Origin of the sequence: Cryobacterium sp. GrIS_2_6 (genome assembly GCF_035984545.1) — a bacterium.
GTDB lineage: Bacteria > Actinomycetota > Actinomycetes > Actinomycetales > Microbacteriaceae > Cryobacterium.
In genome coordinates this window covers 4154324-4211994 of record NZ_JAXCHP010000001.1, presented here as the reverse complement: position 1 = coordinate 4211994, position 57671 = coordinate 4154324, and the positions used below count along the sequence as shown (strand labels likewise).

General features: G+C 61.4%; 43 protein-coding genes and 1 pseudogene (2 of these 44 running past the window's edge). 13 read left to right on the top strand and 31 right to left on the bottom strand.

All coding sequences use genetic code 11. From position 1 onward, the window contains the following. The 3 genes from RCH22_RS20385 to RCH22_RS20375 all read right to left on the bottom strand — a co-directional run. A protein-coding gene (locus tag RCH22_RS20385) for a nitrate reductase subunit alpha (RefSeq protein ID WP_327015582.1) crosses the window boundary here: on the bottom strand, positions 1–2137 show its 5' portion. 1613 nt of this gene lie to the left of the window's left edge; only the first 2137 of its 3750 coding nucleotides appear in the window; it begins with the start codon at positions 2135–2137; its stop codon lies beyond the left edge, outside the window. Positions 2138–2254: 117 nt separating this feature from the next. Next, the gene (locus RCH22_RS20380) at positions 2255–2992 is read right to left on the bottom strand and encodes an ArsR family transcriptional regulator (protein WP_327015404.1); all 738 of its coding nucleotides are present in this window, start codon (positions 2990–2992) and stop codon (positions 2255–2257) included. A 56-nt stretch (positions 2993–3048) separates the two neighbouring features. Then, entirely contained in the window at positions 3049–3702 is a 654-nt protein-coding gene (locus tag RCH22_RS20375) for a helix-turn-helix domain-containing protein (protein WP_327015403.1), read from the bottom strand. A gap of 123 nt (positions 3703–3825) precedes the next feature. Here RCH22_RS20375 and RCH22_RS20370 point away from each other — a divergent pair, with 123 nt between their 5' ends. Beyond that, a complete protein-coding gene (locus RCH22_RS20370) occupies positions 3826–4992 on the top strand; it encodes a TIGR04053 family radical SAM/SPASM domain-containing protein (RefSeq protein WP_327015402.1) in 1167 nt (388 codons plus the stop codon). 256 nt (positions 4993–5248) lie between these two features. Here RCH22_RS20370 and RCH22_RS20365 read toward each other — a convergent pair whose 3' ends face one another. The 9 genes from RCH22_RS20365 to RCH22_RS20325 form a co-directional block, all read right to left on the bottom strand. Further along, on the bottom strand, positions 5249–5539 hold the full coding sequence (locus RCH22_RS20365) for a hypothetical protein (RefSeq protein WP_327015401.1): 291 nt from the start codon (positions 5537–5539) through the stop codon (positions 5249–5251). Continuing rightward, positions 5532–6368, bottom strand: coding sequence for a slipin family protein (locus RCH22_RS20360; protein WP_327015400.1), 837 nt, complete (start codon positions 6366–6368; stop codon positions 5532–5534). Before RCH22_RS20360 ends, RCH22_RS20365 begins: the two co-directional genes overlap by 8 nt. Further along, complete coding sequence (locus RCH22_RS20355) at positions 6365–7024, bottom strand: hypothetical protein (RefSeq protein WP_327015399.1); 660 nt, start codon at positions 7022–7024, stop codon at positions 6365–6367. The genes RCH22_RS20360 and RCH22_RS20355 overlap by 4 nt, the downstream gene beginning before the upstream one ends. Then, on the bottom strand, positions 7024–9405 hold the full coding sequence (locus RCH22_RS20350; protein WP_327015398.1) for a cbb3-type cytochrome c oxidase subunit I: 2382 nt from the start codon (positions 9403–9405) through the stop codon (positions 7024–7026). Before RCH22_RS20350 ends, RCH22_RS20355 begins: the two co-directional genes overlap by 1 nt. A gap of 337 nt (positions 9406–9742) precedes the next feature. Then, positions 9743–12373: a multicopper oxidase domain-containing protein gene (locus tag RCH22_RS20345; RefSeq protein ID WP_327015397.1), complete on the bottom strand. Its 2631-nt coding sequence runs from the start codon at positions 12371–12373 to the stop codon at positions 9743–9745. Next, complete coding sequence (locus RCH22_RS20340; RefSeq protein ID WP_327015396.1) at positions 12370–13554, bottom strand: hypothetical protein; 1185 nt, start codon at positions 13552–13554, stop codon at positions 12370–12372. Before RCH22_RS20340 ends, RCH22_RS20345 begins: the two co-directional genes overlap by 4 nt. A 963-nt stretch (positions 13555–14517) precedes the next feature. Beyond that, positions 14518–15954: a xylulokinase gene (gene xylB, locus RCH22_RS20335; protein ID WP_327015395.1), complete on the bottom strand. Its 1437-nt coding sequence runs from the start codon at positions 15952–15954 to the stop codon at positions 14518–14520. Beyond that, a complete protein-coding gene (locus RCH22_RS20330; RefSeq protein ID WP_327015394.1) occupies positions 15951–17474 on the bottom strand; it encodes a mannitol dehydrogenase family protein in 1524 nt (507 codons plus the stop codon). Before RCH22_RS20330 ends, xylB begins: the two co-directional genes overlap by 4 nt. A gap of 60 nt (positions 17475–17534) precedes the next feature. After that, positions 17535–18911, bottom strand: coding sequence for an MFS transporter (locus RCH22_RS20325; protein ID WP_327015393.1), 1377 nt, complete (start codon positions 18909–18911; stop codon positions 17535–17537). Positions 18912–19036: 125 nt separating this feature from the next. Here RCH22_RS20325 and RCH22_RS20320 point away from each other — a divergent pair, with 125 nt between their 5' ends. The 3 genes from RCH22_RS20320 to RCH22_RS20310 all read left to right on the top strand — a co-directional run bounded on the left by RCH22_RS20320 (position 19037) and on the right by RCH22_RS20310 (position 22233). Next, the gene (locus RCH22_RS20320) at positions 19037–19903 is read left to right on the top strand and encodes a DeoR/GlpR family DNA-binding transcription regulator (protein WP_327015392.1); all 867 of its coding nucleotides are present in this window, start codon (positions 19037–19039) and stop codon (positions 19901–19903) included. Positions 19904–20666: 763 nt separating this feature from the next. Beyond that, positions 20667–21371 (top strand): haloacid dehalogenase type II, encoded by a 705-nt coding sequence (locus RCH22_RS20315; protein ID WP_327015391.1) that lies wholly within the window; start codon positions 20667–20669, stop codon positions 21369–21371. A 34-nt stretch (positions 21372–21405) separates the two neighbouring features. Further along, positions 21406–22233: an SDR family NAD(P)-dependent oxidoreductase gene (locus RCH22_RS20310; RefSeq protein WP_327015390.1), complete on the top strand. Its 828-nt coding sequence runs from the start codon at positions 21406–21408 to the stop codon at positions 22231–22233. Here the strand turns inward: RCH22_RS20310 and RCH22_RS20305 are convergent. Then, entirely contained in the window at positions 22230–22466 is a 237-nt protein-coding gene (locus RCH22_RS20305) for a glycoside hydrolase family 15 protein (RefSeq protein ID WP_327015581.1), read from the bottom strand. The genes RCH22_RS20310 and RCH22_RS20305 overlap by 4 nt on opposite strands. Here RCH22_RS20305 and RCH22_RS20300 point away from each other — a divergent pair. From RCH22_RS20300 to RCH22_RS20290, 3 genes are all read left to right on the top strand, one after another. Further along, the gene (locus RCH22_RS20300; RefSeq protein WP_327015590.1) at positions 22368–22805 is read left to right on the top strand and encodes a hypothetical protein; all 438 of its coding nucleotides are present in this window, start codon (positions 22368–22370) and stop codon (positions 22803–22805) included. The two genes, RCH22_RS20305 and RCH22_RS20300, sit on opposite strands and share 99 nt — an antisense overlap. A gap of 664 nt (positions 22806–23469) precedes the next feature. Beyond that, positions 23470–25827, top strand: coding sequence for an FdhF/YdeP family oxidoreductase (locus tag RCH22_RS20295; RefSeq protein ID WP_327015580.1), 2358 nt, complete (start codon positions 23470–23472; stop codon positions 25825–25827). A 104-nt stretch (positions 25828–25931) separates the two neighbouring features. Further along, positions 25932–26564 (top strand): RNA polymerase sigma factor, encoded by a 633-nt coding sequence (locus RCH22_RS20290; RefSeq protein ID WP_327015389.1) that lies wholly within the window; start codon positions 25932–25934, stop codon positions 26562–26564. 80 nt (positions 26565–26644) lie between these two features. On the opposite strand, the gene RCH22_RS20285 is transcribed toward RCH22_RS20290, so the two are convergent. Next, entirely contained in the window at positions 26645–26959 is a 315-nt protein-coding gene (locus RCH22_RS20285) for a DUF6457 domain-containing protein (protein WP_327015388.1), read from the bottom strand. A gap of 384 nt (positions 26960–27343) precedes the next feature. Between RCH22_RS20285 and RCH22_RS20280 the strand changes: the two genes are divergently transcribed. Then, positions 27344–27694, top strand: a complete 351-nt coding sequence (locus RCH22_RS20280; protein WP_327015387.1) for a GNAT family N-acetyltransferase — start codon at positions 27344–27346, stop codon at positions 27692–27694. 494 nt (positions 27695–28188) lie between these two features. On the opposite strand, the gene RCH22_RS20275 is transcribed toward RCH22_RS20280, so the two are convergent. The 5 genes from RCH22_RS20275 to RCH22_RS20255 all read right to left on the bottom strand — a co-directional run bounded on the left by RCH22_RS20275 (position 28189) and on the right by RCH22_RS20255 (position 33763). Then, positions 28189–29235 carry an NERD domain-containing protein gene (locus RCH22_RS20275; protein WP_327015386.1) on the bottom strand — a complete coding sequence of 349 codons (1047 nt, stop codon included), beginning with the start codon at positions 29233–29235 and terminating at the stop codon, positions 28189–28191. A 283-nt stretch (positions 29236–29518) separates the two neighbouring features. Then, positions 29519–30760, bottom strand: a complete 1242-nt coding sequence (locus tag RCH22_RS20270; RefSeq protein ID WP_369125313.1) for an MFS transporter — start codon at positions 30758–30760, stop codon at positions 29519–29521. An 86-nt stretch (positions 30761–30846) separates the two neighbouring features. After that, positions 30847–31995, bottom strand: a complete 1149-nt coding sequence (gene dgoD / locus RCH22_RS20265) for a galactonate dehydratase (protein ID WP_322140518.1) — start codon at positions 31993–31995, stop codon at positions 30847–30849. Next, complete coding sequence (locus tag RCH22_RS20260) at positions 31992–32642, bottom strand: 2-dehydro-3-deoxy-6-phosphogalactonate aldolase (protein ID WP_327015384.1); 651 nt, start codon at positions 32640–32642, stop codon at positions 31992–31994. Before RCH22_RS20260 ends, dgoD begins: the two co-directional genes overlap by 4 nt. 2 nt (positions 32643–32644) lie before the next feature. Further along, positions 32645–33763 carry a 2-dehydro-3-deoxygalactonokinase gene (locus RCH22_RS20255; RefSeq protein WP_327015383.1) on the bottom strand — a complete coding sequence of 373 codons (1119 nt, stop codon included), beginning with the start codon at positions 33761–33763 and terminating at the stop codon, positions 32645–32647. Between the two features lie 70 nt (positions 33764–33833). On the opposite strand from RCH22_RS20255, the gene RCH22_RS20250 reads away from it, so the two are divergent. Then, positions 33834–34640 carry an IclR family transcriptional regulator gene (locus RCH22_RS20250; RefSeq protein ID WP_327015382.1) on the top strand — a complete coding sequence of 269 codons (807 nt, stop codon included), beginning with the start codon at positions 33834–33836 and terminating at the stop codon, positions 34638–34640. 289 nt (positions 34641–34929) lie between these two features. Beyond that, a complete protein-coding gene (locus tag RCH22_RS20245; protein ID WP_327015381.1) occupies positions 34930–35343 on the top strand; it encodes a hypothetical protein in 414 nt (137 codons plus the stop codon). Here RCH22_RS20245 and RCH22_RS20240 read toward each other — a convergent pair. From RCH22_RS20240 to RCH22_RS20230, 3 genes and pseudogenes are all read right to left on the bottom strand, one after another. Then, complete coding sequence (locus RCH22_RS20240; RefSeq protein ID WP_327015380.1) at positions 35340–35786, bottom strand: hypothetical protein; 447 nt, start codon at positions 35784–35786, stop codon at positions 35340–35342. The genes RCH22_RS20245 and RCH22_RS20240 overlap by 4 nt on opposite strands. A gap of 338 nt (positions 35787–36124) precedes the next feature. Beyond that, positions 36125–36550 (bottom strand): hypothetical protein, encoded by a 426-nt coding sequence (locus RCH22_RS20235; protein WP_327015379.1) that lies wholly within the window; start codon positions 36548–36550, stop codon positions 36125–36127. Positions 36551–36562: 12 nt separating this feature from the next. Beyond that, a pseudogene (locus tag RCH22_RS20230) lies at positions 36563–36745 on the bottom strand (hypothetical protein); the annotation flags it as partial. Between the two features lie 146 nt (positions 36746–36891). On the opposite strand from RCH22_RS20230, the gene RCH22_RS20225 reads away from it, so the two are divergent. Then, complete coding sequence (locus RCH22_RS20225; RefSeq protein WP_327015378.1) at positions 36892–37287, top strand: hypothetical protein; 396 nt, start codon at positions 36892–36894, stop codon at positions 37285–37287. Here the strand turns inward: RCH22_RS20225 and RCH22_RS20220 are convergent. From RCH22_RS20220 to RCH22_RS20195, 6 genes are read right to left on the bottom strand one after another with little or no spacing between them, the layout of a single operon-like run. Then, a complete protein-coding gene (locus RCH22_RS20220; protein WP_327015377.1) occupies positions 37271–37798 on the bottom strand; it encodes a hypothetical protein in 528 nt (175 codons plus the stop codon). The two genes, RCH22_RS20225 and RCH22_RS20220, sit on opposite strands and share 17 nt — an antisense overlap. Positions 37799–37821: 23 nt before the next feature. Beyond that, positions 37822–41451 carry a hypothetical protein gene (locus RCH22_RS20215; protein ID WP_327015376.1) on the bottom strand — a complete coding sequence of 1210 codons (3630 nt, stop codon included), beginning with the start codon at positions 41449–41451 and terminating at the stop codon, positions 37822–37824. Between the two features lie 30 nt (positions 41452–41481). Then, positions 41482–43914: an AAA family ATPase gene (locus tag RCH22_RS20210; protein WP_327015375.1), complete on the bottom strand. Its 2433-nt coding sequence runs from the start codon at positions 43912–43914 to the stop codon at positions 41482–41484. Beyond that, entirely contained in the window at positions 43914–47036 is a 3123-nt protein-coding gene (locus RCH22_RS20205; RefSeq protein ID WP_327015374.1) for a type I restriction endonuclease subunit R, read from the bottom strand. The genes RCH22_RS20210 and RCH22_RS20205 overlap by 1 nt, the downstream gene beginning before the upstream one ends. After that, positions 47033–48217 carry a restriction endonuclease subunit S gene (locus RCH22_RS20200; protein ID WP_327015373.1) on the bottom strand — a complete coding sequence of 395 codons (1185 nt, stop codon included), beginning with the start codon at positions 48215–48217 and terminating at the stop codon, positions 47033–47035. The genes RCH22_RS20205 and RCH22_RS20200 overlap by 4 nt, the downstream gene beginning before the upstream one ends. After that, complete coding sequence (locus RCH22_RS20195) at positions 48214–49782, bottom strand: type I restriction-modification system subunit M (protein ID WP_327015372.1); 1569 nt, start codon at positions 49780–49782, stop codon at positions 48214–48216. The genes RCH22_RS20200 and RCH22_RS20195 overlap by 4 nt, the downstream gene beginning before the upstream one ends. A gap of 453 nt (positions 49783–50235) precedes the next feature. On the opposite strand from RCH22_RS20195, the gene RCH22_RS20190 reads away from it, so the two are divergent. Both RCH22_RS20190 and RCH22_RS20185 read left to right on the top strand, forming a co-directional pair. After that, positions 50236–50577, top strand: coding sequence for a ribbon-helix-helix protein, CopG family (locus RCH22_RS20190; protein ID WP_327015371.1), 342 nt, complete (start codon positions 50236–50238; stop codon positions 50575–50577). A 1318-nt stretch (positions 50578–51895) separates the two neighbouring features. Beyond that, the gene (locus RCH22_RS20185; RefSeq protein ID WP_327015370.1) at positions 51896–53893 is read left to right on the top strand and encodes a YcaO-like family protein; all 1998 of its coding nucleotides are present in this window, start codon (positions 51896–51898) and stop codon (positions 53891–53893) included. On the opposite strand, the gene RCH22_RS20180 is transcribed toward RCH22_RS20185, so the two are convergent. From RCH22_RS20180 to RCH22_RS20170, 3 genes are all read right to left on the bottom strand, one after another. Then, positions 53890–54540 carry a GNAT family protein gene (locus RCH22_RS20180; RefSeq protein ID WP_327015369.1) on the bottom strand — a complete coding sequence of 217 codons (651 nt, stop codon included), beginning with the start codon at positions 54538–54540 and terminating at the stop codon, positions 53890–53892. The genes RCH22_RS20185 and RCH22_RS20180 overlap by 4 nt on opposite strands. A 1188-nt stretch (positions 54541–55728) precedes the next feature. Continuing rightward, on the bottom strand, positions 55729–56700 hold the full coding sequence (locus RCH22_RS20175; RefSeq protein ID WP_327015368.1) for a methyltransferase domain-containing protein: 972 nt from the start codon (positions 56698–56700) through the stop codon (positions 55729–55731). Further along, positions 56697–57671, bottom strand: the 3' portion of a protein-coding gene (locus RCH22_RS20170) for a hypothetical protein (RefSeq protein ID WP_327015367.1). The gene runs 222 nt beyond the window's last position; the window shows 975 of its 1197 coding nt (coding positions 223–1197); the start codon falls outside the window, past its right edge; it ends in the stop codon at positions 56697–56699. Before RCH22_RS20170 ends, RCH22_RS20175 begins: the two co-directional genes overlap by 4 nt.

Below are 57671 nucleotides of genomic sequence, written 5' to 3'. Positions count from 1 at the left end.
CGTCCGGGTCCTCGACGGAGTAGGCGAGGCTGCCGTCCTCAAGCGACTCGACGACGTACTGGGCAGGGTCGACCCCGGCCGCGACGGCGTCGTCGACAAGGTCGAGCGAGTTGCGGTTGAAGGTCGGGTAGCTGGGCATCCAGCCGCGCTTTGCCGACTCCACGAGGCAGTCCGCCGTGGTTCGGTCAGCGAAGGTGCCGACCCCGAGCGGGCTCGAGAGCGTGTCGGCGGAGAGGCCGTCGTAACGCCACTGGTCGGTGGCGAGGTAGAAGAACCCGGTGCCAATCATCTGGCGCGGCGGTCGCACCCAGTCCAGTCCGAACGCGTACTGGCCGTAGCCCGTGAGGGGGCGTACCTTCTCCTGCCCGACGTAGTGCGCCCAGCCGCCGCCGTTGACGCCCTGGCAGCCGGTCATGGTCGTGAGCGCGAGGAAGGCGCGGTAAATGGTGTCGGAGTGGAACCAGTGGTTCGTGCCTGCCCCCATCAGGATCATTGAGCGTCCGCCCGATTCCTCGGCGTTCTGTGCGAACTCGCGCCCGATGCGTTCTGCGGCCTGCATCGGCACGGAGGTGATGCCCTCCTGCCAGGCTGGGGTGCCTGGGGAGGTTTCGTCGTCATAGCCGGTCGGCCAGACGCCGGGGAGCCCGTCCCTGCCCACGCCGTACTGGGCGAGGAGAAGGTCGAAGACGGTTGTCACGAGTTCTCCGGCGACGCTCCGCACGGGCACACCTCGGCGGATGATGCCTGCGCCACCGGCCTGCTGCTCGCCGGCCTCGTCTGTCATGGGCGAGATGTCAAAACGGGGCATGTCGACGGCAGCGGACGCACCGTCGTAGTCGGGCGCATCCATGATCGAGAGCAGCGGGTCGACTCCCTCGAGATCGAGGTTCCATTTGCCGACGTCAGTTTCGGAGAAGCGGTGCCCGATGGATCCGTTCGGGATGATGGTGCGGCCATCCTGGTCGAGCAGGATCGGCTTGAACGCAGCACTCGCGACGGTGGCCGCCGTGTCGGGGAGGGCATCCGCTGTCATGAATTTGCCCGGGACGTAGGCGTCGCCACGCTTCGTGAGCGTGATCAGGTACGCGGAATCGCTGTACCGCTTCATGTAGTCGACAAAACGCGGGGTGCGCCGGTCAACGAGAAACTCCTTGAGCACGACGTGGCCCATCGCGATCGCGAGGGCGCCATCGGTTCCCGGGTGTGCGGCGAGCCACTCATCAGCGAACTTGGAATTGTCGGCGTAGTCCGGCGAGACCGTGATGACCTTCTGGCCGCGGTAGCGGGCTTCGACCATGAAGTGGGCGTCAGGGGTACGGGTCACCGGAACGTTGGAGCCCCACATGATCAAATACGATGCGTTCCACCAATCGGCCGATTCCGGGACGTCGGTCTGGTCGCCGAAGACCTGGGGGCTCGCGACGGGCAGGTCGGCATACCAGTCGTAAAAGGACAGCATCGTGCCGCCGAGCATCGATATGAATCGATTGCCGACGCCCTGCGAGACGATCGACATCGCCGGGATCGGGGAGAAGCCGGCGATCCGGTCTGGACCGTACGTCTTAATGGTATGCACGTGGGCTGCGGCGACGATCTCAGCGGCCTCATCCCAGCTGGCCCGCACGAGGCCGCCCTTGCCGCGGGCGCTCTTGTACGCCCGCGCTGACTCAGGGTTGCCAGTGACGTCGGCCCATGCGAGTACGGGGTCGCCGAGGCGCGCCTTGGCTTCGCGGTACAGGTTGAGCAACACACCGCGCACATAGGGATACCGCACCCGGGTCGGCGAGTACGTATACCAGCTGAAGGCCGCGCCGCGGGGGCAGCCGCGGGGTTCGTACTCCGGGGAGTCCGGACCGACTGAGGGATAGTCCGTCTGCTGCGTCTCCCACGTGATGATCCCGTCCTTGACGTACACCTTCCAGGAACACGAGCCGGTGCAGTTCACTCCGTGGGTGGACCGCACCTCCTTATCGTGGGTCCAGCGATCACGATAGAAGCTGTCGGCGTTGCGGCCACCTTCGAGGAACAGAGACCGCAGATCCGGCGAGGTCTCCCCTCGGCGCAGGAACCGACCGAGGTTGAGGATGCTGTCCGCAATCGGACTGTCGATACCCGGCTTCGTGCCCGGCTTGCCCACGCTCCGCTTGGAAAAGCTCGAGTCCTTGAGAGTTTTCACGACGTACCCCTTGCACTCCCGGGCATCACCGCAGTCAGCAATAACCTCGCTACTGAGTCTCACGGCCACCCGAACGGGCTACAAGCGAAAAACACCGTGAAAAATAACCGCCCGTAAGCCGGAGGGCACGTCATCGGTACCGACCTCGACGTCGACGCTCTGCTGCGCCCCGTCGTCTCCCTCGATTTCCTCACACTCTGCGCCCTGATGGGACCAGTTCAAGTCCAGAGTGCAGGTGTCCGGCTCGGTAAGCGGATGCAACGCATCGGCCGTTAGCGGACCGCCGGCCTGTTGCAGGATTCCTTGGACCAGACCGAGGTGCACCCGGCATACCTCAGGGTGGTCCTTGACCATCTCGCTGTACGGACACTCGTGCAGAGTGAGGTGACGTCCGTCCGCATCGATCCTTGCCTCGAAACCGGTCTGGTCGAGGTGGTCGTCGAGGGCATCCAACTGACGCTGGAGCGGTGAGTCGATCGCCGCGGTGAGAGGCAGCATCCGCCGCACCTGGTCGCCCCGGCGTTCGGCGGCCTCGACCTTCGCAACCCGGATTGAGCCCGCGTAGTGGTCCACCCCGGCGGCAGCGCTATACAGGATTCTTGGGCGCCCCTTGACGTCGCGTTCTTCGGGCTCGCAGGTGACAAATCCGTCGCTTATCAACCGCTGCAAATGCTCCCGGGTGGTGTTGTGGTGCAGTCCGGTCGCTTCAGAAAGGTCGCTGACGGTCATCGTCCCGCGCTGTTGCAGGAAGTACAGCAGTTTGATTCGGCTGAACGACGCGAGCGTACGGTAACTCGATGGCGGGCGGGAGGACATGGGTCAACTATGCACTCTCAGTCGCCAGACCGACACCGCAGCCCCCAAAGGGAGTATTAGAGCACACGTGCTAGACACGCTCCTGGCCGGCCAAACGGCTCCAGGAGGATGCCGATCGACGGAGCATTCATCCGGTCCAGTGCGCCTTGCATCAACCCGCGGTGCACCGAACACACGATGGTACTGTGTTCCTTCGCAACCTCCAGGAATGGGCATCGACGCAGTTCGATCTCGGTGTGATCGCCGGACAGCACCGGGGCAAAACCAACGACATCGAGAATCGCGACAACACGCTCGACAGCAACATCACGGTCCATCGGGACAGACGTTGAATCCTCGGACGGCACAAACCTGTCCGCCCAACGCCGCCCAGCCTCGACGGCCCGTTCGCTACCGCGCGGAGGTCCGGTGGTCGGGCCCTCAGCCAGACCGTCAGCGAGGATACTCGCGAGGAGCTGGTAGGAATCAACCGAGTGGCCGGGGCCGGTTTCTGGGGGATCGATCTCGCGGGGCACCGCGGAATAAAGCATCCGAGGACGGCCGGGACGCGTCCGCACCTCGATCGCCTCGGCCACGAGGCCGACCTCGAGGAGTCGATCAAGATGCGAGCGGACGGTATTGGGGTGCAAACCGACCGCCGCCGCGATCTTCGGGACATCCATCGGCATCTGCTGGGTACGGAGCAGCTCAAGCAGGGCGAGTCGGCTCACGCCGGAGAGGGCCCGGTGGGTACGGGCGTCGACGTCGAAATCAGGCACGTCTCTAGTTTTCCCTATAAGTGTGGTAAAAACAACTGAGGTGCGCACTGAAGCCGGACCGGACCGAGGAAACACATGAGCGAGACCCCCGTGCGTGCCATCCGACACCTACGCCATGATGCCGGCGAGCGGCCTTTCATCGTGATCTGGGAGGTCCCGCGAGCCTGCCAGCTCGTCTGCACCCACTGCAGGGCGGATGCCATCCGCACCCGCAATCCGTTCGAACTCACCACAGACCAGGGTAGAAAGCTCCTGGACGATCTAGCGTCGTTCGGCACGCCCCGCCCGCTTGTCGTCCTCACCGGCGGCGATCCATTCGAACGCCCTGACCTGCCCGAGCTGGTCGCACACGGCACCAGCCTGGGGTTGAGCATGGCCCTCTCCCCCTCGGTCACCCCGAGGCTCACCCGCGAGGTCCTCGTTGAGCTGCACGAGGCAGGTGCGAAGGCGGTATCTCTCTCGCTCGACGGTGCCTGCGCGGCCACTCATGACACCTTCCGCGGTGTCACCGGCGTCTTCGACGATACGATGATCGCCGCGCGAATGGTCCGCGAGGTTGGGTATCGCCTGCAGATCAACACAACCGTGACCCGCGACACAGTGCACGAACTGCCGGCGATCCTCAGGACGGTCCTCGACCTCGGGACAACTCTCTGGAGCGTCTTCTTTCTCGTCCCCACGGGACGCGGAAAACTCCTGAATGCCCTGACCTCGGACGAAGCCGAAGAGGTTTTGCACTGGCTGCATGATGTTTCCGAGCTCGTCGCGATCAAGACGACTGAGGCGCCGCATTACCGACGCGTTGCCATCCAACGCGCAGGCGTGACCGACCTCGATGCCGCCTTCCCGGTTGGTCCGCTGCGCGCACAGCTGCGCAGCGCTACCGACAAGCTACTGACCGGCGACGAACCCCGGCGGCGGAAGCCGCGTGCACCGATCGACGTCAACTCCGGACGCGGCTTCGCCTTCATCGACCACGTCGGCGCGGTCTACCCGAGCGGATTCCTACCAGTGTCCGTCGGATCGGTTCGCGAGCAGCCGTTCCCCGAAATCTACCGGGAGGCGCAGCTACTCCAGGAGTTGCGCACCCCGGATACCTTTGGCGGCCGCTGCGGGCGCTGCGAGTTCCGCACGGTCTGCGGAGGCTCCCGCTCTCACGCTTACGCGCTCACCGGCGATCCGCTCGCTGAGGACCCGAGCTGCGGCTACCAGCCCGTAACTTCCGAGACCATTTCCGCCTGAGGCCCTGACCCGCTGAGGAATCACACGGCAAACGGCGTCAGCTACCGGTTTCCATACCGGCGGCTGACGCCGTTCCTGCGCCTGTCCAGCGTCCTGGTCCTTGGCCTTAACGACGATCGCCGCGCCGTACGTAGTGGCCGCGGCGACCGTGACGGACCAAGACGAGGTATTCGATCCTGAGAGAGCCTGAAAAATACCGCCAGGGGGCAGGTCGCTTGTCTCCGCGGGGCGGTGGTTCGCAGCCTGCTGCGCCGCACTAATCGAGGTGGTGGTTCCCTCGGACCCAGCGCAGGGCGCCCAGGATGCCGATCGCAACTCCGACACCTCCGACGATCATCCCGAAGAACAGCCAGACGAAGAGGGGCTCGAGTCCCACGATCGTGGTCTCGGCGCTCACGATTCCACCGCCGAGGAACCCGCCTATGGGTCCAAAGAGCCCCACAAGCACCCCCGTCATCATCAGGCGGATACTGAGGGTCCTCTCGTGCGCCGAGCCCATCGCGGGCACGTGCGTGGCTCGGCCGTCGTGTGCTGACGCATCATTCATTGTTGGTTACATCCGTCTTCTGTTCGTCGGCAGGAGGCTGGGCCGTCTGCCCGGGCTTCGTTTGGTCCAGCAGCTGCGGGACTTTTTTGAGGAACGGCCCGATGATGTCCATCGGAAGGGGGAACACGACTGTCGAGTTGTGGTCTGCGCCGAGCTCGAGCAGGGTCTGCAGGTAGCGCAGTTGAAGCGAGGCCGGGTTGCGGCTGAGAATCTCCGCGGCCTGGCCGAGCTCTTCGGAGGCCTGTAGTTCGCCGTGAGCGTTGATAATCTTCGCCCGACGTTCCCGCTCGGCTTCTGCCTCGCGCGCCATCGCCCGTTGCATCGCCTGGGGAATTTCAACGTCCTTGATCTCGACGACCTTGACCTCAACTCCCCACGGCTCAGTCTGTGCGTTGATGCTCCTGGCGAGATCTTCGTTCAGGTCGGCACGATGCGCCAGCAGGGTGTCGAGGTCGGCACGCCCGACGACGGATCGCAGCGTTGTCTGCGCCATCTGGGAGGTGGCGACCGCATGATTCGCGACCGCCATCACCGATCTGACCGGGTCGGTGACTTGGAAGAGCACGACGGCGTTGACCCGGGCAGGCACGTTGTCCTTGGTGATGACATCCTGCGGCGGGATTGTCAGGGTGACGATGCGCAGGTCGACTCGCACCATCCTGTCCAGGCCGAGGTAAATCATCTGCACGCCAGGTTCGCGCAGCCGCCCTAAACGTCCGAAACGGAAGGCGACGCCGCGTTCGTACTCCTGCAAGACCTTGAACGACGCAGCCAGCCAAATTACAACCACGAGGACGACGACACCGATCGAAACGAGTATTCCCATCATCGGACTTCCTTTTCGGGGACCGCCCGCGGTCCGGTCTTGCGGATGCTGCCGTAGCCGCTGCGCCGGGCGAGCTCTGTCGCAGAGATGGCTGCTTTCTGCTGCTCGTTCTCCTCGAGCCCGAGGGCCGCGAGGTGATCGGGGAAGCGGGCGGGGGCGCGCCGCAAGTGCGACCACAGGCGCCAACTGCACCCAGCGATCAACGCGGATGCAGCGCTCAGGATCACCAGTTCGAGACCGGTGCGACCCTGGAACATGACGGCGATCGGCCAGACCACGGCGAGGACGACAACCGAGCAAGCTATGCCACGGTGGAATCGCTCCGCCTCAGAGCTTGGCCAGGAATCGATGTTCCGCACGATCTCCCTCCCGGCATGGGATGGTGTGCAGTCGTCCTTGACCGGGCAGGGATTGCACACGGTGGGCGCAGCCCGGTACCGGGTCACCCGATTATCCGGGTCAAAGGAGATCGGCCAGAGCCATTGGTCCTCCGAGCACGTCCATGCGTCATGTCCCTCGTGGTACTCGAATCCACCCGAGCGCGCGCTCGTGGTGGCCGCGGCAGTGCGGCGGGCGAGCACGTCCAGCACGTGCGCAACGAGCAGCAGGAAGCTGCCGTATCCGAGCGCGAACCAGACGTCGGGATTGACCTGCTCCATCACATACCCCCGTCTGGACGCGTGTCACCGTCCCGTTCACCTGCACGGCTGCCGTAGCCCGTGCCGTACCCGGGTCCTGAGGAGACGTCTGTGATGGCATCTGTGCCCCTGGCCACCGTGGAACCGACGAGTTGGGTCTCGACGAACAGGGCCTCCATGGGGACGTCCTGTGTGGTTCCCTTGATCCGGTATCGCACTCCGAGCCAGGCGATCCAGACGAAGGGTACAACCCCGCCGAAGATGAAGACCAAATCGCCGGGCATTCGCAGCCATTCCAGGACCGTGTTGCCGGTGCCGGTGATGAAGTTCATGCTGCGGGCTTCGAAATAACCGTCATTGACGGAGTGCCACAACTGCAGCACGCCGAGCGGCAGGAGCGTAGCGAAAGTCATCCAGGCCAGGCCGACGTTGAGCGACCAGAACGAAATTTTGGCGAGCCGGTCCGGCCAACGGTTGGCCGGGATCAGGTACCGCAGCGCGAACAGAGACAGGCCCACGCCCATCATGCCGTAGACACCCATCATCGACGCGTGGGCGTGGTTCGCGGTGAGAGCCGTGCCGATCTCGTAGTACGAGACGATCGGCAGGTTGATCAGGAAGCCGAAGACGCCAGCTCCCAGGAAGTTCCAGAAGCCGACGGCGACCAGGAACATGACCGACCAGCGGTGCGGGAACGGAGCTGCGCTTCGGGATTGCTGGCGTGCGCCCAGTTGCAGGAAGCTCCACGCCTCGACGGTCAGGAACGTCAGCGGGATCACCTCGAGCGCGGAAAAGAACGCTCCCAATGCCATGTGTTCGACGGGGGTGCCCGAGAAGTACAGGTGGTGCATCGTCCCGAGGATTCCGCCGGCGGAATAAAGGATGACGTCAAGCAGGATGATCTGCATCGCGATCCGGCGGTGCACGACGCCGAGCATGACAAAGATGTAGGCGACCATGACGGTCGTGAAAAGCTCGAGGAAGTCCTCCACCCAGAGATGCACGACCCAGAAACGCCAGAACTCGGCGACGCTCAGCGTCACTTCGCTTCCTGCCAGCATCCCGACGGCGTAGAACGCCGGGATGGCGAGTCCGGAGTAGAAGAAGAGCCACGGCAGGTTGAATCGGTGTTCGGACTTGAGGCGCGCGCGGATACCGCGGTAGATGATCGCGATCCAGAGGAACAGCCCGACAGTGAGAAGACCCTGCCAGAATTTGGGCAGGTCGATGTACTCCCACTGCATACCCCAGAACGGTGAGTCCTTGGCAGCGGAGACGCCGAAGATGCTGAGCGCTTCGCCCGCGAGAGAGCCGGCCACGACCAGGGCGAGAGCGCCGAGAAGGATGTACGCAAGCCAGTGCTGCCGTTTCGGTTCATGACCCGAGATGTACGGCGCGAGGAAGATGCCGGCCGCAAGGAACGAGGCGGCCGTCCAGAGCAGGGACAGTTGCACATGCCAGGTCCTCGCTAGGTTGATCGGCAGCAGCTGGGCGAGGTCGATGCCAAAGAAGCTCGTGAGGTCGACCCGGTAGTGCTCCACGGCCGCGCCGAGGAAGGCCTGGGCGAGGAACATCAAGGCGACCACGAAGAAAAACCAAGCTGTTGCCGACTGAGCAGGCGTGACGGCGACGTCGCCCGGCTGTCGGAAGGAGAGCGGCGGGGTCTCCTCGCCATGCTGCCAGCCCATCCGTTTGCTCCAGCGGCCATACAAAGCAAAGAGTGCACCGAGGGCAACCATGAGGGAAACGAGTGAGAGCCCGCTCCAGACGATGATGTCTGCGGTCGGACCGTTGTCGACGAGCTTCTCTGCGGGCCAGTTGTTGGTGTACGAGTAGTTGTGCCCCGGTCGTTCGGCCGCAGCCCCCCAGGATGTCCAGGCGAAGAAAGCCGTGAGCTCGTGGATCTCGGCTGGGTCGGTGATCATCTTCGGGATCAACCCGTTTTGGGTGGTCGGGGTGCCGAAGAAGTCGGCGTAGTGCTTCTTGACGGCCTCGAAGGCGCTGATCTGAAGGTCGGTGAAGATCAGGCTTCCCGTTGCTGGCTCGTAGCGATTGGTGCGCATCATCGTTACGAGGGCGCCGTGGGGGTCCTGAATGCCCGAGGCCGTGAGCGCATCCAGAACGAAGGTCGAGGACCTTCGGAGGTAGTCGGCTGTGTAGTCCGGACCGAGATATCCGCCGTGCCCGACAATCGAGCCGAACTCCTGCAGACCGCGCTGCACGAAAATCTGCTGTCCGGCGGTGATCTCCGCTCCCGTAAAGACGACCGCGCCCTGCTTGTCGATGACCTGCTTGGGCTGGGGCATGGAATCGGTGTAGGTCATCATGGCGAGGAATCCCATGACGGCGAATCCAAAGATCATTACGAGGGCGACGCCCTGCAACCAGCCTTTGGACACCATGAGCTCGGAGCGAATTCTTCGGGCGCTGGATTTCAGTTGGACCAAGACGGCCCCTCTCGCTGTTGCCTGGTTCAAGGTCGATCGGTGCCAGAACACAGCGACCGCGCTTCTTCCCCCGAATGGGTCACGCGAGGTGGGGAAAAACTATCATTCATTTAAACGGGTGGAAATCATTTTAATTCGGCGTGCTCATTCCTGCGCATCGTAGTAGCGAGAGAAATACCTGACAGTTCGCCCAAAAATTGATACTTGGCGCTCGGAAAACACCTGCGAATCCTTTTCGCCCTGAGCCGCGACACGCCGTATGGGGCTGATTCCCGGGGGTTTCAGGCCACCGTCACGGGGTCACGTCGAAGATGCCACGAGCGCCCTTTTCTGCGTCCGACATCACATGGCTGACAAATGAGTAGTGCCCGGATTCCGGAAAGCTGAGCTCCACAAATCCTCCCTGCGCAGCGGCGAGATCCAGCACTTGCGCACCACCGGTACCGGTACTGCCGCCAGCGCGTAACAGGTAGTCGCCCTCCTTGAAGACCGAGTCGAACTGGCCGCCGACGACGTGGAAAGAACTGCCAACATTGGGTCCGGCGTCGAGCACCCACACGCGCACCCTGTCGCCAACCCGGGCGATGAGCGGCCGGTCGACGTACTGGTTGGCATACCCGTTGAAGGCGAGCAGATCGGGCTGTTGCGTTGCGACCCGCGCCGCGTCTACCTCCGCGCCCTGCGCCCCGAGGTAGAACTCAGACTGCACTAGGACGTACTCCGCCGAAACGGGGGCAAGACCCGGCGGATCGATGATCACGGCCCCGAACATACCGTTCGCGATGTGCGCCGACATCGGCATTGTCGAGCAGTGGTAGAGCCAGATCCCGGACCGTGAGGCCGTGAACCGGTACGTCAGGCTCTCCCCGGGCATGATGGTGCGCATCGGTCGGTCCGGGGCGAGACTGCCGGCGTGGAAGTCGATCGAGTGGTCGATGGTTCCGCCGTTGACAAAGGTGATCACGAAGACGTCACCGACGCGCCCGTGCAGGGTCGGTCCCGGCGCAGTCCCGTTGTAGGTCCACAGGGTCTGCTGCACGCCCGGCGAGACCTCCGTCTGGACGTTGGTCGCCGTGAGCGTGAGGGTGTGCACGGTCTCCGCGGATGCTGGTGTGAGCCTGGCATCGCGAGCGACAAAGTCGGCGGCGGGTTTCTTCATCAGATCCACGTCATCCGCAGCGGATGGCGCCGCCCTCGCTCCGGACCCCGACCCGGTACCGCCGCTCATGTCCATGCCACCTTGCTCGGTCCCCGCGGCCGCCGCCCCCGTAACGACGATCGCGAAGACCATTCCAAGCTGCTTGTGGCCAGCGATCGAGCACCAGCCGCTGATGGCTGTGCCGACGACTCCGGCGTTGACGACGGCGGTCGTTCCCGGACTGACTGAACCGGAGGTGACGCCAGTGTCCAGGACCAGGTTGTGCACCCGGTCGTCCGCGTTGGTCAGGTTGATCACGAGCGTGTCACCGACCGGGACAGATACGGAGTCCGGGCTGAACCTCATCCCGGCCATGGCCACGTCGATCGTCGTTGTGTGACCGGTCGTGGGCACGGACGTGATTGCAAGCCCGCCGGCCACACCGAGGGAGGCGGGCTCCATGGCCACCCCAATCGTTATGGCGAGAAGGAGCGCGCCGGCCGCTACGACGACCGACCCGGTGCGCCGCGGGTGCACCGGGCCGGCACCGGGGATGGGCGCGGAAACCGGGGCGACAACATCCGTTGAGCTGCGCAGCACACGGTTGGTCTTGAGCGCCCGGATCATCAGGATCAGGAACGAGGCCAGAGTGGCGACGACGAGGAGGGAAACCGCGACCTTCACGAGACTCGGGACCGGGAGGAGATAAATCACGAGACCGCCATTGACGACGACGACCCGGAACAGCGCACCTCGCTCCAATTCGCGGCTGGTCGCCTTCGAGACGCGCGGGCCGCCGCCGAGAACGACCGGCAGCAGATATGTCAGCGCGCCGAGCAGGACCTGCGCGGCAAATCCGACCAGAAAGGCGAGGATGAGCTGTTCGATCCAATCGGCGGCGACGGTCCAGCTGGAGGCGGTGCTGACGAGCAGGCCGAAGCCAGCCGTGCACAGGGTGAACCAGGCGAGGGCGCTGCCGATGCTCCAGCCAGCGAACGTCACGGCCGGCGCGACCCTCCCGTAGCGCAGAATGTCGGCGAGCACCCTCGCAAGCCCGGCGAGATAGGCGAGCACGCCGAGGCCCACGAGGAGTCGTTCCCCGAGCAGGCAGCCAAGGCCGAGCACGGCGAGGCCGGCGAGGAAGAGGGGAAGGGTCCACCGCGCCGCCGCGCGGGTGCCGTCGGCGACCCGCACGTGCAGGATGGTCGGCCACAGCAGGGCGACCGTCCCGATCACAGTCAGGCCGACCCAGCCGAGCAGGTTGAGTCCGATGTGCCCGATGAAGAGGCGCGCGTAGCTGTCCTCCGAGTCGTCCATGCGCGCCATCAGGACGCCGAGGGTCACCCCGATGGCGAGGCACGCTCCGGCCGCGACGTAGTAGCGAACGAGTGGCGCGAACCGGGACGGCAGCGCGCCGCGGGACTGCACGGCAAGGATCGTCGCGTGCGCAAGCGCGTTCGCGCCGACGAGGATGCCACCGGAGAGGACGATGGGCCACCAGCCGCCGATCATGCCGGTGATCACGAGCATGGCTCCGACGGTGTGGGCCGCGAGGCGCCAGCCGAGGGAGACGCGGCCGCCGGGAGCCGGGTGCCGGAGCAGCGTGTCTGCAAAGTGCTGGCTCCAGATCAGGACCGCGCTGCTGACGGCACCGAGCAGCAGCAGGTGCACCATCAGCCAGGGCGCGACCGGAAGGAACCGATGCACGATCACCACCACGAGGGCGAGGAACAGCCACGCCGGAACGAGGATGCCGGTGATGATGTGCCACAGCCGCCTGGTCATCGGCGCGTTCCCAGTGAGATCGTGGCACGGCCGCGCGGCGAGGCCGTGCTCGACGGACGCCTGGCGGGTTTCGGAGGCGCGCCCACGAGCACGGAGACGACGGAGACCCCCGCGAAGAGCAGTACGGCGACGATATTCGCGAGGCCGCCCCACTGCACCAGAACATCTAACCCTCTGGCGTCTCCGCCGACGACACGAACGAGCAGTGAAGCGTGCAGGAGGACAACCGGCCCGTACATCAAAGGACGATAGGGCAGCGGCCGGCGCAGCACGGCAGGCGGGATCGTCGGGGCATGCGCCATGATCATGGAGATCACGAAGCCGAGGAAGACGGAGTGCACCACGGCGTCATAGGCCGGGCCGACGTATCCGGGTCCCAACAGGATCCAGACTAGGCCGACGACACCCAGCCAGCCGTAGCCGGCGAGCAGGCACAGGGCCATGTAACGCGGCAGTCCCTTCGACCTGACAAGCCGCGTCGCCACGTCATATCGCAGGAGCCACGAGACGAGACCGAGCAGCGCGAGGCCAAGCACGGGGTATCCAAGGACAGGCCAGAGCAGTGCCAGCACGACGCCGGATGCCAGGGCCAGGGCCGCCGCGAGCAGCCACCGTTCGGCCCGCTCGTCGACGGTTGGTGAGATCCGGGCGAGTTCGAGGCGTTCCCCTGCGATAGTCAGGACAAGGAAGAGCGTCATCGCCGGGATGAGGTGAGGGACCGGGACACGCCCCCACCAAAGAATTGTCGCGGCGAGGCCGAGCAACGCCCCGAGGGCCTGAACGGCACTGGAAGTCGAGGGCTGCCGCGCCCAGATCGACCGATAAATCGCGAGCAGCACGATCGATCCGGCCACGAGGGCGATCTGGCCGACAAAGAGCGGAATCGGCGACATAAGCGCAATTCCGCCGGCGCCGAGGAGACCGGGAGACAGGAACGCCCAAGTCCGACGGATGGCGACCGCGCGTTCGAGAACAACGACCGTTCCGACAAAGCCGAAGACCATGAGCGGGCCGTGTACGTCGGCGAGGCGGGCTGCGATCACCGGTGCCGGCAGGCCAAGCAGAAGGAGTGCCCCGTCGAGTCCCGCAAGCAGGGCAAAGCCACTGAGGAGGAGAAGTACGAGGCGGCCGCCGCTTCGCCGGCTGGTCCGCGCCGGCAGGTAGTGGGACTCGGGCGACATCGTGACACTCCTCGAGCGTGGCCGCTCATCAATTAATCCGATTGGTTCGACCCTGCGCTGCGCAATGTCGAGACCGCATGTGCTTAAGCAGTGAGGTCCTCCGACCAGGTTCGGCATGCAATGACCTGGTGTCTTCTGGGCGACGCTATGCGAGCGGCCGATTCACGCCCGTGACCGGCGATCGGGTGCAGGCTGTGCCTGTTCCGCGGAGTTGTGGAGCTCTAGGCGTGGTGGTGGTCAGGGTGACCGGTTCGACGGTCATGAGGCTCTCCTACAGGTGGGATTCTGGTGATGATCTTAATTTTAGTGCATGTCTGTCCGTTTTATTCGACAACATCGATATCGGCGGTTGTGCGCTCGAATCGTTCCACGCGACCCCTACGTGTCAGGGTGAGTTGAGACCAGTAGCTCAGAGCAAGTCCGCTGTGTGACGTAAGCCGAGAATCAGGAAGTTTCGATCATGTCCAGCCCGTCTTCGATCGTCGTGCGCGACGATAGTGCGATGAGTAAAGAACAGCAGTCCCAGCCCGCGTGCGGGTGGTCCGACAGCCACGCGGTCGTTCACGCCCGTGCAGAAGCTTGATCATTTGGCCGCGTATGAGGACGCGATGACTCGGAACGGGGGCGGTGCGTATCTGCGCGAGCAGGGCAAACCGTGATGACCACCTACCGTGCCTTCACCCGCCGAGGAGTGTCCACCCGCGCTGCTGCGTCGGGGCTGGCGAGGAACTTGGGGTCAAGGCTGGTGCTGAAGCGTTCAGGGTTTCGAGCCCGGGCTCGAGCTAGGGTCGCGGACCTCTCGGCGGCTTTGCCGGCCGCGAGGCCGTAGTGGGTGCTCATCGTCGAACTTGTTGTACCAATGGATGTAGACACCATGGGCAGGCATCGTCAAATCATTCGGCCCGGGATCGGTCTCTGACGAGACGTCGAGCCCGGGCCGAACATTTCTGGTACCGCCGAAAATTACGCGGGTCGCACCGCCGTGAGCTCGCGAACGGCCGCGTACTGTGCCCGTACTTGGGGCGTTGACGCGGATCGATAGGTTTCACCCTCCGACAGTTCCCAAGCTGGCGGTCGCAGAGTGCCGAGCAGCGCCCAGGCGGCTTGTCGTGCCGCGCCGTCGGCAACGTATTCACCCTGGGTGGGCACGGTCACGGTAATGCCGAGAACGGCCGGCGCGATGCGGCGCACGGCTTCGGATTGGGCGCCGCCCCCGATCAAAAAGACACGGCGGATGGGTACGCCTTGTTCGCGCAGTGCGTCTAGTCCGTCGGCCATGGCGCAGAGCATTCCTTCGACGGCGGCCCTGGCGAAGTGTGCCGGTGTTGTGTTGACGGCGCGCAGTCCATGCAGGGCGCCGGTCGCGTTCGGTCGGTTGGGTGTGCGCTCGCCTTCGAGGTACGGGACCAGAACGAGCCCGTCGGCTCCAGCGGGTGCGGCCAGTGCGAGCGCGCTGAGTCCCGCGTGGTCGACTCCGAGCATACGGGCGGCCGCGTCGAGGACCTGGGCGGCGTTCAACGTGCAGGCCAGCGGGAGGAATGCGCCGGTCGCATCCGCAAAGCCGGTCACCATGCCGCTGGTGTCTGCGGTTGGTGTCGCGGAAATTGCCGACACGACCCCCGAGGTTCCGATCGAGATCGCGACGTCACCTTCGACCATGCCGAGGCCCAGGGCCGCGGCCGCGTTGTCACCCGCTCCAGCGCCGAGCACAATGCCTTCCGGAGTCTTTCCGGCCTGGGCTCCCGCCGGAATGACGCGCGGGAGGATCGCGCCGTGCCCGAGGCCTTGTTCAAGGAGGTCGAGCCGATAGTCGTTGCTGATTGGCGACCAGTATCCGGTGCCGGAAGCGTCCGAACGGTCGGTGGTCAAACGTGCGAGTCCAGCCGCTCCCGTTCCAGGGCCGTGTCCGGCAAGGCGCCAGGTGAGCCAATCGTGGGGAAGGGCCACCGCAGCCACCCTCGCAGCGTTCACTGGTTCCGCGTCGCGAAGCCAGCGGAGCTTGGTGACAGTCAGCGACGCGACGGGCACCGAACCGATGGCTTCCGCCCAGGCTGCGGCACCCGCGACAAGGTCGCCGGCGCCGAGTTCGCGGATCAGGTCGAGAGCCGCTGGGGCAGATCGGGTGTCGTTCCAGAGGAGCGCGTCTCGAACGACGGTGCCGTCGGAGTCGAGGGTGACCATTCCGTGTTGCTGGCCGCCGACAGCGATCGCCGCGACATCGGCCAGGCCGCCTGCATCCGTGATCGCGACCTGGAGGGCGTGCCACCAGTGGTCGGGGTTGACCTCGGTTCCGTTGGGGTGAGACGCACGCCCGGTGCGGACGAGGGCTCCGGTTTCGGCGTCCCGGATGACGATTTTGCAGGCTTGGGTGGAGGAGTCTACCCCGGCGACCAGCGTCATCGGGCACCGAGGGTTTCTGCGACGGGTGCCGCGGCCGGATCGGTCTCGTGGCCGAGCAGGATGGCGAGGGTGTGGCGGGCACCGAGTCGGTGCAGGAGCTCCAAGGCACGGTCGTACTCCGTCACGAAGATGACGTTTTCGATGAGGTCTCCGAAGAGGTCGCGGTCCCGGAGGAAGGAGTGCGGGTCGGTCGGATACCCGGCGGCACTGGCCATCACCCGTTCCTTGATCCGGTCGCAGACATCGATCGGCTCGCCCTCTTCGTCGATGCCCTCGGCGTAGCGCGCCCAGCTGGCCACGATGGCGGCCGACAGTTCGACGTGGCCGCCGACGGCGAGTTCGTCAGTGACGACCGGGAGAAGCCACTTCGGGATCCGGTCGGACGACTCGTTGCAAAGACGGGCGATGGTGTCTTTCACGCCCGGGTTGGAGAAGCGTTCGATGAGTTCGGTCTTGTAGTCCTCGAGGTTGATCCCGGGAACCGGCTTCAAGGTCGGTGTTCCTTCGCGATCCATGTAGGCCCGCAGGAACTCGGCGATCAACGGGTCGCCGGCAGCCTCGTGCACGAGCCGGTAGCCCATCAGATGCGCGAAGTAGCACAGGCCCTGGTGGCTCGCATTCAGTAGGCGCAGTTTCATCAGCTCGTAGGGCTCGACGTCGCTGACGAGCTGGGTGCGGCTTTCCTCATAGGGCGGGCGTCCGTCTGTGAAGGAATCCTGCAGTACCCACTGGAAGAACGGTTCGCAGACGACCGGCCACTGGTCCTCGGCCCCGAAGGTGCTGGCGACGAGTGCACGGTCGGCGTCGGTCGTCACCGGGGTGATCCGGTCGACCATGCAATTGGGGAAGCTGACGGATGCTTCGATCCAGGCGGCCAGTTCGGCGTCCTTGGCCGTGGCGAATGCGATGAAGGTGCGGTGGGCGACCTCGCCGTTGTTCTGCAAGTTGTCGCAGGACATGATGGTGAAGGGCGTGATGCCGCGGTCCCGGCGGCGGCGGAGTGCTTCGATCGTGATGCCGAAGAACGTGCACGGGGCGCTGTCAGGGATGAGGTCGGCCTGGATCTGCGGGTTGGTGAGGTCGAAGGCCCCGGTGACCGGGTGGATGTTGTAGCCGCCCTCTGTCACGGTGAGTGAGACGATGCGTACCGTCGGGCTGGCCATCCGTTCAATGACGGCTTCGACGTCGTCGGGCGCGAACATGTAGTCGATGATCGAGCCGATGACGCGGCCCTCGAGGTGTCCGTCCGAGTGCTTCTCGACGAGCGTGTAGAGGCCGTCCTGGGCTTTCATCACGTCGCGCATGTGGGCGTCGGACGGGAGGACGCCGATCCCGCAGATCGCCCAGTCCCTGGCGAGGCCCTGGCTCAACAGGTCGTCGATCACGAGCGCCTGATGGGCGCGGTGGAAGCCGCCGACGCCGAAGTGCATGATTCCGGCGGTGAGTCCGGTGCGATCGTAGCTCGGCACCGTGACGGTGCTGCTCAGTGTGTCCAGGTTTGCATTACGTAGCTTGGTCATTTTCTTTCCTTACGTGGTTCGCGGAAAATTGAAGAGGCGTATGAGATTGCGGGTCGCGTGTCAGCCGGCGATCAAGATGGGTTCCGCCTCACTTCGACAGTCGTCGTCGCTCGTGTCGCGGGCGGCAACGCCATGGAAGCCGGGCTGAGTCCCGCGGAGAACGGCGGCCATGATGGCGGCGACGAGGTAGAGCAGCGAGAACAGGATGACGAGGCCCATCGCGCCGAGGCTGCTGTAGAGCAAGGCGACGAGCAGCGGTCCCGCGAACACGGCCGCGCCGATGCCCAGGTTGTATGAGCTCATCGCGGCGCCGGGCTGCTTGGGAGCAAGGGAAACGGCGATGGCCGAGAGCGGCACGAAACCGGCCAGGCCGATGCCGAAAACAGCTCCGACGAGGAGGGTCAGGCCGTAGGCGAACGGCCAGCCCTGGCTGATTGCGTAGTCGGGCACGAAGTAGAGGCCCAGCATGGAAACAGCACACAGAACGGCTCCGTACCAAACCACCGTGCGGCTCCAGCCGACCCGATCACCCAGCGCGCCGAAGAACAGGTTGAACGGGATGTTGACGGCGTAGATGACGGTCGTCAGGATCAGGAACTGCCCGATGGACCAGTGGAACCGGTCGACGAAAAGTGCGGGGAAGAAGATCGCCATTCCGTAGGTCGGGATCGAGTTGATCATGCGGGTGAGCATGACCAGCAGCACCTTGGGCTTGGTCGCGAGCAGTTTGAGTCCATAGGTCAGTACCGTGAACACCTGGTCTGGGTTGTCGACCAAGGGCGCCCGACCGATCTTCTCCTTCACCCCGACCAGCGAGACGATGGCACCCAGCATGACCAGCACCAGCGAGACCCACAGGGTCTGGTACATCGAGAGGTGGAAGATGTCGAGGGTCGTCGTCGCGACGAGGGCACCCAGTGTGGGTAGTCCAGAAGTGAAAGCGACGTAGAACCAGCCAATGGAGCTGGCCATGTGTTTGGCGGGCGACGTTGCGGTAATCCAAACCAGGAACCCGTAGGCGAAGAACGGATAACCGAAGCCCCGCATGCCGTACGTGATAAATATGAGTACCACGTTGCTGGACGTCAGTGCCAGGACCAGGAAAGCGAGTCCGAAGAACAACCAAACGCCGGCGCCGATCATCATGACCCGGCGCGGACCCCAGAGGTCGGAGAGAGCGGCGGAAAAGAAGGCCGCGATGGCGACAGCGACCCCGTACACGGTGACGAGGCTGCCGACCATGGGAATCGAGAACCCGTGATCCTGGTTGAGGAACGGCGACAAGATGTTAGTTTCAACACCATCGCCGATCATGAAGAGTGCTAATCCAACAAATCCCCAGATGAGGGGGCGGGGTAGTCCGAGCCGGTCGATAAGCCCCTCCGGAGAGGGCTGCTGAGGCCTAATGGCCTGTGGATGCACTGCCTGAGATGCCATTATTCGCGTCCTTACGAAGGTCAATCAGTTTGTGAACGCCCCAAAACTAACACACAAAGCCACAGATCTAACACATTCGTGTGAAAAGACATCGTCAATCTGACATTTGACCTATTATTGACAACATGGACACTGAAAAGGTCGCCGGCATCGATGCCACCGCGGCATCTCGAGACGGGCTGACTGCGCCCGCACGGCGCGGCGAACTCATTCGTTACATCGATTCGCACGATATGGCCAAGATCGAGGACCTTGCCGGGGCTTTCGGAGTGAGCTCGATGACAATTCATCGAGACCTTGAAGTCCTGTCCAGGGAAGGGCTCATCGAACGCGTGCGGGGCGGCGCCCGAACCCTCCCCCAAGCCTTCTCAGAGCTGGACGTTCACGTACGCCGCCGCACAAAGGTTGCGGAGAAACGAGCTCTAGCCCGAGAGGCATCAGTCCTCATCCACGACGGCGATATCGTCGGTTTCGACGATTCCACCACCGTCGCGGCGATGTTCGACCAGATCGACGCCCACCGCCCATCGGCCGTCATCACACACTCGCTGGGGCTTATGCACAGCATCACCAGGCTCCATCCCGAAATCACCCTTGTCGGCCTCGGCGGCCAGTATTACCCGGAAACCGACTCCTTCCTCGGCGGCGTGGTCGTGGAACAGACCAAACGGGTCTCGGCCGACGTCGTCTTCGTCTCCACCACATCGCTGAAAAATGACGCACTGTTCCACCCCGACGCAGAAGCCGCCCTGACCAAGAAGGCCGTTATCGGCATGGGCGACCGCAAGGTCCTCCTCATGGATTCAACAAAATTCGAAGCCAGAGGGCTTTACCACGTGGTCGACCTCAGCGCCTTCGACGACATCTTCGTTGAGTCGACGCTCTCCGCCGAGCACCGGGCCGAACTCGACAAACTCTCTGTGAACGTGCACTACGTCGAGACGACGAAGGGTGACATCCGCCTCGACTCAGGTCCGGCCACGCGGCTGTGATGGGAGCGATGAGCGAGTGATCACACCGGTCAGGAACGCATGGCCGTGTGCATCGTTGTCGATGAATTGGTGCGCGCGGAAACTTGCTTCACGTCCGTCGAACCGTCTTATGAGTTCAGGGGGCTCGCCGTTGACCTCAATGCCGCGTCGATCAATGCCCCGGCCGCCGACGGCATCGGGATTTTCGGCACGGGCGGCGCTCGGTCCGGCACCGGCAGCATGCGCATGTGTCGAGCAACTCGGATACGTCATCGAAGGGCGATGGCTCAACCTCGCGCTGCCGCAATAGTAGAAGAACACTGCGGAGGCTCGACTTCCACGACACCGCAACGAGAGCCTCAAGGCGGCCAGAGAGAGATCTTGACACGGCCCCGCGGGTTTGATCATCGCAGCGGGCGGCTGGATCGTTCGGCAATGCGGAGATTCTCCGACGTGCGGCCTACCGACTGCGTTCAAACCATTCCCTATCCGGTACACACATGAAAACACGGGAAAGCGGCGGATATCGTCTGTTGAACTGACCTAAAATGCTGATTAGGCCCGTTTCGGCCCGAAAGAGTGTGCCCCTGGAGGGATTCGAACCCCCCACCGTTTCCTTAGGACACTACCGAAGTCGATCACTTTTTGCGTCCGCAGCGCTCGAGGGGATACGAGGCTCGACAAACGGTTTTTAAGGGAGAGACTATGTAGCGAATCCGTTGGTTCGCCCGACGGCTCCGCCCCCGATTCTCCTCACCTGCGCCAACCTCAAAAGGACCCGACCATGACATACATCACCCCGTCGGTGATCGTTTTCGACGTCAACGAAACCCTCTCCGACATGTCCCCCCTGAAAGCCCGGTTCGTGGATGTCGGCGCCCCGGCGCACCTGGCCCGGATCTGGTTCGCCACGCTGCTCAGGGACGGGTTCGCCCTCGCCGCCGCCGGTGGCTCGGCGAAATTCGCCGTCATTGGCTCCGAGATCCTGCGCGGATTCCTCCGTGACTCCGCCCTGTCCCGCAGCCTCGACGATGCGGTGAATCACATCATGGACGGCTTCGGCACATTGAGCGTGCACCCGGACATCGCGGAGGGTATCCGGGCTCTGAAGAGCATGGAAATGCGCCTCTTTACCTTCTCCAACGGGTCCGCTCAGGTGGCGGAGGCCTTGCTGGCCGGGGCGGGCCTCCGGAACGACTTCGAAGACCTGCTCACGGTTGAGGACGCACCCGCGTGGAAGCCGGTACGGGCCGCGTACGACTATGCCGCTGATGTCTGTGGGGTCCAACCGGCCGACATGCTCCTGGTCGCCGTGCACCCCTGGGACATCCACGGAGCGGCCCAGGCGGGCCTCCGCACCGCGTGGCTGAACCGCACCACCGAGAGCTACCCCGACTATTTCGCGGCGCCGGACTACACCATCACCTCCCTCGGCGAGCTTGCCACCCGCCTCGCACACGACCCCGTACGCACAACCCGCGAAAACTGACCATCCAGCCCGAATCAACGAAATAAACTCACTCATGGAATTGAATCACCTGGATCTCATCAATCGCCGCGGAATCGTCACGGGTGCCGGACAGGGCATCGGTCGAGCGCTCGCCCTCGAATTCGGTCAACGCGGAGGTCACCTGCTACTGGTCGGCCGGCAGCTGTCCACGCTCACCGAAACCGCCCGGCTCGTGGCTTCCCTGGGCGGAACGACCGAGATCCTGGTCGAAGACCTGACCCAGCTCGGCGCCGTGGAGCGGATCGCGCACGCGGTTGCGTCCTGGAGCAGCCTCGATCTCCTCGTCAACAACGCCGGCAACGTGCGCGCGGGCAGGCTCGACCTCACCGCCGATGCGGATGTCCACTCGATGATCGGTCTGAATCTCACCGCCCCAATCCTGCTGACCAAGACCCTGCTGCCCAGGCTTCGGCAGAGCGGGAAGGAACGCGGCAGCATCCTCCTAAACGTTTCCAGCGGGATTGCGCTCGTCGGCATGCCCTTCTATGCGGTCTATGCGGCAACGAAATCGGGCATTTCGCAGTTCGGAGAATCGCTTCGCCGCGAGTTGATCGGAACGGGAGTGCATGTTGCGACCGTCTATCCCGGAGCGACCGACACGGCCATGATGACCTCACAGAACGCCGGTTCCGATCTCGGGTGGGGACGAAGCAGCCTGGCTGACGTCATCACCGAGCTCATTGCCGCGCTGGAGGCCGGCGCGCATGAGATCAACACCGCACCGGAAAGCCGCCGTGCGATGCAGCAACTGAACATCACTGACCCCCTGGCGGTGGATGCGGCCCTCGAACCCAACCTCGAGGCCCTCGAACTCGCCGTACGCGACCACCGCAGCATCTAAGCGGTCGCGCCACCGGCACGGTCAGGCACCCTACACTGCGTGAACGCACCAGCCTCCTCATTCCACCCCCGCGTGAGGATGGCGGCGCGGATTTTGGCGGCCGTCGACGACCACTCGTCAACGGCGTGGGCGGCGTGCAACTGCTCAGCCATGCTGATCGCGCGGTCGAGCGCGACCCAGCACATCAGCTTCGAAGAGAGGAAGTGCCGCGGCTCGCCGCGGACTTCACAGATGCCGTTGTCCGGTTGTTCCCGCTGGCGCGCGGCAGCATCGGCACCTGCAATCAGGAACTCTCGTGTGGCGGGCTCAATTTCGCCAAGCTGCCGTCGGTGATCGTGTCCGGCATCGACAGGGTGAGCCGCCCGGACCCTCCCGTGGCCACGGAGCCGGAAACGATCTCGCTGAAGATGGGCACCACCAGACCGTATTCCGGACGAGGCCGATATGTCACCGACATCCAGCTCATCCCTTGTCGCTGTTGGATCGCCACCGTCGTCGGAGACGGTCGTGTCGATGACGATTTCGGATTGCAAGGTACGGTGCACGGGGCATGTGGCGGCGATTTCTCGTAACCGCTGACGCTCGGCTCGGCTCTCACCTCGCAGATGGGCGAGGTGTTCCGGATCGGCTGGCGCACCGATTGTCGCGACGTCGCACACCTTGGGGATGCGGTCGGTGACGGCGAGCACCGCGGCGCCGCCCAGCGAGTGCCCAATCAGAAGGGAGGGCGCCGCGTGGTGCTCTCGCAGATAATCGGGCCGCCGCGAGATGCGCACGGCGATGCGGGGGAACGGTTCTGCGGGTGTCGATATCAACGGGTTGGCCTCTCGTGCGAGTGGTGACCAGGGACGTCGGTCTCCGGTTGGGGCCGCGAACAGCTTCTCTCCGCAGCCGACCCCGGGGGAGGTCGAACCGACCATCGATGAGACCGCCGACGTGCCTTACGACTTCTACGGCGGCATCACCGTTTGGAAGAACATCCGCCGCGGCGACCTTATGCCGGGGATGCTCGAGCCGGTCTGGCAGACCGAGACCTACTCGCAGTGCGCCGCCGTGATCACCAGCACCTACAGCAGCTTCGCGGTGCCCGCGCCGGGCGCTGCAGTCGCACGACCGTTCCCGGCCCGCGACCACTTTCTTCTTCCGGTAACCCTCGTGAGGCGTTTACTGTTGATCCAAAGGTGCGGCACCCCATCTGGGGCGCCCGCGGCGATACTGGATCTGAGGGGCATGGCCATGGCGAGGAAGAATCCGAAGGTCGAGGAAGCCGATGAGCGCGAACTCGAGGTCAGCGAACCCGAGGAGTGGGCCGCGGGAATCCCGGGCGTAATGCACTCCATGGTGCCGGCGATCGAGCACATGGGTGTCAACCGCACCCGCGAAACGGTGCTCGCCATGAACCAGAAAGACGGCTTCGACTGCCCCAGTTGCGCCTGGCCTGACCCGCACCACCGCAAAGCGTTTGAATTTTGCGAGGAGGGCGCCAAGGCCGTCACCTGGGAGGCGACTCCCATCGTCATCGGCTCTGAATTCTGGGCGGAGCATTCCGTGAGCGACCTGCGGGCACGCAGCGAGTACTGGCTGGGCATGCAGGGCCGGCTGACCGAGCCCGTCTACAAGCCCGCCGACGAGGATTACTACCACCCCATCACCTGGGACGAGGCCATCGAACTGGTCGCCACGAGGCTAAACGCCTTGGGCTCTCCGGATCAAGCGGCCTTCTACACCAGCGGCCGCACATCCAATGAGGCGGCGTTCCTGTACCAGTTGTTCGTGCGCGGCTATGGCACTAATAACTTGCCGGACTGTTCGAACATGTGCCACGAGTCCTCGGGCTGGGCGATGGGCCAGACCATCGGCGTCGGCAAGGCAACGGTCACCTTCGACGATTACGCGGCGGCGGACCTGATCATTTTGATGGGGCAGAACCCCGGCACGAATCATCCCCGCATGCTCAACGAGCTGGAGGCGTGCAAGCGCAACGGCGGCTCCTTGGTCGCTGTCAATCCACTGCCGGAGGCGGGGCTCAAGCGGTACAAGAACCCGCAAAAGCTTCGCGGCGTGGCAGGAAAGGGCACCGAGTTGGCCGACCAGTTCCTGCAGATCCGGCTGGGCGGGGACATGGCCTTGCTGCAGGCGGTTTCCAAGCGGGTGCTCGACGCCGAGGCCAGGAACCCCGGCACTGTTCTTGACCACAAGTTCCTGGCGGAGCACTGCGAAGGCCTTGAGGAGCTGAAGGAGCACCTAGCTCAACTCGACGAGCAGGAGGTGCTCGAAGCGACCGGCTTGCGGATCGAGGAGATCGACGAGCTAGCCGAGCGGTACCTGAAAGCGGACAGGGTCATCATCACGTGGGCAATGGGCATCACGCAGCAGAAGAAGGGGGTCGCCACCATTAAGGAGATCATCAACCTCCTGCTGCTGCGGGGCAACATCGGCAAGCCCGGAGCCGGCGCCTCCCCGATCCGCGGCCACAGCAACGTGCAGGGCGACCGCACCATGGGCATCTGGGAGCAGATGCCGCCGGCATTCCTGAACGCCCTCGGGAAGGAGTTCGACTTCGAACCTCCGCGGGAGCATGGTGCCGACGCCGTCGAAACGATCCGCCGGATGCAGGAAGGAAAGATCAAGTTCTTCCTGGCCCTCGGGGGAAACCTCGTGGCGGCGATCTCCGACACAGACGCAGCGGAAGCGGCGATGGAACGGACCGACTTCACTGCCCAGATCTCCATCAAGCTCAACCGGTCCCACATCTCCACCGGGAAAGAAGCGCTCATCCTGCCCACCATGGGTCGCACTGAGATTGACATACAGGAGACCGGCAAGCAGTTTGTCTCAGTTGAGGACACCGTGTGCGCCGTGCACGCATCCTGGGGCAGGGTCGAACCGGTAGCCCACACGCTTCTGTCCGAAGTGTCGATTATCTCGCGGCTGGCCAAGGCGACTCTCGGGAACAAGATCAACGCCGACTGGGACGGCTTTGAAAAGAACTACGACTTGATCCGTGACCATATTTCCCGGGTGGTGGCAGGGTGTGAGAACTACAACGAGCGGATCCGTCAGGACGGCGGCTTCATTCTGGAGAACGGCCCTCGGGACTCACGCACCTTCCATACGCCGACCGGCAAGGCAGTTTTGACGGCGAACGACCTTGAGGCGGTGGAACGCCCTACCGGGACGCTGATCCTGCAGACCCTGCGCTCGCATGATCAGTTCAATACGACCATCTACGGCTTCAACGATCGATACCGGGGAATCAAGAAAGGCCGTCACGTCATCATGGTCAACGCCGAGGACATCACCGAACTAGGTTTGGCCGACGGTCAACCGGTGGATGTCTATGGGGAGTACGAGGACGGCAAGGAGCGGGTACTCCGCGATTACCGCGTGGTCTCCTACCCCACACCGCGCGGTTGCGCCGCTGCCTACTATCCGGAGGCAAATGTCCTCGTGCCGCTCGATCACGTGGCGGATGGCAGCAACACGCCAGTCTCGAAGGCCGTCATCGTTCGTCTGCGGCTGCCCCGGTCCGCCGAGACTGAAACGGCTGGTGCGGCGGCAACGTCCGGGGCCGCCGCCGCCGCTCCGGCGTAACGTCAGGGAGTTCCTGAAATTCGAACTCCCATATTGTGTGGTTTCACGCTGGCAGCGTTTTGTTGTCGCACTCTGCCACGGGCGGCCCGGCCCGCGCTGACGTGATGTCACGCCACGACGTTTGTACGCTGCAATTTGAGAACAACACTGATGATGTTCTTGTCAACTACGCCGTCGCGGGAAGCGAGCCTGCCTTTGCGATCCTTCTGCGCCGGCATCGACCTCTGATGCGCTCTTACGCTCTGCGGCTACTCGGCTCCAGCACTGAAGACGACGTCGTGCAGGAGTCGTGCATTATCGCTTGGCAAAAATTATCGACGTTGCATGACGGCCAGTGCGTGAAGTCCTGGTTGATGCGGGTCGGGCGGAACAAGAGTATGGATCGGGTGCGGATGCGGCTTTCGTCTGCCATCCCGCTTGATGACAACACACCAGAGGTCCTCCGCAACGGGCCTTTTCAGGTTACAGAACTGCTCCGGCAACGCGATGCACTGTCGAAGGTGCTGGCCAGCCTGCCTGCCGATCGGCGGCGCGCGTGGCTGATGCGTGGGTGCTCGGGCTTGAGTTACTCGGTGATCGCAGGCAAACTCGGAGTTCCAGTACCAGCAGTACGCGGATTTCTCGCTCGATTTCGTCATACTCTCGCCAACGAGATGGCCCTTGGCGCTAGACGCCCGCATCAAGCTGCGAGAATACGTACACAAAACGATTGGGAACCGAACAACGACCGTGCATGACCAACGCCGGCACAGGTGGGCAGATCTGCCGTGAAACCGGACTTCGCGAACTCCCCATGCCCTCGCGGCGCCCAGCGTTCTTATTGGGCTGAGTCGACCCAGCCCTTACTGTCGGGACCGTCCTGAGTACCGCCGCTGACCAGGCCACGGGCCTTCTGTACCGCCGTGTCGACGGCGGACTGAACGTCCCTCTTGCCGCTGTTGGTTGCCTGTCCGGCTGCGAAGCCCACGACAAAGGCGCTGATGGGCCCGGCGGAGGGACTCACCGACGTGGATTCCTCGGCCAACTGCAGGATCACCTGGGTATCGACTTCCAGGTCCAGGATCTGCAGCGCCTGAGTGAGACGGCGACTCCATTGGGCTAGTGCGAGCTCTTCATCGGACGAATCGGTCATCGGTGCTCCCCAAACGGTGGTTCCTCCCGGAATGCCCGGGAACTGCATTCATCAAGATTGGCACCGTTGTCGGCTCAGCACAACGCGCGGTTACTACAGAACTCTCCCGCCGGGATTTGACGATTTGCTGGGCCCAAAGGCCCGAGCGCGGGCGGTCCTGCCTCATCGCCGGCTACTAACTGTTGTCCATCAAAGTAAGTTCGATTGACCGCCCACCGCGGTCGTATCCAGCGTCGATAAGAAGACTCACAGAATCGAACCGTCTCGGACGAGTACCTCAGGGCAAGCGACACCGTCTTCCTCCCCAAAGGCGTTGTCGTAGACCTCGTTGTTGGCAGAGATAGTTGAGGTCGAAGACACCTTCGGTTCTCAGGGCGGCACGGTATGGGTGCCGAGTACATGCGCGGGGTGTCGCCATTCCGACCGACCCGAGCAGTGCCGAACCGCGACGAATCCGACATGCTCGAACTCTGGCGGTCCGGCCACCACTTCTTCGGCGACATCAATTCCGGGCAGCTCGTCGCCGTCAGCGTCATCGGCGTGACCTTGGTGCGCGCGGAAACTGAATGCACGTCCGTCCACCCTTCCTTCAGGCGCAGAGGGCTCGCCGTCGCCGTCAAGGCCGCGTCAATCAACTCTCTACCCGCCGACGGCATCAGGATCTTCGGCAAGGGCGGCGCTCAGTCCAACGCCGGCAGCATCCGCATGAACGAGCACCTCGGATACGTCATCTAAGAACGATGCTCAGCCTCGCTACGCCTCAATTATCGAAGAACTCTGCGGAGGCTCTGCTTCCGGGTAGCGGCGACGAGAGCCTCAAGGCGACCTTTGAGAGATCTCTCGTGATAGGGCCCCGTGGGGTTGACCATCGCGACGGGCGACTGGATCCTCCGGCAATGCGGGGATTCCCAGACGTACGGGCTTTCTGACCCGGCGCAAACCATTCCCTGCTTGGTACACACACGGATACACCCATGCCCAGGAAGAAAAACGGTCCATATCAACTGTCAAAGTAACCAAAAACGCCGATAAGGCTTGTTTCGGCCCAAAAAAGTGTGCCCCTGGAGGGATTCGGACCCCCAACCGTTTCCTTAGGACACAACCGAAAGCGATATTACTTTCGACGCAAATATGCCCTTGATCAGGATTTAAGAATCCCAAATTCTACCAGGTACACAGAAGTACACACATAGCGGCTCCGCGATCACAACCTCAGGTCGCGACATCGTCTAGTGCGTGAATCGTCGAACAAACCAGAGAATCGACCCGACAAGAGCCGCAACGATCACGCCCACCACTCCAAGGTGCAGGAGCGGAGCGAACGCCACGAGCAGCGAGGGCAGCACGCAACCGGCCGTGGAGGTGCACGGCTGGTTCGCGACGCCTTGGAGCACCGACATCGCTGTGATGATGAGTCCGCAAGCGAGCCACAGCTTGACGAGGTCACTCAGTGTCACTCGCTGTCGGCCCTTCCGTCGTGCCGGGGAGCGGGGCGGAGTCGCGCGGCTGCGGACGGGAGCGCGATTCGGAGCGCGGTTGGGAGCATGGGTCGCGGGGCGAGATGTGCTTCGAGTCGGCGCGGCCTTGGCTCGAGAGCGAACCGCAGTGGGAACGCTCGGCGTCCCGACCTGAACGACGAGTCGCTCGAAACGTGGCATCACCCGCAGCGCGTCTGCTGCTCTCGGGTCGACATGCCAGGTTTCCGGTTCTTCGGCTGCGAACTCGATCAAGGCCAATTCGCTGTCACTCAAGTGCTGAGGCCGGGCCACGAGCCAGGCGACAAGTTCCTTCGCATCCACAACAGAAACCATGCCCGCGTCGGGGGCCCGCTTGTCGCTGATCGACCTCGCACCAAGAATGGCCAGGACCGAAATGACCGGCACGGGGAAGCCGACCTTTGCCGTCAGCCGTCGGCCCACATCGATCGTGTCGCTCTGGGCCTGCTTCAGGTGGCGGGTGTTCGCGTTGTTAACGCGAAGCACGTAGTCGCCCACCCAAACGGATGCGCCCGCGTGGTACTTCGTGTTGATCGCGAACACTCCGCCGGGCCCGATGACGAGGTGGTCCACATCCTTGGTGCCGGCACCGATCGGCACCGCATGCCGCATGAACCACTTCGGACCTAGCGCAGCAAGAAGCAAGCCGACCTCGATCTCGCCGAGAGCGCCGACGTACCAGGACCGGGCATCCGCATGCAGAGTTAGCCCGGCGGAGGACCGCAGGGAAGGATCGAGAGCCTCAGCGGCAGCCTGGACCTGTAGGCATTTCGCCGCCACAGAGTAGCCAGCTCCGCGCGAGCACAAAGCCTGAATGCCCGCAAAGTCAACGCGCCCGTCCACATTGTCAGACATTGCCACCCGTACCCCCGTAGCCTGACGCTACCCGCACGCGACCGGCATCCTCGTCCCCCACTATGGGGTTCGAGGCGACCGAACTCCGAGCACGTCGCCGAAACGACGGAACCCGAGACGCCGTGCGCTGCTCTCGCAACAATGCCAGCGCCTCGGGTGCAGTGCTCCCGATGTCATTTCGGTTGTAAGCACGTCTCGATCGGTCACGCTATTCGATCACGCGTTCAACTTTTCCAACCAAGAACACGTAGGAGCAGATCCCGGCAGCCGTGATGAGCGTCATGTAGACGAACGCAGGGGCGAAGTCGGTCTTGGATACGAGCAAGCCGATCACGATGGGAGTCGCGATTGACGAGAGATTACCGATGAAGTTGAACATGCCACCGGTCAGTCCCATCAGACGGGCTGGAGCCATTGCCGAGACCAGAGACCACGTAATCGATGCCAGGCCATTGCCGAAGAACGCCAGCGACATGAACATGACGACGAGAGTGGTGTCGTCCGTGAAGTTCGCTCCGATCATGGTCATTGAAAGGAGCAGACCAGCGATGATCGGCAGCTTGCGCGCCAGCCCGAGGTTGAATCCCCTCTTGACGAGGTTGTCGGAAAGGACCCCGCCGAGAAGCACCCCTACGAGTGCGGCCAGGAACGGGAGCGAGACGAGGAATCCACTCTTGATGTAGTCCATGTGGCGGTAGTTCACGAGGTAGCTCGGGAACCAGGTGAGGAAGAACCACAAGGTTGACGTCAGGCAGAATTGGCCGAGGTAGATGCCCCACAGCTTGCGTCGGCGGAGAACGATAAGCATGTCCGCCCAGGCAATCCGTTCTCTTGGGGCTTTGGCTGGCGTCGCATCCAGGTCGACGAGACCGCCGCCTTCTTTGATGAATGCGATTTCCTGGGCGTTGGCCTTCGTCGACTCACGAGGGTTGCGGTAGACGATGTACCAGACAAGCGCCCAGACCACTCCCGCCGCACCAGTCAGAACAAAGATCCAGTGCCAGCTGAGCACGTACTGGAGCCACGTCAGCACAGGTGTGAGCAGAGCCAGGCCGATGAACTGGCCCGAGGTGTAGAACCCGATAGCGGTGGCGCGTTCCCGCTCGGGGAACCATCTCGTGACGACCTTGTTGTTGATCGGATAGGCGGGAGCCTCGAAGATACCGACGGCGAGCCGGAGCACGATGAGGGCCGCGAAGCTGCCGACAATGCCCATGAAGATCGTTGCAGCTGACCAGAGCACCAAACACGCCGGGTACAGCAGGCGCGGATGGACGCGATCTACGAGCCAGCCACCAGGGAGCTGAAGCGCGGCATAGGTCCAGCCGAATGCAGATAGCAGGAGTCCTTGCTGCGCTGTGTCCAGGCCAAATTCTTTGGAGATGAGTGGTGCGGCGACGGAGAGATTCGCTCGGTCCATGTAGTTGATAACCACGGTAACGAACAGCATTATCGCTATCACGTAGCGGACTTTGGTTGTCCCCGCCAGTGCGGTGGGCCTTTCCGGACGTGTTGCGGTCGAGGTTGGCATTCGGGTCACCACTCCGCGAAAGAACCGTCAGTGTGACGCCAGACTGGGTTTCGCCAGCGGGCGCCTTCCTGGGCGCGTTCGAGGACATACTCTTCGTTGACTTCGATGCCCAGGCCTGGCCCGTTCGGGATGGCGACCATACCGTCGTTGTAGGCGAATACGCCAGGATCGACCACGTAGTCGAGCAGATCATTGGACTTGTTGTAGTGAATACCCAGGCTTTGCTCTTGGATGAAGGCGTTGTAGACATTGGCATCTACCTGGAGACAAGCGGCGAGCGCGATGGGCCCGAGTGGGCAATGCAGCGCGACGGCGACGTCATACGCTTCGGCCATAGCCGCGATCTTTCGAACTTCCGTAATGCCACCGCAGTGCGACGGGTCGGGCTGGATGATATCGACAGCCCCGCTGGCGATGATGTCCTTGAAATCCCAACGGGAGAAGAGCCTTTCGCCCAGGGCAATAGGTGTGGGGGTGTTCCTCATGACGTCCAGCAGGCTGCTGACGTTTTCGCTGAGGACAGGCTCCTCGATGAACATCAGCTTGTAGGGCTCCAGCTCCTTGATCAAGACCTTCGCCATCGGCTTGTGGACGCGACCGTGAAAGTCAACGCCGATGCCGACGTTTTTGCCGACGGCTTCACGCACCGCCGTCACATTCGCGATGCACTTTTCGACTTTGTCCCAGGTATCGATGAACTGCAGCTCTTCCGTGCCGTTCATCTTCACAGCGGTGAAACCGCGCTCGACGGCATCCTTTGCCGCTTTCGCCGTATCGGAGGGACGGTCGCCGCCGATCCAGGAATACACGCGAATCTTGTCGCGGACCTTGCCACCGAGCAGCTCGTGTACCGGGACACCGAGCGCTTTGCCTTTGATGTCCCAGAGCGCCTGGTCGATGCCGGCGAGGGCGCTCATGTGGATTCCGCCTCCGCGATAGAAGCCGGCGCGGTAGAGCACAGTCCAGATGTCCTCGATGTTGCGGGGGTCCTTGCCGATCACGTAGTCGGAGAGTTCTTCAACCGCTGCGGCGACAGTTGCTGCGCGCCCCTCGAGCACGGGTTCACCCCAGCCGATGATGCCCTCGTCGGTCTCAATTTTCAGGAAGAGCCAGCGCGGTGGTACCGAGTAAGTGGTGAGTTTCGTGATTTTCATGCTGACTTCCTTGTCGAGGCGAGTGCCGATTTCCAGGCTGCAATCATGGCGATGGCGCGCTGTCGGAGGTCCCCGATAGCGATGCCTGGTTTGTACAGTGACGAGCCGATTCCAAAACCGGTTGCGCCGGCTGCCATCCAGATTTCGATGTTGGTTGCTTCAATGCCGCCAACAGGAATTAGATGGATTTCTTTGGGAACGACTGCTGTCCAGGCTTTGAGCCCGTTGATCCCGACCTGTTCGGAGGGGAAGATCTTGACATTTTTCGCGCCGGCGCCGATAGCCGCGAATGCGTCGCTGGGCGTGGCTGCTCCGGGGAAACTCTGCATCCCTAGACGCACGGTTTCTGCAATCACAGCGGTGTCGGTATTGGGTGAGACGACGATCTGCCCCCCGGCGTCGTGGCATTGACGAACCTGATCTACTGTGAGCACAGTTCCAGCACCCACCAGGCAATCCATTGGAAGCCTTTCGCGCAGGGCAGTGATCGTGGCGAGAGGGTCGGGCGAGTTGAACGGCACCTCAAGGGAACGGAAGCCGGCGTCGTACAGGCACTCGCCGACCTCGGGGGCCTCCTCCGTCGTCAGTCCCCGAAGAATCGCGATGAGACCTGGGTAGGTCGTGGGTGTTTCGGTTGTGGATTTCACGTTCAGCCTTTCGACATTGAAGGATGTTGCTGGAAGGGTTGGGAGGGCAGGATCCTGGTCTCGGAGAGGAGCCCGGCCGCAGTGGCTGCGTGCCACATCCCTGCCACAGCCGAGGTAGTCGTCTCGTGTGCCACCTGCAGACCGAACCTCTTGAGTGCTCGCCGATATCGATCGTTGAGGTCGGGCTCACCGCAAAGGAGGATCTCTCCGGAGAATTCGCCGAGCCAGGATGCTCGAATTCCGGCGATTTCGGTACCAATCAACAGGCCTGAAAGATAATCCTCAACCTGGGTCGGGTGCAGCTTGCCGGTCATGACCAGCGTGCGAGCTCCGAACGCCGTCATCAAGATTCCACCATTCGGAGCCGCAGCGACCTCGAGGCCCCCGGCGAATGCTTTCCAATCGGGTTTCTGCGATCGGACAGCTTGAAGGGACAAAGTGCTCTTAGTCGCGAGCAGTGAAAAAAACTCGCCGGTCATGTACGTCGTGAAGGCGGTCACGGTCGTTCCCGAAACCCGCACCCACTTGGAATGGGTCCCCGGCAACAAAACGATCCGCTCGTCGCGCTGATGAGCGTTGAGCTGAGGGGCGCTCATCAATGCCCCAAGTACCTGAGTTTCTTCGCCGCGAATAACGTCAGGAAAATCTGAATCAGCGATCAATCCGGGAATTATGTGAACCATGACGTGTCGCTTCGTTGGAACGGGAGTCAGGATTCCCGCGGTGGCAAGGTCAGAAGGCAGCTTGCGATACGGGGTCTCGGCCCAGCCCTGATTGCTTCCGACCATGCCGCAGGCGATGACGGGAACGTTGGGCCAAAGCGTGAGCCAATCGCCGCAGAGCGCCTCGAAGCAGTGTTCAAAGGCCTGCCTATGATCGATTCCGGCCCGATTCGCATCTGACGTCACGGCCAGAACACCAGAATTTTGCCGACGCTCCGACAACACAATTCCGGCAGCGCCCAACAGATACGCTCTGAGCGAGCTGGTCCCCCAGTCCAGTGCTATCAATCGGGCTCGGCTTTGATTCGTCATCGACTCTTGGTTCCCTGCTGATTCGCTGAGGGGAATGTGCATCCCTGCCCGCACAACAAGATTGACGGGATCATCCCAATAATTCAAACACCGTCTCATATAATGGGATCATGCGTATACGAAATAGTTACTCGGTCTGCCACCAGCGGGAGCAAACATGACCGACCCGGTGCAAACGTCCAACAACGTCGAATCCCACCCGCCAGGAACGCAAACACTCTCCCGCGGTCTGGAAATAGTGCGCGCAGTGGCGACTGGCGCCACCGATTTGAAATCCGTGTGTCTGGCGACAGGTATAGGCCGAAGCACCGCTCACCGTCTCGTCCAACTCTTGGAACAGTTCGGGTATCTGCGCAGTATTCACGGCGCCGACTATTCTCTTGGGCCGACCCTCATCGAACTCGGGTTCCAGGCGCTGTACCAAAGCCCGGCATCCACCGTTGCCCGCCCCTTCTTGGAACTTCTGTCCAAGAAGTACCTCGATACCATTCACCTGGCCATCGAGGAAGAAGGACAGGTTCTCTATGTTGACAAGATCTCGGGCTCGCGCGGCGCGGAAATGCGCTCGCGCATCGGCTACCGGATGCCTCTGAGCCAAACGGGCATCGGGAAAGCACTCCTCCTCGACGAACCGCACCGCTGGGAAGCCGTGTTCGACCGAGAGCACCACGGACTCAATACTCCGAATGACGTCCGAAAGCTCTTCCTGACCCGCATGTCCAAGTACGCCAAACAAGGTTCAACACTCGACCTAGAAGAGAATGAACCAGGAATTCGCTGTGTTGCGGCACCTGTGCACAATGGAAGTGGTGCCGTCGTCGCAGCCATCAGCGTCTCGGCCATCACCCCCTACATGCCAGCTGAGCGGATGAAGGCTCTTCAACCCGTGATGCACCAAACCGCTCTCGCCATTTCGAGGAAGCTCGGCTACGCGGGACGAACCTTCCACGCTGATCCTGCGTGAGGTTCCAGCCCTGATCCTCGGATAGTGTCGGCCGCCATTCGCCCACGTCCCCATATTCCATGTACGACGGACAGGCGGGCGGGAGTCGATGCCACACTGAGTGCAGCCGGATCGTTCAGGAACGCAGGGATCCCCCGACTCGCGGGCCTGCCGACTGGGTGCAAACCAATCCCCATTTGGTACATACATGAGTACACACATAGAAACAAAGAGTTGCGGCGGATATCGTCTGTCTAACTAATCGAAACCGCCAATAAGGCCCGTTCCGGTCCGAAAAAGTGTGCGGGTCTTGCACAACTACTCCAAAGATTGCGCAGTAGGCGTTAATCCCGGTGAACTGCTGACCCGTGCTCGCGCCGACCAGAGGAAGAGCGAACCTGATCGACGTAGTCCAAAGACGGCGCGGCAGCTCCGCGCTGCAGAGATTGACCAGTTAGTCGCTCGCTACGTGAGACTAAAGAGCATCAGGCAAGTTGCCGTCGAGTTCAAGCTGTCGCGTACGACGGTCGCGAAGCATCTGGGCAATCGTGGCATCGCGACAACAAAGAGTATGAACGCCGAGCAGATTGCTCGAACGGTCGATCTGTACGCAGATGGCCTCTCGAGCATGGTTGTCGGTAAGCAACTCGGCTTCGATAATCACACCATCATCAAGGCGCTACGAATGTCGGGAGTACGGATCCGGCCAGCACTCGGGCGCTAGGCTACGTCATTCCTTTCCTCAGCTGCGTGCCGATCTCGATGCGCGTCTTCCTTGGCCGCGGCAATGATTATTTTGGCGATCACCGCTGGATCGATATGCGCGTTGACCTGACTAAAGACGCTGACTCGACGCCTTTTCTTACCTGGGATGTTGGTCATTGGTGGCGGCGTGCTGATTTCCGACATAGGCATGTCGAGGAATGGCTGAATCCTGGCGAACGCCCGACCAGCCTGATGCGGTAGCGATGGCCGCGTCCGGGAAATCTGCCGTCGATGTTCGACGGACTCGAGAAAGCCCATCTCTCTCGCCGGCTCGTAGTAGTCGTGAAGCGTGACTTGCTCGGTCGGGATAAGCATGACGAATGCGGTGCCATCTCGAAGGACCCACTCTTCGCGGAGCGCAGCGCGGTTCTTTAGATAGTCGATATCGGTGAGGCGCGGCATTGGACGAGTCACTATGAGCCGAGTGCGACCAATCGTCAAGCATGAGCGGTGGCCGGAAGCCGCACGATTGACACATCGACCGGCCCGCACTTCATATTGAGCGACAGTCAACATCGTGAATGCGTCGCCATGACGATCGAGCCATTTACGGCGAAGTTGATAATGCTGGCGATGGTAGGTGGTGTGAGTAAGTCGTGTCATCGGCCAAACTATGCTCCGAACGAGACAACGAAGAACGAAACCTCGCTAGCTACAAGAAAGCGGAATGAGCCACCCACTGTATTGGCCGCTAAGCACGCGGCCACCCGAAAATAATTCAGGCTACTTATCCCTCCGAGCTATTTCTTGACAGCCTTAATCGGATTGCCCTTTTCGTCACGAAGCACTTTCTGGGACGAGATGATTAGTCCAGCCAGACCAAAGACCAGAATCGTCAGCACAATCGGCGATGCCCACCACCACAAACCGCCCTGCAGAATCAGCAGCCAGAGCAATGCGCCGCCGATCACTAGGAACGAAATGCCCAGCCCGATACCGATGGGTTGACTGCGCGCTTTGTCGTGCGTATCAAGCTCCCCGATCTGGACATCGATCCGCGCCAGCAGCGCAGCCTTGGCCGTAGACGCGTCCGGCAGCGCGTTATAGATATCGATGTCTTTCGCGATGGTCGTCCGGATGTCGCGCAATAACCGCGGCGTACTGATCCCAGCTGCAAACACTACTGCCACAGCCGTAATCACGCCGATGATTAGTTCCTGGCTCATAAGACACGCTTCCTACTCACAACCGACCCCGTTGCCGTCGCGATCAAGGCCGTAGATATCCGACCTAATGACATACACCGGACCCGACACGTAGGCTGGGCCATTGCCATTGCCATTGCCACCCGCGCAGTCAACGTCGCTGGCAATCGGGACGCAGGCGCCCGAGTAATTAGGATCACAACTACTAGTTTGCGCCTTCGGCGCCGGCGCGGTGACCGGAGCGACAGAGGCCGCCTTGATACCGGAAACCCATTCGTGGAGAACGGCCTGAAGGTCGTGAGCGTTAACTCGCAGCTCCGCTCGCCGCTGCTCAGCTACAAGATCCAATCGAGGTACTGCCGATGTACCAAGAGGACGCTCTAGTGTCACTCAACGCTATCTCGGACGAGCCGCTAGCCCTCGAGAACTTTGAGGTCGTCTTTCCAGACGGCAAGAACGACTATCTCCACGGGGACTCCAAGCTCGGGCTCCTCAAGCTTGCCGGCCTCGACGATCTCTCCCCCGAGGCGCTGGCCGCAGCCATCCAAGCGGAGCTGAGCAACGACTACATCTATCGGTTACAGACCAACCCCGCTGATGGAACCGTACAGTTCAACATCGTGCTTGAACTTTGGCGAGAGGGCGGCACGCCAGCCAAGGTAGTGGTCGGACTGAAGTACTTCCCGGAGACGTCAACAAACGCTGACCTTTGTCACGCTGAGGTGAGTCCAGCCTCGTTGCTCAGACCTTCCGAGTAGCGGGAATTGAACCTGCAGTGGCGATTGCGTCAACAAGCCGGTCGACGAGATCGAAGAGCGTTGCCACAAGGTCGTTGAAGCCGTGGCGGTCCATCTCAACCCATTCCGTCCAAGCGGATTCGACACTCGGAACGGACGGTTCTCTCTGCGCTGGTGGCAGATTGCGCCAGCCTCGAGCGGCCTCGATGGAGTTATCGGGCCAGAGGCTATGGACAATGGCATTGCGCCGCTTCAGGGCCGACTCGACATCGTCGAGCAACGCACGAGTGCTCGTCGCAAACTCAGCGTTGTCATCTGCGAGCAATACAAGCGCCTTACGGCACAGATCGATGTTGCCACCGACGGGCTTGCCCGCGTATGTGTTCTGTAACCTGCCGCTTAGGTTCATGAGCAGGCTGTCAACCTTGCCTTCAACGAGTGCGGCAACCATCACTATCCGGCCGATTATGTTCGGCAACCAACCGGGCACGAACCCAAACATCCCCGCTGGAAATTCGTGATCACTGGTCATACCGATTCACGATACTCGCGGGCTCAGCTCCCGGAGATCCGACGGCTCTTGACGCGATCCAGCACATCGATGAATCCGGCCGCACCAAGTTGATTCATTAAATCGTTGGCGCGCTTGGTCAGAGCCGGAAGCCCGGCATCGAGGGCAGCGGCTAGCACCTGCGGAATCGCATTCTCGTATAGGTCATAACGCGAAACCTGATCGTCAGGCCCGGCTCCGTTCATCAACCGTTCAAGAATGGCCAACGCCGTGTCGGGGTCATGAGACCCAGCCTCAGCAAGCGGCTCCCCCAGCATTCCGCGTGGACGGAAATCCCTAACTAACGCAACAACATCGAGCAATCGAGGAAGCCACCAGACCGCCTCAATCTTTCCACTTCGAATGAACCAGTAGAAGTCTGAGAGCTCCGCCGCGTCGGCAGGCGTGGCTTTGACGTGCGCCACACGGGAATCCCAGAACTCCATCGCGCGCTGCAATACGGTCTTATCCACTTCCGTCCAATGCATCATCTGCCAACCAAGATGGCCGAGGACGTTGCCCCTGAGTTCCGCCCCTGTGCAACGGAGCCACTCGATCATGAGTTCGTCGTCAAGCTCGATGGAACCCGTCACGAAGCCGAGAAGAATCCAGTCTCCGATGAGCTGATCAAAGGACCGCATCCCTTTCCAGCCAGTGATTTGGTCTCCACTTGAAAGTTGCCTAAGTGCTGCCAGGATCGGCACCCTAAGTGTGTTCAGCAACGCGGGATGGTAGCTGTGAACCGCTAGCGCAGTCGAGAACGCGACTTGTTGCTTCGGAGTGACAGACTTCTCCGTCCCGAACATTTCCTCTATGTGATCTAGAGTCCAGTCTTTGACGGAGTCATAAAGCCGACCTAGTCCCTCTCCGTAAACCGCGGCGACAGCAAGGCTATGGTCCGCATCTCCAATGTGGGCCTCCAGCGTTGCCAGCGCGGTGGGCACCGATGCCGACTCCCCATCTCGATGCACAAGCTTGATCAGCGATCGGAGCGCCATCGGTCGGATCGTGTTCAACGACACGGTGAGCGGGTCCATGTTGTCTCCGCCATGCTTGGCCTCATATTCGACGGAAGGCTCAGAGTGAGCCACGAGCATTGTGAGCGCGCTTTCGACTGCCGGGATCTCGCCCACAGGGATCGGTGAGCCCTCCGGTTTGTTCCCTCGGTTGAGGCCGGATTCAAGGAGCTGCAAAGCTTGAAACTTGAGATTGCGATAGTTGACGTCGTCGTCGAAGTCGTCGCCTTCGCTCAGCACGACTGCATTGTCATTCAAGTCGACAGCCCAAATACAGATGGCGACCACCTCGTGCCATGGAAGATCTCCGCCGGACTCATGAGCGAGCTCCCAACCACGAAGTATCGCTCTGACGTATGTCGGGCGTAGCGCCTTGATCTCGTCTGCTCGGCTCGCCAGACGACCTGATTGAGTCGTGAATGACTCAGTGACCGCTCGCCCTTGTCCTTCATGGGTTGGGCCAGCCCACTCGCTGGGGTCGGGGTGCCATGAGGCTAGCTGCGCTAGCAGCTCGTCATCCGACATCTTCTTGACCTGCTCGGCATCCAGCGGGCTTGTCGGACCGCTGAACGATTGAACTTGCCAGGCTGGCTCATTCGGATGCTCGATTACCCCTCTGGCATAGTCAAGCTCGTTGAGCAGATCTGCGAAGGGGGACGTAAGGCTGTCACGACCGATCGCAGAGAGTAGGACATGTTGCCAATTTTGGAAATAATTCTGAATCCGAGCCTCGGTCTCCTCTGGCGTGTCTCCCTCCCTCGACAATCGGCCACGACGTTCATCAAGAAGGGCTGGCGGCCCTTCTTCGATGGTCGCCATGAGGGGAGCCATATCGATAGCGGTGCCCCATTGGGCTGAAGCCCTAATAAGCTTGACGAACTCAGGTCGGTAGGCGTTTTCAACAAACGACACATCTGTCAAAACTGCGGCCGCTCGGGCAATCAACTCTGATCTTCGCAACTCCGTCGCTTGGTCGCCGTCGACCTTAATGCGTTCGGCGATGAGCGCTTCACTCAGCACATCGATGGCGATGCGACGCAACAGCGGTTGGGCACTCTTGAACAACGTATCGAGGGAGGCAGGCGCCGACGTCGCAGCCTCAAGAGCGGCCGAATGCACCGCGTCTACAAGCGCGTCACCTATCTCATGCGCATGATGCGCAGAACCGCCCGTCGCATAAGGCCGCCATACGTAGCTGGTGTCTTCGTTGGTCTGTGGATCGAACGACTTGGAACCTAACTGGTACTTTTCAAGCCATTTGCGGAGGGTCCTGAGGCGAGCAGCACCCAGCGCTGCGGAGATCCCCGGCAAAGTATCGGCGTACCAGTAGGACTCAATTCCAGAGGTTGGTTCCGGCAACCCAAACTCGGGGTTTTCCCTAGGCGCTCGTGGCTCATAGAATGCGTCAGCAAGTCGTGCGCCCTTCTTGTGTTCGCCGCCCTCGAGAAGAATCACAATGACGCGGGAGATGTCCCGTGGGTCAGTTCGTGAGTTGCCAAGACTCTCCTGCACCCAACCCTGCATCTCTGGGGCAAGCAACGCTGCGCAGGATGCGGGGAGAGACGTAGCTGCTTCCCAAATTCCACGGCGTACCCACGGATTGTCAGTGTTCGCTGCATTCTTGAGGGCTATGACGACCTCTTCAGGTGCGAGTGAAGCCATCTTGACGAGATAGTCGATCTCCGGCCAAGGATCAACTCGGTATGACCCGTCATCCAGGCGTTCGATTGCCGGAGGGTTTGAGAACGCGCCTTCTGCGTGCAGTGGGGCCACCCACAACGGGTTTGCGAGTTTTGAGTAGAACGCTCGACGAAGCTGAAGTGACGTCAGTCGAGCTAGTGCGGCATGGACCTGAGATGTCGTGGGCTGGTCGAAGCCATTGGACTGCGAGCTCACTCCTCTGTCCTCCGTCTGGGGATGTCGGCGATTTGCTACATCGAGGATGTCTTCGAGTGACTTGACCGTGTCGAAAAAGGCGCCAAGCCGCGCTATTAGAGAGGCCTCGATATTCGAGATATGAAGTTTGAATTCAGCGTCGGAGGGAATCGTCGAACTCTTCTTGGTCGTCTGGCCCACGTTTAGATGCGTTCTTCTCATGAAGAACGCTCGGGCAGCTGTCCAAGGTTTCAGCGCCGGATCTTGAGGATCGACCCGCCCCAGAACGGAAGCGGAATCTCGGCGTGCTACCCGCTTGCTGACCTCCTTGTGTTCAGTAGCAAATTGGTTCATCGCATCGAAGAAAGCACCCGGGGCACTTAGGTTTCTAACATCCGTCTCGCTTCCGCTCGCATCCAAATTGGGAGCACCCTGGGTCTGGAGAACATCTTCGATCTGAGCAGCAAGAAGCTTGGCACTGTTGCCGTCATCATGCCCACGTGCGGGTACGCCCGGGACGTCGTTTAGCGCTTCCGGGAGGTTATTCAAAATCTCTCGAAAGGAGTGCCCAACGCTTGAAAGCCTCGCACGTTCGAGGCCTTCATCCGGATCATGTGCCATCAAATCGATTGCCAGCTTGTACATACCGGCGAGAGATTTGTCCTCCAGACCGGACAGCAGCCGAAACACCTCTGTGCGGGTGGCGTCCCACCATGATTCTGGCGAAGTCTCAATACTCGCCATGCTGCGTCCCAACCGTCGACTCTTCAAACATCAAGTGAGACCTATGAAGCCAGCCGCGAGCAGCTCCGCCTCCTCGAGCACCAGCTCGACGGCCTTCTCTTCGGCGTCCTCAGCCGGGACTGGCGGAAGAAGTGCGCTCGGGTCAATCCCGACAACTTCGCAGAGACCCGTGAAGTGAGCCGGGTCGAGGCAGTTCATGAACTCGAACGCAGCGCCGATCGCCGTTGCTACTTCGTGTGGGCTGACCGTGATGTCAGTTGACGGTGTCTCACTGTGCGAGTGCGCATGCGAATAGCGCGTAAGCCTCAGCCGCAGGGCGTCCGCATCCCCCTTGTATCCGCCCGCTTCAAGGAGGTCTTTCGACTTCCGCATCGCCTCAGTGAAGTTGCCGACCCATTCGGGATGTTTGAACGCGAGGAACGTTTCGAGCATGCGTCGCACCACGTTCGGAAAGAGCAGCTGCGCGTCAAGCTTGTGCTCCATCGAGTCGTCGGCCTGGAGATGCTGCAGCGCCTGCGCGACGGTCATGAATGCGTGCTGATAGGTCGAGCGCATCTTCTTGCGCACTTCGGGCGTCGACGGCCATGCCACGAGTCGCGGCCGTCGCTTCGACTTGCCCGCGACCAAGACGTGGGTCGGCCGGATCTCATAGAGCGACGACGGGTACTTGGAATTCGCTCCGCCACGCCCGGGCAGCCCTTCGATCTGGACATCCCACTGCCGGAACAGCTCGAAGTTGTGCGTGAGGAGAACGACCTGCGCGATATGGTCTTTCGAAACCGACTCGGCCCAGATGTATGTCGAGATGCCCATGAAGATGTCACTGTCCAGGCTCGAGACCGGGTCATCGATCACGACTATCGCCTTGCCCTTGGATTCATCGAATTTCGCAACCGATTCGAGAAAGTGGATCAGTGTGATCGCAGTCCGCTCACCCATACTGAGCCCGATTGCAGGCTGCCCATCGCGCGTTACGCGATAGCGGCCATCGACCGCTTCGAACTTCAGCTCTCTGCGCCCAAGCAGTCGGGCGACTTCCTCCGTGAGAACCTTCGCGCTGGGCATCGGGTCGCCATCAACGGCCTCAAGCGTCGTGATCTCCGCGGCGTGTTCCACCAGCTCACCGTTGAGTTTCTCCACCTTCACATGATCGGTGCCCGCAAGGTCGGCGTTTGTCTTCACGCCAGATTCGGCCCGCTTCAAGTAGTGAAGTTCGACGACCTTTGCCGCAGCTTGCACAAGCGAGCCGTGCTTCGAGACCCGGTCGTTGTGCTCCTGTCGGAGTTTTATCAGTTCTGATCCGGCAACCGTTGGCGACTCATCGACACCGGCCTCCACAGTGGCAAGTACATTCGCCGCCTTGGCCTCGGCGCGCACTCGAGCTGCGGACGCCCAGGTTCGCAACGCCGTAAGTTCATCCCGTAGTGACTTCGCAGCCTCGTCATAGCGCGAGCGCAGATCCTCGAAGAACAGTCCCCTGCTCGGGATGCTGGTGAGCGCTGTGCTCGTGCCCGTCTCCATCTCCGTCAGCTCCCGGATGATCCCACCGAGGCCGGCCTGAAGTCGCTCGACCTCGTCGGAGAAGTGCTGGTCGATGAGAGCCCGGCGCTCGGCTGTAAGCGGTGAGCCGCAGAAGAGACAGACATCGATGCCCTCGTGCAGGTGGCGACCTTCGTCGACCCAGGATGTGGCCTCTGGGTGAGCCGCCAGAGTGTCGAGAATGATCGTTGACGGGGTACGGCTCAAAGCCGTCGACAAGCGCGCAGCTAGATCCTCCAGTGCCGGCACGACCAGCTGATCGTCCGGCTGAGGGTCTGACTTATCGGAGTTGATCACGCTGATCCTCTCCCGCAGGTCTTGTTCGGAGAGCGCGGCCCATGATGCATGAGAGTTGGCGAATGCAGTCCGCACCATCCCGGCGCTGAAGTTGCTGCGCGAGTGCCACCGCCCACCAGCGCGGCTCGCGGCGTCGACCACTTGTTGAGACACTTGCCCATATGCGGCGTCGACAGCCTGCTTTGCCCTGCGCTCCGAGGCAGCAGCAGCGTCTCGGTCTGCGGTCTTCGTCTTAACGGTCTCGCGGAGTGCCTCAAGCCTTGCCTCCGTGTCCACTGACTTCTCGCCAATCGTCAGAACCGCGTCCATCTCGACCTCGGCGGGCGTGAACTTGTGGCTCCTACCCACGTAGTGCTCGCTGAAGACGTGGACCCGACCGAAGAGTGCGTCGTCTTGCCCAGCAGTGACCCGTTGGGTGCCACTGTCGTCAAGCGCGATCGACAGGCGTTTGTAGCCTTCACCGTCCTCAGCATTTCGAAGTCCATCGAGTGCTCCGGCCAGCGATGTCTTCCCCGAACCGTTCGGCCCGTAGATGACGTTGATCCGTGCGAGTTCTGGCAGCGCGGTTTCCCAGCGGTAGTCCTCGAAGATTCCGCAGTTCTTGATCCACTCGAGCCGCCGGAGCATTACTGTCCTCCGCTCGAGCTCAGCCCGAAGAATCTCTCGAAGAACTCCCCGAGCTTCGTCAAGACGCGCTGCTTCGTTTCGCCATGACCACCCTCGGGCGAAAAGCGGGAGGCCGGAGGAAGGACACGTGTAATTGCAGTGCCGCTGGTTTGGATCGCACCATCGCGAAATGCACGCTCAACGTACTCGCGCGTTTCGTCAGCGCGAAGATCTTCTTCTTCGATGATCTTGTCGAGCTCAGCTGCTCGCCGCGCTGCCACGTAAGTGGTCCACTCCTCGTCGATGGCGCCGGTCGCAGACACACGATCGACAAAGGCCTCGATGAGGTCTTTCTTGTTGCGGAGGGAAGGCGATGCGTCGATGGCGCGTGTGATCTCCGCTCGAATCTCTTTGTCGTCTCCGTCGCCGCGCTGGTCACGGTACTTCTGGACGAGCATAAGGATGTAGTCGACGTTGATTTCAACCTGTTTGATGAGTTCAATCTCGAAAACGACGTCGTCGTTGATCGACTCCTTCTCGGAGTCTTTTTCCTTGCGAAATTCGGCGTAGAGGTCAAGGTAGATGCTGCGATAGTCCTGACCCTGGCGCTCGGTCAGAATCTCGTTTCCCACGAAGTCGTCGAAGGACGTCAGAATATTCCGGAGTCGCAGGATCGAGCCGAAGAGTGCGATGAATTCCTTTTGCGCAGCCTCTCCGATAATCGGCTGACCTAGTGGGTAGAAATCAAGTAGATCCTGCACCTTGCTCGCGTATTCGCCGTAGTAGTCGCCGTACGGCTTGAGAAGGACGACACCGCGGGCGTTCTTATTGCCGAACAGCGCGATGGCGTCGTTCGTCTCCCGCTCGAGGTCCCGAAAACTGACGATATTGCCGTATGTCTTGACCGAGTTCAAGATTCGGTTCGTTCGCGAGAATGCCTGGATGAGCCCATGGGAGCGCAGATTCTTGTCCACGAAGAGAGTGTTGAGGGTCGTCGCGTCAAAACCGGTAAGGAACATGTTCACAACAATGACGAGGTCAAGCTGGCGGTTCTTCAGCCGCAGCGAGAGGTCCTTGTAGTAGTTCTGGAACTTGTCGTCGGAGGTGTCGTAGCTCGTCCCGAACAAGTCGTTGTAGTCCTGGATCGCGTCCTCAAGGAAGTCGCGCGACGATGCGTCGAGCGAGCTTGTCTCGAAACCTTCCTCGTCGAGGTAACCCTCGCCTTCGGCTTCGTTGGCTGCGTAAGAGAAGATGAGGCCGATCTTCAGGCGGCGGTCGGAAGGAAGCTCCCGCTGCTGGATGGCAAACTGGTTGTAGTAGCGCTTGGCCGCGTCGATCGAGGCGGTCGCGAAGATCGCATTGAAGCCATTAACTCGCCGTGACACCTTGACTTCATCAACACGGTTTCTGCCCGCAGCCACATCCGCAATGTTGGTGACTCCAGAGAATTGGTAGCCATTGCTGCGCTTGGTCTTCTGATCAAAGTGTTCAAGCGTGTAGGCGGCGACCTGACGGATGCGCTCGACCGCAAGCAGCGCCCGCTCGGTGTCGATCGCAGACACCTGCTTGTCAGTGATGCCTTCCGGCAGCTTGATGGTGTTGACGTAGTCGATTCGGAACGGCAACACGTTCTTGTCGCTGATCGCATCGACGATTGTGTAGGTGTGCAGCTTCTCGCCAAATGCCTGCTCGGTCGTGCGCAGCGCTGGGTTACCACCACTCCCGGCGTTCTCGGCGAAGATCGGCGTGCCTGTAAAACCGAACAAGTTGTACCGTTTGAAAGCCTTTGTGATTGATTCGTGCATGTCGCCGAACTGCGAGCGATGACACTCGTCGAAAATGATCACGACGTGCCCACCGAAGATGGCGTGGCCCTTGCTTGCCGGCGCGCCGATGAACGTCGCCAGCTTCTGAATCGTCGTGATGATGATGTGTGCGTTTGGGTTCTCAAGCTGCTTCTTGAGTACCGCAGTCGAGGTGTTTGAGTTCGCTGCCCCCTTCTCGAACCGGTCGTATTCGCGCATTGTCTGGTAGTCGAGGTCTTTGCGGTCGACGACGAAGAGGACCTTATCGACTGATGGCAAGCGTGATGCAAGTTGCGCGGTCTTGAATGAGGTCAACGTCTTACCCGAGCCGGTGGTGTGCCACACGTAGCCGCCCGCGCCGACAGTGCCGAGCTGCTTGTAGTTGGTCGAGACGTCGATCTTCTGCAGAATTCGCTCGGTCGCGACGATCTGATACGGGCGCATGACCAACAGCATTCGATCAGCGGTAAGGACGCAATACTTCGTCAGAATGTTAAGAAGAGTGTGCTTGGCGAAGAATGTCCGTGTGAAGCCTGTGAGGTCCTGGATCGGCCTGTTGGTGGCGTCCGCCCACCACGAACTGAACTCGAATGAGTTGGACGTCTTCTTCGCGCGCACCCTAGCCGCCGAGCTTGATGACAACTCAGTCAGATGTTGTCGGCGGGTGGTGTTGCTGTAGTACTTCGTCAATGTGCCGTTGCTGATGACAAAAAGTTGGACGTACTCGAAGAGCCCGGAACCAGCCCAGAAGCTGTCGCGCTGGTAGCGGTCGATTTGGTTGAACGCTTCACGGATGTCAACCCCGCGACGCTTCAACTCGACATGCACAAACGGAAGGCCGTTGACGAGGACCGTGACGTCGTAACGGTTTGAGCGCCTGGCACCGCCCTCGCCCTGGCCGATTTCGTACTGGTTAACTACCTGCAGGCGGTTGTTATGGACATTCGCCTTGTCGATCAGCATGACATTCTTCGTCGAGCCGTCATCGCGCTTCAGGAGCTGGACGTGGTCCTCCTGAATACGGATCGTCTTCGCCTCGATCGTGTCGTTTGCTCCAGCGATCCGGTCAGTGAAGAAATTTTCCCACTCGGGGTCGGAAAACTTAGTCGAGTTCAGCGCCTCGAGCTGGGTACGGAGATTCGCAACGAGCTGGGACTCACTCGTGATCGGGAGGTACTCATAGGCCTGAGACTGCAGGAGCTCGATGAACTCGCGCTCAAGGCCCGCTTCGGACTGATAGGCCGCCTCGGCAGCGGTGTCAGGAATGAACTCAGCGACGACCGTACTCTCGGCCGACACCACGATCGGCTCAAAGTGGGTCCGGATCGTGTCGGTCACGCTGTAGCCTCCTCGAACGTCAGCAAGCGATCACGGTAGTACTCGTACTGCTTGCGACGAGCAGCGAGCTCAGCCGGAAGGCCGACGCTGAGATCATTCACCAGAGCATCGAACTTGTCGAGAAGCGAAACGATCCGGTCCTGTTCTTCGATCCGAGGTATTGGCACCCTTACGAGTACGAGCTCCTTCTTGTTAAGCGCAGGCGTTCCGCCGGCCTGCTGAAGGCCGCGGATCGAAGGCTGAATCGACTTGAGATAGAAATACAGGTAGCGGGTCCTCAGCCCGTCAGTGGAACTGGTGATTCGGTAACAAAGCGGACCACACCAGAAGGACTCAGTCTGATAGCCAACAATTCCAACCCCTCCTTGGCCTCGCGATGGAATTGTTACTGCGTCACCGGCAGTGTTTGCCTCCGACGCGCGGCCGGATTCGGTCGTCCCCGCATTTATGAAAGCGAATGGACCGACCTCCGTAATTACTCCCAGCGGTGGCGCTTGGCCCACACACACGCTCGCCACATCACCAAGCAGCGACCAGAAAGTACTCGAATCGGCAATAGCGAGTAGCGAATCCCGGTAGAAGACATACTGACGGTGCCGCGCTTCCAGCTCCGCTTCCAGCTCCGCTTCCAGCTCCGCTTCCAGCTCCGTAAAGTGATCCAAGATTCTCACGATTTCGCGCTGTACATCGAGAGGTGGCACGGGGATTCGGATCTTCGCGAGCGAGTCACCCGAGATACGACGAACCTTCGTTCCCGTGATGTGGCGTCTCTTCTGCTCCTGAAATTGCTCGGACTGGAAGAAGTAGGAGACGTACTTCGGGTCGGCCGAATGGCGGTAGATATACGCATCACCGCTTACCGCGACCTCGTCATCGCCGATCCAAGCCGTCGCTTTCGCCACAGCTGCATCGTCTTCGCTAGTTGTCGCGATTACGAGATCACCAGGCTTCGCCCGGCGAAGCTTCGCGGCCAGTTCAGGCCTGACAAACGACTTCGTAGCCTTGGTCCACCTGCCGTAGTAGGTGTGGATCTGTCCATAGTGAATCGCAGGAGCACCCTCTGAAGTGAGGTCGCTCTTCTGCAAACCGTTGCCACGAATGAAATCGCCGACGTCTCCGAGCGTCTTGTATCGAACCCCCTTCGGAGCGAGCTCTCCGATCAAGTCATCAATCCGACTCACGATGCGCCCTCCAAGTCCGCGACGATCGAGTCGATCGCAGTGCGAAGCTCGGACTGGCGCGTGACGATTTGGGCGATCTCGATGTTGAGCCCTGTTATGTCGACGGCGACGCGCGTGTCTTCTGCTTCGACATAAGACGAGACGGAGATCAGGTATTCGCGCCCGGCGATTTCGCTGTTCTGCACGAGCTTCGAGAAGTGGGCGATGTCCTCCCGCGCAGTGAAGGCGTCAAGGATTCGATTCCGGTTCGCAGCAAGCAGCTTGTTCTTGTTGCCACCACGCACGAACTCGGCGGAGGCATCGATGAAAAGAACCGAGTTGTCCGTCTTCGACTTCTTTAGCACGAGGATGCAGGTCGCGATCGAGGTGCCGAAGAAGAGGTCCGGTGGGAGTTGGATGACAGCCTCGACGTAGTTGTTATCGATGAGGTACTTGCGGATCTTCCGCTCAGCCCCGCTCCTGTACATGACACCGGGGAACTCGACAATCGCCGCTGTACCGTTGACGGCGAGCCATGACAAGATGTGCATGGTGAAGGCGAGGTCCGCCTTCGACTTGGGAGCGAGCACTCCCGCGGGGGCGAAACGCGGATCATTAATCAGCAGCGGATTCGCGTCACCTTCCCAATTGATCGAGTACGGCGGGTTGGAGACGATGGCCTCGAAAGGCTCATCGTCCCAGTGCTGCGGATCGATCAGAGTGTCGCCGTGAGCAAGGTTGAACTGCTCGTAGGGGACGTCGTGCAGGAACATGTTGATCCTGGCGAGATTATAGGTCGTCAGATTGATCTCTTGACCATAAAAGCCCTGCCGGACCTTTCCCGGGCCGAGGACCTTCTGGAATTTCAACAGAAGAGACCCAGACCCTACTGCTGGGTCATAAACCTTGTTGACTTCGGTCTTGCCGACGACAGTGATGCGCGCCAGGAGTTCAGACACTTCCTGGGGGGTGTAATACTCACCGCCAGACTTGCCGGCTTCAGATGCATACATCTGCATGAGGTATTCGTAAGTGTCGCCGAAGGCATCGATCTCATGGGTTGCGAAGTCACCCAGGTTCAGGTCGCCGATCGCATCAAGCAGCTTGACCAGCTTCTCGTTGCGCTTGGCGACGGTATTCCCGAGTTTGGCGGAGTTCACGTCCAAGTCGTCGAAGAGACCCTTAATGTCGTCTTCGCTGTCCGCACCGACTGCGGAACCCTCGATGTTCTTGAAGGCCCTCTCAAGGGTCTCGTTGAGATTCTCATCACGCGGCGCACGCTTCCGCACGTTCTCGAAGAGCTCGCTCGGGAGGATATAGAAACCCTTCTCCTCAACTGTGACCTTCCGCCCGAACTCTGCCTCAGAGTCGGCAAGCTTCGAGTAGCTGAAGTCTGGCGCACCAGCCTTTCGCTCGAGGCCGTTCAAATATGCGGCGAGGTTCTCGCTGATAAAGCGGTAGAAGAGAATCCCCAGCACATACGTCTTGAAGTCCCAGCCATCAACGCTGCCCCGCAGATCGTTCGCGATGCGCCAGATCGTCTTGTGCAGTTGTGCGCGCTGGGCTTCCCTCGTAGTAGGAGCCACTACCACCCCACCGGCCTTGAAGAAAGGCTCGCCAGTGCTCGTTCGTTCGTTGTTGGGTACGTCATGTAATGCGTGATCTCCTCCGCACAGATGTGTGCGCGTTAATATTCCTCAAGCCTGATCAAAACGATACCGGCGAGTTGCGACACGAGGCCTCTGCACAGGCCGGCCCGCGAGTCGGTTTCACTTGCAGCCGGGAGCTCCCTCGAACCTTACGCTGCAATCTGCCCTTAGTTATAACACGATCAGCACATTCGTTAAACCCTGGTGAGCACTGGGATCGAGAGACTCCGACAAGCCTGAGTTGCGATTTCTACAACAGATTCTCGCGATCGGAAGATTGAACTCCTACGCGATCGGAGCATAATTCGAGGTCCGCTCCTCATTGCCGTGCGGCTTCAAGAGGAACCATCCCGGTTCGTCGGCCGCACCAAGAATGAGGAGGTGGCTCACATGAGTGAGGCATCGGGGCTCCCGCAGTTCGCGGGAGCCAGTAGTCAGATGCGTACCCTTGCGGTTCGCATCACGGATGACTTGCGGGCGCAGTTGGACGTCATCGCCCAGCTCAACGACCGCAGCGTCACCGAAGAAATCCGTGTCGCCCTTGAGAACTGGATCGAACGCAGCAAGTCCGATCCGCAAGTGCTCAAGCGGGCCGAAACGGTCCGGGCGGACATCGAGCGCGAGGCCCAGACCAAGCGCAACGCCATCGAGGCGATCTTCGCAAAGGAGCCCACCAAAAAGGTCACTCCCCCGAGTCGCGACGCTGCCAAGGACAAAACTCCGGGCAACTGAGCGACAGACGAGACCCTGGTCGGCTGGAGGCTTTCAACGCTTCGCCACCAGGGCTCTCGTTGCATCCATGACCTGCCACTTCGTTCGTGGGGATCAATCTCTAACCATCGGCTGGAGTCAACCCCCACGAAAGGAAGCGTGATCGCCATAGTCACAGGCATTGCCATCCCGCACGAAATATAATTGTGTGCCGTCCATCTGAGCCATCAACTCATTATTCGCGAGTGTTGTCTAAACGACAGCAGGTTTGGGAGGTATCTACGAACGGATTGAGGAGCGACAAAATCGAGCACCCCAATCCATTTCGCGCCCTTCGCGGTGGTTGAGGGGCTTTACAATTTGCGCGCGACACCTCATAGTCATGCGCACGAATGCCTCTACGACGGACACAACCCGGTGCACTAGTCAGCGTTCGCTTCTCGAGCGTCCTGTTCACGTCGCTCCCGCGTGAACACGAAGACGCTTGGACGAAAAAGTACGGTCTCCGTTATCCAAATGACAGTGAACTTCGCCGCGTTGCCACGAGTCTCGATACCTTCGCCGCAGGGGACGGCGTCGCGTTCGTGCGATTTTTCGAACGTTGCCTCGGGGTGCACGGATCGGAGGCAACGCACATCTTCTACGTCTGCCCCTGGGTGGGCGGTTCGATCAGCGAACCCGGCATCCTGAATCCGACGCGAAGTCCGCTGCTGATGCAGATGACCGTGCTCCATGAACTCGCGCACCGACTACTCACGCTAAATAATGCGTATGAAATCGGCCGCTCACGGAGCGGCTCCCTGAGCGACGCGTGGCGATTCCGTTGGGGTACGGAATTATCGTTCGTCACACTCACCCACGTACCGGTCTTCGCACTCCTGGATGAATATGTGGCACTCCACCCAGAGTTGCGCGCGGTGCTTGACGCGGACCGTGACCGCCATGCCGCTCATCCGGCGTACGCCCGAGCTTGGGAGATTGTCGAACAGCGTGGAAGCGCAGAGGTTTGTTTGGATGCGCGTGAGTGCTTTCTTGGTCTCCACATTGGGCGGGGTTAGATCGCACCTCTTAGAGCATTGCGTTCTGGCACGACGAGTCACTAGGCTGAGCGCACCCGGCTAAAGGAGACCATTGTGAAGGAACTCATCCTCAGCGACATGTCACACTCGACTAGCGCTGAGTCGCACAGCCTGATTCTCGATTGCCAGTGCTCTGACCCCAACTGAGCGCGTTGATTGACCCCGATGGTGGGAGTTCCTCGAAAGAGGGGCTCCCACTCACTTTGCGCCCACGTCTTTCAGCGCTCATCCTTCATAACCCCGATGAAGGAACGACGACCGTGGACGGCACGGAGCGTAAGACCATTCTGCGCGACCCTGAACGACGCATTGCTGCATTACTCGAAGCCATGGACGGTCGCACGACCTGGGGCGACCTCAGCGATACCTATGAGACTGGGGGTGCAGTCGGTCAGCTGGTCACGTATCTGATTGAGGCAGGGTCCATCGCCGCAGCCGAGCAGCTCTGGCGTCCATTCCATGCGACAACCGTGAACCCTCAGCATTTCGGGTCGGCGATGGACCATACCGATGTCGTGTCGCATGCTCGATTGCACACCTGGCCCCGTCATTCGGAACCTGGTGATGTGTCAGGGCCGCTGCTCAGGCTTGCCAGCCGTCGGCGCAGTTGCCGTTCATTCTCCGTACGCCCTCTGCCACTCGCTGAGGTCCGGGACGTGCTTGCAGTTGCATACAGTGCAGCTATCCGGGCCACACCCTCAGCTGGAGGCCTTTATTCATGCCGAATAGATTTGTTTCACCGTTCCGATACCGACTCCGGCTGGCGCTCATACTGTTGGGATCCCATTGGAGCGATGCTGAGAGTTCGTGATGCCCCGGCGCTCGACACTGGCGAGCTTCAAAATGCTCTCGACAGCGCAAGTCTCCTTCATGGTGCGGCCGCGATCGCGATCATATCTTTCGATCCACGGATTCACTCAGCCAAATACGCGAACCGGGGCTACCGATACAGCATTCTCGAAGCCGGCCACGTTGCTCAGATGATCCATCTTGCAGCCGTGGAGCGAAACTTGGGTGCCCTGGAGTGGGGCGCGTTCAACGACGGCGCACTTGCGCGGCTCACAGACTCTGGTTCGTTCGCGCCTGCGACAGTCGTAGGGTTTGGACTTGTGGACGACAGCAGAGAGCTCGTCAAGGAACCAAACCGGCCATCGCTGGCATTCTCATCGTTCTCGTCATTTGGTGATCCAAGCAACAGCGAGAACGAGCCTTCGGGCATCATCGTGGCACAGATCCCGATAGTAGCCGCAGATGGCACTCCATCCGGCGCGTATGCGACGGGAGTTCATTGGGCCGAAAGCCTGGCAGGAGTGAAAGCACGATCGGAGTTCGTCGAACGGCAGACCTGCGGGCGCCTGCAGATAGACGTGCACGGGTCCGCGGACATCCTTCAGGAGCGGTACCGCGTTTTCGACACCCGAGTGCTGTTCCCCGACGATCTCCCGGGGTTCACAGCGGAGCCGTCTGAGTTCGCACCATTTGACGCTTCGGATAGCTCCTATCAGTGGCGGATCGGCGAAAGCGAGGCAGACGGGCCAACAATAGTTCCCGTCGAACTCATCTACTTCCCTGTCAATTCCCTGGACATGGGCAGGAGGCTCTGCGGCACCGCCACCTCGAACGGCGTCGCGGCGCACACCACCCTGCGTGAGGCCCGTAGGTCGGCATTGCTTGAGTTGATCGAGCGCGACGCGTTCGTGAGGCATTGGATTGCTCAACGTCCTCCGGCACGTGTCAGGCCTCCGCTCGGCATCTTCGCATCAAAGTTGGCGAAACTAGAGGGACTTGGCATCGAGGTCGCATTCGGGCAACTGGACGCCGTTGTTCCTGTGTTTTTCTGCGCGGCCATCAGCGCCCAAGGCGCACTGCTCGGGTTCGGACTGGCGGCAGACACCTCAGCGAACGCAGCGATCGAGAAAGCTTTTCTGGACGCGTATGCGACCTACCTCACAGCCAGGCGAGCAATGAGTACCGGCACGGGCGCGCACGTGCGTCACTATGTCGCGTACCAGCGCCCCGGCAGTATTTCGAGTGTCAGGTGGTTCTTTGACGGGCCAAGCGGCAACCTATGCACGGACGTGGACCAGCGATCATACAAGCAGCTCTATGCGCACACCTGCTTCGTAGATCTCGACATAGGATCCGATTCCGACCTGGTCGTGGTCCGTGCGCTGAACACGGGCTTACGCGCGATCTGGTTCGGCGGTCGCTGGAAGCCCACCCGCGACCCCAACAGCGCGCCGCACTTCTTCTCCTAGAGCAATGCAGCGGCAAGCCGTGGATCAATCTCAACGATGGCCTGTCGGGCCGTGGAGCTCTCCGTTGCCCAACGGCCGCGCGGCAAACAGTACTGAAGCATCGTCGCCGTACCGTCTCCACGAGCCTTTTCATACTGACCGCAGAGGAGATAACCACACTTCTCGTTGACTCGACGACTCGGCCAGTTGTCCTCCCAGGCCTCGCTCGTCGCGTGGTCCGCACCGAGGTGTCCGAAAGCAAGATCAAGAAGCATTAGCCTCATTGAGGTACCGATCCCACGACCGTGCACACCACGCAATAACCAGGACCCTGTGCTCACCGTGCGCTGGTCCGAGAAATGGTCCGCGTAGAGGTTCGTGGAGCCAACGATTTTGCCATCAAGACGCACGCTGAAGATCAATGTCCATCTCTCGCGGTTCGCTTCCCGAAGTCGAGCCGCATACCAACTCCGCAAGTGGTGGACGCGTTGTTCTGGCGTGCCAGCAGACCACGGGAATCCGAATGGCATGTAATCATCCGAATGGATTACACCTGACGCAGCACCGGCCAGTTCTTCGATGCCATTGACGGAAATCGCCTGCAATGTAAGGCCGTCGTAGGTCAATCGAGTCGTCGCCATAGCGCTCAGGATCTCGAAGTCTCTCACGACTCCATCTTTACGTGCTCGCTCCACAATGCGCGAGAAAGATCTGGACACGATTCGCTACGATTCGAACCGCACCATGGCCCGGTTCCCTAGGGTCTTGTCGGCGGCCATCGAAAAATGCCCATACGCGGCCAATAGGGAATCGGGATTTTTGCTGCGTATGGCCATTGGAGCTGCCCACTGGCGGCCAAAGGGAACGCCCGATTCAGTCGGCAGGGACGCCCCGGATTCCGGATCTACGCCGTCGCGCTCGGTATCGGGTTCAGGCTCCGCGGGCCGCCGGTTCGACGTCGGATAGGTGGCGGGATACGTCCCGGAGCTGCCCCCGTGGCGTGTGGCGGCAAGGAACCGCGACAGGGCCGGAGAGAAGCGTTCCACGAGATTAACGTGCCTACACGGAGACCTCAGAGAGGGGATTCCGACCGGTTCACAGTATTTGCGGCGGACCAATTCGGTCAGGTGCTCCGACGAACGGCCTGCCCACAGACGGTCATCGGCTGGTGGCCGTATTTGGGCTCGCCCGTGGCCGTGTATGGGCAGTTCTTCGTGGCCGCTAACAGGGTCTCAAGACTGCGAACTGGCGGCGCGTCAATGAGTTGATAAGTGAATCTTGGCCAGACCTCGCCACGCCAGGTGATGGATACAGAGTTCGCTCAACCATTGAGCTCAACAGCAACGGGCACGGTGAGGAAGAGCCGCACATTACCCTCCGCGTCGTTCATCGACCATACAGACTCGACTGTCCCCACTGCATCGCCGGCCAAAAGCGTGATGCTCAATGCCTTGAGTCCCGTGCTCGTTCCAACGACCGGCGACCGACAGGAGATGGCGCTCCTCTTCAATGTCGACCTGATGAGCACCGACTTCTACGGGCACGCCGTTGCCAAGCAATTACTCCCGCTCCTCGACAAGAAATCCACGCTGAGCGTCCTGTCTGGCGATATTGGCCAGTTCCCGGCCGCGACCCACGAGATGGCGCTGTTCGGTGGGCCAATCAAAGGCACCACGGAGGACTGGGGGCAGCAACACAACTACTGCGTCTTATCTGAACAACCTCTCGCCCGCCCAGCGGGACAAGATCCACCACGCACTTCTGGTGGATCTCTCGTACCTCGGCTACGTACCGACGACGTACAGCTCATACTTTCGCACCATGGTCAGCACGATGTTGCCAGGCGCATGAAATCTCTACTTCGACGCTTCAACAAAGAGGGAAAAGTGCTCGTTCTCCCCTTTCGTCGTCGACGCGTTGTAGCCATAGTCATCGACGCGCAGCTCCGGATACGCGCTTCTCTGGTATGCCGACTCAGTCGCCTCCCGGAAACCCGCATCGATCAACAACTTGCGCAACGTAATATTGTCGTACCCGAACTTGTGGTTAAAATTCATCGTTTGCGAGTCCGCCCCGCAGAACAGCAGTATGTAGTCGAGGGTGGCCACCTGGTCCGCGACGAAGCCCTCACTAAGCGGGTAGAACCGATTCCGCGCCGCGAAGAAGCCCGAGTCCTTGGAGACATACGCCTCGAGGAGCCGACCGACATCCGGCACCACGAACCTGGCGGTTCCGCCCGGCTCTAGCACACGGAGGATCTCGGCCACCAGGACGGGAGCCTGATCGCGAAATCGCATGTGCTCCAAGAGGTGTGCCGCGTAGACAAACGCAACGCTCCCGTCGGGGAATGGCAGGCCCCAGTTCACGTTGAGCGCCAAGTCGTCGCCCCCGGCGTCGATGTTAACCCAACCATCGAGTCGATGCCCACCAGAGCCGATGTGTAGCCGCGTCGGCGCGTGCCGCGTCGCAGCCCGCACCACCTCGAGCTGTTCGGCTACGAACTTTTCCCGGGCCGCCCGCAGCGTGGAGTAACCAGTCGCGAGTTCGTCGCGCGCTCGGGCCAGCCGAGCGCGAATGCTCGACAAATCGACCTCCAGGAGCGAATCGCCCTCAGCCCCTCGGCTTGTGGCCTCTGGGGACTGGCCGAGCACTGATAGATCGTCGAACAGCCGGTCGGTCAGACGGGCGATGTCGTCGAGAATGTCCATGTCAGTTGCACCCGTGGAGAGTTCGAGCTCTCGCCGACGGAATCTCTCTGCCGACGTCGGGTCCATCCACTTCAGACGCTTCAGGTCGTATTGCGGGGGCGTGGAGTCGGAGGGGGTCATCGAACGCCCCCCGCCTGACGGCCAAAGAGTCGTCGCAGACGGACCCGTACATCCAGCGGAATGGGGGCGGCGACAGGAGTGCCAAACTCGTCATCATTTAGAAGCTCGTCGAACTTTTCCGCCGCGAGGCGGCTGGAACCTCGTAACAGATCCTGCGCTGCCCCTGGATAGGCATCGACCATCATCTGCGCCAGGTAGTAGAAGTAGGCCCTGCCGTACATCCGGCTCGGGTACCGGGCCTCGTAGTTCTGCAGGGAGAACTTCGGAAAGCAGCCGTCAATCAACGACTTTGGCGTGAGCCAGAGCGGGTAAAGGATCTCGACCTCGCCCATCCGGCCAACGGGCTTGGGGAACGGAACCTTCCCTGCGGCCAGGTAGTACAGGGTGTCGGACAGACAATCCTCCAGATTGCTGCCGATGACGATCCGCCTGGCACCCTGCTCCTGGGCGACCGCGTCGAGCACACGTCGAACGCCGTAGACTCCGAGCACCTCCAGATCGTCGCCAGGGAACTGGCGCTCGAACGCCGTGACCCAGTCCACATGGGGTTCCACGAATCCCAGAATCCTCGCAGTCTCGTCCTCCTGCACGGTGCGGAGAGCAAGGCCGTGCCTGTCACAGATCGCGGTGGCCCGTTCCCAGCCACGGTCCCAGTCGGGGATACCGAGCATCATGACTGGTCGGATGTTCTCCTTCGCCACGACACCGGATCGCACGATCGCCTCTAGGAGGGCATTGCTATCGCCGCCACCACTCACCCCGACGATGAGCGGTTCGTCCTTGACCCCGCTGGCCTCGAGTGCCGTCGCAACCTGAGCCGAGACAAGATCCATCGCGTCGGACGGGCGGAGGTACTCTGTGACAAACCCGTCGCCGTCGTCGGCTCGCTGACGTATCCAGGTCGAGGCGTCGGGTCGCTCGCGGACGACGTCGCGGCCGCCGAGCAGCGCGTGGTAGTCAATGTTCCGGTT

Bases quoted from the DNA above. Each gene is read 5' to 3' on its own strand.
- RCH22_RS20380 (WP_327015404.1), bottom strand. From the start codon at position 2,992: ATGTCCTCCCGCCCGCCATCGAGTTACCGTACGCTCGCGTCGTTCAGC.
- RCH22_RS20370 (WP_327015402.1), top strand. From the start codon at position 3,826: ATGAGCGAGACCCCCGTGCGTGCCATCCGACACCTACGCCATGATGCC.
- RCH22_RS20365 (WP_327015401.1), bottom strand. From the start codon at position 5,539: ATGAATGATGCGTCAGCACACGACGGCCGAGCCACGCACGTGCCCGCG.
- RCH22_RS20360 (WP_327015400.1), bottom strand. From the start codon at position 6,368: ATGATGGGAATACTCGTTTCGATCGGTGTCGTCGTCCTCGTGGTTGTA.
- RCH22_RS20355 (WP_327015399.1), bottom strand. From the start codon at position 7,024: ATGGAGCAGGTCAATCCCGACGTCTGGTTCGCGCTCGGATACGGCAGC.
- RCH22_RS20350 (WP_327015398.1), bottom strand. From the start codon at position 9,405: ATGGTGTCCAAAGGCTGGTTGCAGGGCGTCGCCCTCGTAATGATCTTT.
- RCH22_RS20345 (WP_327015397.1), bottom strand. From the start codon at position 12,373: ATGACCAGGCGGCTGTGGCACATCATCACCGGCATCCTCGTTCCGGCG.
- RCH22_RS20340 (WP_327015396.1), bottom strand. From the start codon at position 13,554: ATGTCGCCCGAGTCCCACTACCTGCCGGCGCGGACCAGCCGGCGAAGC.
- xylB (WP_327015395.1), bottom strand. From the start codon at position 15,954: ATGACGCTGGTCGCCGGGGTAGACTCCTCCACCCAAGCCTGCAAAATC.
- RCH22_RS20330 (WP_327015394.1), bottom strand. From the start codon at position 17,474: ATGACCAAGCTACGTAATGCAAACCTGGACACACTGAGCAGCACCGTC.
- RCH22_RS20325 (WP_327015393.1), bottom strand. From the start codon at position 18,911: ATGGCATCTCAGGCAGTGCATCCACAGGCCATTAGGCCTCAGCAGCCC.
- RCH22_RS20320 (WP_327015392.1), top strand. From the start codon at position 19,037: ATGGACACTGAAAAGGTCGCCGGCATCGATGCCACCGCGGCATCTCGA.
- RCH22_RS20315 (WP_327015391.1), top strand. From the start codon at position 20,667: ATGACATACATCACCCCGTCGGTGATCGTTTTCGACGTCAACGAAACC.
- RCH22_RS20310 (WP_327015390.1), top strand. From the start codon at position 21,406: ATGGAATTGAATCACCTGGATCTCATCAATCGCCGCGGAATCGTCACG.
- RCH22_RS20295 (WP_327015580.1), top strand. From the start codon at position 23,470: ATGGCGAGGAAGAATCCGAAGGTCGAGGAAGCCGATGAGCGCGAACTC.
- RCH22_RS20290 (WP_327015389.1), top strand. From the start codon at position 25,932: ATGTCACGCCACGACGTTTGTACGCTGCAATTTGAGAACAACACTGAT.
- RCH22_RS20285 (WP_327015388.1), bottom strand. From the start codon at position 26,959: ATGACCGATTCGTCCGATGAAGAGCTCGCACTAGCCCAATGGAGTCGC.
- RCH22_RS20280 (WP_327015387.1), top strand. From the start codon at position 27,344: ATGGGTGCCGAGTACATGCGCGGGGTGTCGCCATTCCGACCGACCCGA.
- RCH22_RS20270 (WP_369125313.1), bottom strand. From the start codon at position 30,760: ATGCTGTTCGTTACCGTGGTTATCAACTACATGGACCGAGCGAATCTC.
- dgoD (WP_322140518.1), bottom strand. From the start codon at position 31,995: ATGAAAATCACGAAACTCACCACTTACTCGGTACCACCGCGCTGGCTC.
- RCH22_RS20250 (WP_327015382.1), top strand. From the start codon at position 33,834: ATGACCGACCCGGTGCAAACGTCCAACAACGTCGAATCCCACCCGCCA.
- RCH22_RS20240 (WP_327015380.1), bottom strand. From the start codon at position 35,786: ATGCCGCGCCTCACCGATATCGACTATCTAAAGAACCGCGCTGCGCTC.
- RCH22_RS20235 (WP_327015379.1), bottom strand. From the start codon at position 36,550: ATGAGCCAGGAACTAATCATCGGCGTGATTACGGCTGTGGCAGTAGTG.
- RCH22_RS20225 (WP_327015378.1), top strand. From the start codon at position 36,892: ATGTACCAAGAGGACGCTCTAGTGTCACTCAACGCTATCTCGGACGAG.
- RCH22_RS20220 (WP_327015377.1), bottom strand. From the start codon at position 37,798: ATGACCAGTGATCACGAATTTCCAGCGGGGATGTTTGGGTTCGTGCCC.
- RCH22_RS20215 (WP_327015376.1), bottom strand. From the start codon at position 41,451: ATGGCGAGTATTGAGACTTCGCCAGAATCATGGTGGGACGCCACCCGC.
- RCH22_RS20210 (WP_327015375.1), bottom strand. From the start codon at position 43,914: ATGCTCCGGCGGCTCGAGTGGATCAAGAACTGCGGAATCTTCGAGGAC.
- RCH22_RS20190 (WP_327015371.1), top strand. From the start codon at position 50,236: ATGAGTGAGGCATCGGGGCTCCCGCAGTTCGCGGGAGCCAGTAGTCAG.
- RCH22_RS20175 (WP_327015368.1), bottom strand. From the start codon at position 56,700: ATGACCCCCTCCGACTCCACGCCCCCGCAATACGACCTGAAGCGTCTG.